The sequence below is a fragment of the Salinigranum salinum genome (genome assembly GCF_009176545.1).
Classification (GTDB): domain Archaea; phylum Halobacteriota; class Halobacteria; order Halobacteriales; family Haloferacaceae; genus Salinigranum; species Salinigranum salinum.
The window spans coordinates 1,243,066-1,296,833 of sequence record NZ_VTOJ01000001.1; the positions used below are offsets into that span (position 1 = coordinate 1,243,066).

59 protein-coding genes and 1 other RNA gene (2 of these 60 only partly in view) are annotated in these 53,768 nt (G+C 68.8%); 24 read left to right on the forward strand and 36 right to left on the reverse strand.

Going from position 1 to position 53,768, the window contains the following annotated elements; all coding sequences use genetic code 11:
* The 3 genes in view from FZP69_RS05870 to FZP69_RS05880 are tightly spaced (at most 48 nt apart) and all read right to left on the reverse strand, a layout consistent with a single transcriptional unit that may run on beyond the window.
* Positions 1-337, reverse strand: the beginning of a protein-coding gene (locus FZP69_RS05870; RefSeq protein ID WP_152040410.1) for an ABC transporter permease. 419 nt of this gene lie to the left of the window's left edge; 337 of the gene's 756 nt are visible here — the first part of the coding sequence; its start codon is at positions 335-337; its stop codon lies beyond the left edge, outside the window.
* Positions 334-1,329, reverse strand: a complete 996-nt coding sequence (locus tag FZP69_RS05875) for an ABC transporter ATP-binding protein (RefSeq protein ID WP_152040411.1) — start codon at positions 1,327-1,329, stop codon at positions 334-336. The genes FZP69_RS05870 and FZP69_RS05875 overlap by 4 nt, the downstream gene beginning before the upstream one ends.
* Positions 1,330-1,377: 48 nt before the next feature.
* Complete coding sequence (locus FZP69_RS05880; protein WP_152040412.1) at positions 1,378-2,415, reverse strand: Gfo/Idh/MocA family protein; 1,038 nt, start codon at positions 2,413-2,415, stop codon at positions 1,378-1,380.
* A 191-nt stretch (positions 2,416-2,606) separates the two neighbouring features.
* On the opposite strand from FZP69_RS05880, the gene FZP69_RS05885 reads away from it, so the two are divergent.
* Positions 2,607-3,635 carry an aldo/keto reductase gene (locus tag FZP69_RS05885; protein ID WP_204959918.1) on the forward strand — a complete coding sequence of 343 codons (1,029 nt, stop codon included), beginning with the start codon at positions 2,607-2,609 and terminating at the stop codon, positions 3,633-3,635.
* Positions 3,636-3,836: 201 nt separating this feature from the next.
* Here FZP69_RS05885 and FZP69_RS05890 read toward each other — a convergent pair whose 3' ends face one another.
* From FZP69_RS05890 to FZP69_RS05910, 5 genes are all read right to left on the reverse strand, one after another.
* Entirely contained in the window at positions 3,837-4,250 is a 414-nt protein-coding gene (locus tag FZP69_RS05890) for a hypothetical protein (protein WP_152040413.1), read from the reverse strand.
* A gap of 17 nt (positions 4,251-4,267) precedes the next feature.
* Positions 4,268-4,498, reverse strand: a complete 231-nt coding sequence (locus FZP69_RS05895) for a SelT/SelW/SelH family protein (RefSeq protein ID WP_152040414.1) — start codon at positions 4,496-4,498, stop codon at positions 4,268-4,270.
* 286 nt (positions 4,499-4,784) lie between these two features.
* Positions 4,785-5,267, reverse strand: coding sequence for a histidine kinase (locus tag FZP69_RS05900; RefSeq protein ID WP_152040415.1), 483 nt, complete (start codon positions 5,265-5,267; stop codon positions 4,785-4,787).
* A 105-nt stretch (positions 5,268-5,372) separates the two neighbouring features.
* Positions 5,373-6,080, reverse strand: coding sequence for a DUF7546 family protein (locus tag FZP69_RS05905; protein WP_152040416.1), 708 nt, complete (start codon positions 6,078-6,080; stop codon positions 5,373-5,375).
* Positions 6,081-6,122: 42 nt separating this feature from the next.
* Positions 6,123-7,562, reverse strand: coding sequence for a heme o synthase (locus FZP69_RS05910; RefSeq protein ID WP_152040417.1), 1,440 nt, complete (start codon positions 7,560-7,562; stop codon positions 6,123-6,125).
* A 142-nt stretch (positions 7,563-7,704) separates the two neighbouring features.
* Between FZP69_RS05910 and coxB the strand changes: the two genes are divergently transcribed.
* The gene (gene coxB, locus FZP69_RS05915) at positions 7,705-8,487 is read left to right on the forward strand and encodes a cytochrome c oxidase subunit II (RefSeq protein WP_152040418.1); all 783 of its coding nucleotides are present in this window, start codon (positions 7,705-7,707) and stop codon (positions 8,485-8,487) included.
* Between the two features lie 168 nt (positions 8,488-8,655).
* Here coxB and FZP69_RS05920 read toward each other — a convergent pair whose 3' ends face one another.
* Together FZP69_RS05920 and FZP69_RS05925 are read right to left on the reverse strand one after the other, a co-directional pair.
* Positions 8,656-9,105: an adenylyltransferase/cytidyltransferase family protein gene (locus FZP69_RS05920; RefSeq protein WP_152040419.1), complete on the reverse strand. Its 450-nt coding sequence runs from the start codon at positions 9,103-9,105 to the stop codon at positions 8,656-8,658.
* Positions 9,102-9,572, reverse strand: a complete 471-nt coding sequence (locus FZP69_RS05925) for a Mov34/MPN/PAD-1 family protein (protein ID WP_152040420.1) — start codon at positions 9,570-9,572, stop codon at positions 9,102-9,104. Before FZP69_RS05925 ends, FZP69_RS05920 begins: the two co-directional genes overlap by 4 nt.
* 165 nt (positions 9,573-9,737) lie before the next feature.
* On the opposite strand from FZP69_RS05925, the gene FZP69_RS05930 reads away from it, so the two are divergent.
* Positions 9,738-11,651, forward strand: coding sequence for a DHH family phosphoesterase (locus FZP69_RS05930; RefSeq protein WP_152040421.1), 1,914 nt, complete (start codon positions 9,738-9,740; stop codon positions 11,649-11,651).
* Positions 11,652-11,896: 245 nt separating this feature from the next.
* Here FZP69_RS05930 and FZP69_RS05935 read toward each other — a convergent pair whose 3' ends face one another.
* From FZP69_RS05935 to FZP69_RS05945, 3 genes are all read right to left on the reverse strand, one after another.
* The gene (locus FZP69_RS05935) at positions 11,897-12,319 is read right to left on the reverse strand and encodes an HIT family protein (RefSeq protein WP_152040422.1); all 423 of its coding nucleotides are present in this window, start codon (positions 12,317-12,319) and stop codon (positions 11,897-11,899) included.
* A 109-nt stretch (positions 12,320-12,428) separates the two neighbouring features.
* A complete protein-coding gene (locus FZP69_RS05940) occupies positions 12,429-14,072 on the reverse strand; it encodes a phospholipase D-like domain-containing protein (RefSeq protein WP_240137469.1) in 1,644 nt (547 codons plus the stop codon).
* Between the two features lie 263 nt (positions 14,073-14,335).
* Complete coding sequence (locus tag FZP69_RS05945) at positions 14,336-15,589, reverse strand: HEAT repeat domain-containing protein (protein ID WP_204959974.1); 1,254 nt, start codon at positions 15,587-15,589, stop codon at positions 14,336-14,338.
* Between the two features lie 839 nt (positions 15,590-16,428).
* Here FZP69_RS05945 and dpsA point away from each other — a divergent pair.
* Positions 16,429-16,977, forward strand: a complete 549-nt coding sequence (gene dpsA, locus FZP69_RS05950) for a DNA starvation/stationary phase protection protein DpsA (protein WP_152040424.1) — start codon at positions 16,429-16,431, stop codon at positions 16,975-16,977.
* A 15-nt stretch (positions 16,978-16,992) separates the two neighbouring features.
* Here the strand turns inward: dpsA and FZP69_RS22410 are convergent, their stop codons facing one another.
* Positions 16,993-17,130 carry a hypothetical protein gene (locus FZP69_RS22410; protein ID WP_192918565.1) on the reverse strand — a complete coding sequence of 46 codons (138 nt, stop codon included), beginning with the start codon at positions 17,128-17,130 and terminating at the stop codon, positions 16,993-16,995.
* Positions 17,131-17,382: 252 nt separating this feature from the next.
* Between FZP69_RS22410 and FZP69_RS05955 the strand changes: the two genes are divergently transcribed.
* The gene (locus FZP69_RS05955; RefSeq protein ID WP_152040425.1) at positions 17,383-18,216 is read left to right on the forward strand and encodes a DUF7547 family protein; all 834 of its coding nucleotides are present in this window, start codon (positions 17,383-17,385) and stop codon (positions 18,214-18,216) included.
* A 15-nt stretch (positions 18,217-18,231) separates the two neighbouring features.
* Here the strand turns inward: FZP69_RS05955 and FZP69_RS05960 are convergent, their stop codons facing one another.
* The 6 genes from FZP69_RS05960 to FZP69_RS05985 all read right to left on the reverse strand — a co-directional run bounded on the left by FZP69_RS05960 (position 18,232) and on the right by FZP69_RS05985 (position 22,295).
* Positions 18,232-18,468: a TrmB family transcriptional regulator gene (locus FZP69_RS05960; protein WP_152040426.1), complete on the reverse strand. Its 237-nt coding sequence runs from the start codon at positions 18,466-18,468 to the stop codon at positions 18,232-18,234.
* A 126-nt stretch (positions 18,469-18,594) separates the two neighbouring features.
* The gene (locus tag FZP69_RS05965; protein ID WP_152040427.1) at positions 18,595-19,338 is read right to left on the reverse strand and encodes a beta-ketoacyl-ACP reductase; all 744 of its coding nucleotides are present in this window, start codon (positions 19,336-19,338) and stop codon (positions 18,595-18,597) included.
* A 175-nt stretch (positions 19,339-19,513) separates the two neighbouring features.
* Complete coding sequence (gene phaC / locus FZP69_RS05970; RefSeq protein WP_152040428.1) at positions 19,514-20,938, reverse strand: class III poly(R)-hydroxyalkanoic acid synthase subunit PhaC; 1,425 nt, start codon at positions 20,936-20,938, stop codon at positions 19,514-19,516.
* The gene (locus FZP69_RS05975; protein WP_152040429.1) at positions 20,935-21,489 is read right to left on the reverse strand and encodes a poly(R)-hydroxyalkanoic acid synthase subunit PhaE; all 555 of its coding nucleotides are present in this window, start codon (positions 21,487-21,489) and stop codon (positions 20,935-20,937) included. The genes phaC and FZP69_RS05975 overlap by 4 nt, the downstream gene beginning before the upstream one ends.
* 38 nt (positions 21,490-21,527) lie before the next feature.
* Positions 21,528-21,980, reverse strand: coding sequence for a hypothetical protein (locus FZP69_RS05980; protein WP_152040430.1), 453 nt, complete (start codon positions 21,978-21,980; stop codon positions 21,528-21,530).
* Positions 21,981-21,986: 6 nt separating this feature from the next.
* Entirely contained in the window at positions 21,987-22,295 is a 309-nt protein-coding gene (locus tag FZP69_RS05985; RefSeq protein ID WP_152040431.1) for an AbrB/MazE/SpoVT family DNA-binding domain-containing protein, read from the reverse strand.
* A gap of 156 nt (positions 22,296-22,451) precedes the next feature.
* Between FZP69_RS05985 and FZP69_RS05990 the strand changes: the two genes are divergently transcribed.
* Positions 22,452-23,087, forward strand: a complete 636-nt coding sequence (locus tag FZP69_RS05990) for a MaoC family dehydratase (RefSeq protein WP_152040432.1) — start codon at positions 22,452-22,454, stop codon at positions 23,085-23,087.
* Between the two features lie 224 nt (positions 23,088-23,311).
* Complete coding sequence (locus tag FZP69_RS05995; protein ID WP_152040433.1) at positions 23,312-23,785, forward strand: HTH domain-containing protein; 474 nt, start codon at positions 23,312-23,314, stop codon at positions 23,783-23,785.
* Positions 23,786-24,108: 323 nt separating this feature from the next.
* On the opposite strand, the gene FZP69_RS06000 is transcribed toward FZP69_RS05995, so the two are convergent.
* Together FZP69_RS06000 and FZP69_RS06005 are read right to left on the reverse strand one after the other, a co-directional pair.
* Entirely contained in the window at positions 24,109-24,468 is a 360-nt protein-coding gene (locus FZP69_RS06000; RefSeq protein WP_152041530.1) for an OB-fold domain-containing protein, read from the reverse strand.
* A 46-nt stretch (positions 24,469-24,514) separates the two neighbouring features.
* Positions 24,515-25,666, reverse strand: a complete 1,152-nt coding sequence (locus FZP69_RS06005) for a thiolase family protein (protein WP_152040434.1) — start codon at positions 25,664-25,666, stop codon at positions 24,515-24,517.
* Positions 25,667-25,802: 136 nt separating this feature from the next.
* Between FZP69_RS06005 and FZP69_RS06010 the strand changes: the two genes are divergently transcribed.
* The 3 genes from FZP69_RS06010 to FZP69_RS06020 all read left to right on the forward strand — a co-directional run bounded on the left by FZP69_RS06010 (position 25,803) and on the right by FZP69_RS06020 (position 28,314).
* Positions 25,803-26,210 (forward strand): DUF7548 family protein, encoded by a 408-nt coding sequence (locus FZP69_RS06010; protein WP_152040435.1) that lies wholly within the window; start codon positions 25,803-25,805, stop codon positions 26,208-26,210.
* Between the two features lie 60 nt (positions 26,211-26,270).
* An RNA gene (gene ffs, locus FZP69_RS06015) (signal recognition particle sRNA) lies at positions 26,271-26,581 on the forward strand.
* A gap of 176 nt (positions 26,582-26,757) precedes the next feature.
* Complete coding sequence (locus FZP69_RS06020) at positions 26,758-28,314, forward strand: hypothetical protein (protein WP_152040436.1); 1,557 nt, start codon at positions 26,758-26,760, stop codon at positions 28,312-28,314.
* Between the two features lie 14 nt (positions 28,315-28,328).
* On the opposite strand, the gene FZP69_RS06025 is transcribed toward FZP69_RS06020, so the two are convergent.
* The 8 genes from FZP69_RS06025 to FZP69_RS06055 all read right to left on the reverse strand — a co-directional run bounded on the left by FZP69_RS06025 (position 28,329) and on the right by FZP69_RS06055 (position 34,469).
* Positions 28,329-28,772 carry a hypothetical protein gene (locus FZP69_RS06025; protein WP_152040437.1) on the reverse strand — a complete coding sequence of 148 codons (444 nt, stop codon included), beginning with the start codon at positions 28,770-28,772 and terminating at the stop codon, positions 28,329-28,331.
* A 55-nt stretch (positions 28,773-28,827) separates the two neighbouring features.
* On the reverse strand, positions 28,828-30,660 hold the full coding sequence (locus FZP69_RS06030) for a PH domain-containing protein (protein WP_152040438.1): 1,833 nt from the start codon (positions 30,658-30,660) through the stop codon (positions 28,828-28,830).
* A 6-nt stretch (positions 30,661-30,666) separates the two neighbouring features.
* Entirely contained in the window at positions 30,667-31,128 is a 462-nt protein-coding gene (locus tag FZP69_RS06035) for a PH domain-containing protein (RefSeq protein WP_152040439.1), read from the reverse strand.
* 112 nt (positions 31,129-31,240) lie between these two features.
* Complete coding sequence (locus FZP69_RS06040) at positions 31,241-32,008, reverse strand: DUF7260 family protein (RefSeq protein ID WP_152040440.1); 768 nt, start codon at positions 32,006-32,008, stop codon at positions 31,241-31,243.
* Positions 32,005-32,988, reverse strand: coding sequence for a metallophosphoesterase family protein (locus tag FZP69_RS06045; RefSeq protein WP_152040441.1), 984 nt, complete (start codon positions 32,986-32,988; stop codon positions 32,005-32,007). Before FZP69_RS06045 ends, FZP69_RS06040 begins: the two co-directional genes overlap by 4 nt.
* Entirely contained in the window at positions 32,985-33,107 is a 123-nt protein-coding gene (locus tag FZP69_RS23205; RefSeq protein WP_275689342.1) for a hypothetical protein, read from the reverse strand. The genes FZP69_RS06045 and FZP69_RS23205 overlap by 4 nt, the downstream gene beginning before the upstream one ends.
* 128 nt (positions 33,108-33,235) lie before the next feature.
* Positions 33,236-33,682, reverse strand: coding sequence for a transporter (locus FZP69_RS06050; RefSeq protein WP_152040442.1), 447 nt, complete (start codon positions 33,680-33,682; stop codon positions 33,236-33,238).
* Between the two features lie 103 nt (positions 33,683-33,785).
* The gene (locus FZP69_RS06055) at positions 33,786-34,469 is read right to left on the reverse strand and encodes a YqjF family protein (protein ID WP_152040443.1); all 684 of its coding nucleotides are present in this window, start codon (positions 34,467-34,469) and stop codon (positions 33,786-33,788) included.
* A gap of 351 nt (positions 34,470-34,820) precedes the next feature.
* Between FZP69_RS06055 and FZP69_RS06060 the strand changes: the two genes are divergently transcribed.
* A complete protein-coding gene (locus FZP69_RS06060) occupies positions 34,821-35,333 on the forward strand; it encodes a macro domain-containing protein (protein ID WP_152040444.1) in 513 nt (170 codons plus the stop codon).
* Positions 35,334-35,408: 75 nt separating this feature from the next.
* The gene (locus FZP69_RS06065; RefSeq protein ID WP_152040445.1) at positions 35,409-35,666 is read left to right on the forward strand and encodes a hypothetical protein; all 258 of its coding nucleotides are present in this window, start codon (positions 35,409-35,411) and stop codon (positions 35,664-35,666) included.
* Between the two features lie 217 nt (positions 35,667-35,883).
* On the opposite strand, the gene FZP69_RS06070 is transcribed toward FZP69_RS06065, so the two are convergent.
* Complete coding sequence (locus FZP69_RS06070; RefSeq protein ID WP_152040446.1) at positions 35,884-36,792, reverse strand: SDR family NAD(P)-dependent oxidoreductase; 909 nt, start codon at positions 36,790-36,792, stop codon at positions 35,884-35,886.
* Positions 36,793-36,883: 91 nt separating this feature from the next.
* Here FZP69_RS06070 and FZP69_RS06075 point away from each other — a divergent pair, with 91 nt between their 5' ends.
* The 4 genes from FZP69_RS06075 to trxA all read left to right on the forward strand — a co-directional run bounded on the left by FZP69_RS06075 (position 36,884) and on the right by trxA (position 39,501).
* Complete coding sequence (locus FZP69_RS06075) at positions 36,884-38,215, forward strand: oxidoreductase (protein ID WP_152040447.1); 1,332 nt, start codon at positions 36,884-36,886, stop codon at positions 38,213-38,215.
* 77 nt (positions 38,216-38,292) lie between these two features.
* Entirely contained in the window at positions 38,293-38,667 is a 375-nt protein-coding gene (locus FZP69_RS06080; RefSeq protein WP_152040448.1) for a winged helix-turn-helix domain-containing protein, read from the forward strand.
* Positions 38,667-38,960, forward strand: a complete 294-nt coding sequence (locus FZP69_RS06085) for a DUF7521 family protein (protein ID WP_152040449.1) — start codon at positions 38,667-38,669, stop codon at positions 38,958-38,960. The genes FZP69_RS06080 and FZP69_RS06085 overlap by 1 nt, the downstream gene beginning before the upstream one ends.
* Positions 38,961-39,069: 109 nt before the next feature.
* On the forward strand, positions 39,070-39,501 hold the full coding sequence (gene trxA, locus FZP69_RS06090) for a thioredoxin (protein WP_152040450.1): 432 nt from the start codon (positions 39,070-39,072) through the stop codon (positions 39,499-39,501).
* A 17-nt stretch (positions 39,502-39,518) separates the two neighbouring features.
* On the opposite strand, the gene FZP69_RS06095 is transcribed toward trxA, so the two are convergent.
* The gene (locus FZP69_RS06095) at positions 39,519-40,439 is read right to left on the reverse strand and encodes a sodium:calcium antiporter (RefSeq protein WP_152040451.1); all 921 of its coding nucleotides are present in this window, start codon (positions 40,437-40,439) and stop codon (positions 39,519-39,521) included.
* Between the two features lie 146 nt (positions 40,440-40,585).
* Positions 40,586-42,490, reverse strand: a complete 1,905-nt coding sequence (locus FZP69_RS06100) for a DEAD/DEAH box helicase (protein WP_152040452.1) — start codon at positions 42,488-42,490, stop codon at positions 40,586-40,588.
* A gap of 162 nt (positions 42,491-42,652) precedes the next feature.
* Here FZP69_RS06100 and FZP69_RS06105 point away from each other — a divergent pair, with 162 nt between their 5' ends.
* On the forward strand, positions 42,653-43,933 hold the full coding sequence (locus FZP69_RS06105) for a hypothetical protein (protein ID WP_152040453.1): 1,281 nt from the start codon (positions 42,653-42,655) through the stop codon (positions 43,931-43,933).
* Positions 43,934-44,000: 67 nt separating this feature from the next.
* Here FZP69_RS06105 and FZP69_RS06110 read toward each other — a convergent pair whose 3' ends face one another.
* Both FZP69_RS06110 and ribH read right to left on the reverse strand, forming a co-directional pair.
* A complete protein-coding gene (locus tag FZP69_RS06110; RefSeq protein WP_152040454.1) occupies positions 44,001-45,167 on the reverse strand; it encodes a pyridoxal phosphate-dependent aminotransferase in 1,167 nt (388 codons plus the stop codon).
* Positions 45,164-45,568 (reverse strand): 6,7-dimethyl-8-ribityllumazine synthase, encoded by a 405-nt coding sequence (ribH, locus tag FZP69_RS06115; RefSeq protein ID WP_152040455.1) that lies wholly within the window; start codon positions 45,566-45,568, stop codon positions 45,164-45,166. The genes FZP69_RS06110 and ribH overlap by 4 nt, the downstream gene beginning before the upstream one ends.
* A 214-nt stretch (positions 45,569-45,782) precedes the next feature.
* Here ribH and FZP69_RS06120 point away from each other — a divergent pair, with 214 nt between their 5' ends.
* Entirely contained in the window at positions 45,783-47,540 is a 1,758-nt protein-coding gene (locus tag FZP69_RS06120) for a flippase activity-associated protein Agl23 (protein ID WP_152040456.1), read from the forward strand.
* 6 nt (positions 47,541-47,546) lie between these two features.
* Here FZP69_RS06120 and FZP69_RS06125 read toward each other — a convergent pair whose 3' ends face one another.
* Entirely contained in the window at positions 47,547-48,209 is a 663-nt protein-coding gene (locus FZP69_RS06125) for a hypothetical protein (RefSeq protein ID WP_152040457.1), read from the reverse strand.
* Between the two features lie 117 nt (positions 48,210-48,326).
* Between FZP69_RS06125 and FZP69_RS06130 the strand changes: the two genes are divergently transcribed.
* The 6 genes from FZP69_RS06130 to FZP69_RS06155 form a co-directional block, all read left to right on the forward strand.
* Positions 48,327-49,517 carry a 5-(carboxyamino)imidazole ribonucleotide synthase gene (locus tag FZP69_RS06130; protein WP_152040458.1) on the forward strand — a complete coding sequence of 397 codons (1,191 nt, stop codon included), beginning with the start codon at positions 48,327-48,329 and terminating at the stop codon, positions 49,515-49,517.
* Positions 49,518-49,563: 46 nt separating this feature from the next.
* Positions 49,564-50,202, forward strand: a complete 639-nt coding sequence (gene purE / locus FZP69_RS06135; protein WP_152040459.1) for a 5-(carboxyamino)imidazole ribonucleotide mutase — start codon at positions 49,564-49,566, stop codon at positions 50,200-50,202.
* Between the two features lie 174 nt (positions 50,203-50,376).
* Complete coding sequence (locus FZP69_RS06140) at positions 50,377-50,790, forward strand: NADH-quinone oxidoreductase subunit A (RefSeq protein ID WP_152040460.1); 414 nt, start codon at positions 50,377-50,379, stop codon at positions 50,788-50,790.
* 1 nt (position 50,791) lies between these two features.
* Positions 50,792-51,493 carry an NADH-quinone oxidoreductase subunit B gene (locus tag FZP69_RS06145; RefSeq protein WP_152040461.1) on the forward strand — a complete coding sequence of 234 codons (702 nt, stop codon included), beginning with the start codon at positions 50,792-50,794 and terminating at the stop codon, positions 51,491-51,493.
* On the forward strand, positions 51,493-53,166 hold the full coding sequence (locus FZP69_RS06150; protein ID WP_152040462.1) for an NADH-quinone oxidoreductase subunit D: 1,674 nt from the start codon (positions 51,493-51,495) through the stop codon (positions 53,164-53,166). The genes FZP69_RS06145 and FZP69_RS06150 overlap by 1 nt, the downstream gene beginning before the upstream one ends.
* A protein-coding gene (locus FZP69_RS06155; protein WP_152040463.1) for a complex I subunit 1/NuoH family protein crosses the window boundary here: on the forward strand, positions 53,166-53,768 show its 5' portion. Its footprint extends 474 nt past the window's final position; 603 of the gene's 1,077 nt are visible here — the first part of the coding sequence; it begins with the start codon at positions 53,166-53,168; its stop codon lies off the right edge, out of view. Before FZP69_RS06150 ends, FZP69_RS06155 begins: the two co-directional genes overlap by 1 nt.

Consider the following 53,768-nt stretch of genomic DNA (forward strand, 5'->3'; position numbering starts at 1 on the left):
CGACGTTGACGAGCGTGTGCGCGAGCAGCCACTCGGCGGGCGACAGCGGCGTCGTCGCGAGCTTCTGGAACCGGTTCCCCTCGCGGTGGCGGGCGACCGTCGATCCGACGCGCGAAAGCGGCGTGAACAGCACGACGACGGCGAGGTAACCGGGGACGTAGTAGCCCGGCGGCTCGGCGAACAGTCCGCCGCCAGTCGGCTGGGTCTGTACCAGTACGCCGAAGATGAGGACGATGATGACGGGGAAGAAAAAGGTGAAGAACACCGCTGTCCGACGACGGAGAAACGAGTCCCACGCAGCGCCGAACTCGGCGGCGACGCGACCGTTCCGGCTCATCGCTCACCCCCCGCGTCGGCGGTCACCGCTCCGCCCCGCCGGTCGTCACGGGCGTTCTCCTCGCCTGCGGCTTCGACCGTCGGCTCGATCCTCCCGCGGCCCTCGAACGTCTCGCCAGTCAGCGACAGATAGACGTCTTCGAGCGACGGCTCCGACCACGCGAGCGAGCCGAAGGCGACGGACGCGTCGTCGAGCGCCGACGCGACCGCACCGATCTCGCGCGGCGTGACGCCCCTGACGACGATCCCATCGGGCGTGGCGGCGACGTCGTACCGCCCGTCGAGCGCCGACTTCGCGTCCCGGATCTCGTCCGTCTCGACGACCAGCGTCGCGTCCCCGCCGTGGTCGGCCACGAGTTCGGCGGGCGAGCCGGTCGCGACGAGTTCCCCGCTACGCAGGAGTCCGACGCGGTCGGCGAGGCGGGCGACCTCGCCCATCGAGTGGCTCGTGAGGAACACCGTCGTACCGCCGTCGGCGAGCGACTCGACGAGCCGCCACACAGCGCGCCGGCCCGCAGGGTCGATCCCCGTCGTCGGTTCGTCCAGGAACAGCACGTCCGGGTCGTTGACGAGCGCGACGCCGACGCAGGTCCGCCGCTTCTGTCCGCCAGAGAGCTTCTCGTACCACGTGTCCGCGGCCTCGTCGAGACCGACCTCACCCAGGACGGTCTCGGGATCCCTCGCGTCGTCGTAGAGGCCCGCGTAGTACGAGAGCAGTTCCCGCGGCGTGAGCCGGGCGGCCGGCGAGAACGACTGCGGAAGTAGTCCCAGGCGGTTGGCGTCGACACTGCGTGGCTCCGTTCCGAGGACGCGCACGCGCCCGCCGACCGCGGTGGTCCCGGTGAGCCCGCGCACGAGCGTCGTCTTGCCCGCCCCGTTCGGGCCGATGAGGCCGAACACCTCCCCCCGTCCGACGGCCAGTGAGACGCCACGGAGCGCCCGGACGTCGCCGTACGACTTCTCGACCGCGTCGGCGACGAGCACCTCGTCCATACCGTACGCTGACGCCGGTTCCGAGGTAAGGGTTCGGTTTCGATTCTCTCAGTCGCCCCTCGACTCGACCGCGACCCGCTCGCCACGCTCCGCGGCCTCGTACGCCGCCTCGGTCAGCGCGACGACCCGTCGGCCGTCCGAAGCGGGGATCACCAGTTCCGCCTCGTCGTCGATAGCCTCGACGACGTTACCCAGTTTGCGGCGGGTGAGCTCCTCGAAGTCGAGCGGTGTGGGCGTCGATTCGTACGTCATCCCCGCCTCACGCACGGTGATCGTCTCGCCGTCGAAGGCGACGGTTCCGTCGGTTCCCCAGATCTGGAACGACTCGCCCGGGTCGGGGATCGACGTTCCCGCGCCGGAGACGCCGACGCTCGCCGTGATCGTGCCGGCGGACGCCGATCCCTCTCTCCCGCTCTCCGCACCCTCGCGCGGTTCGAGCGTCACCGTGAGCGCGCTGTTGACGTCGACGCCGTGGCCCCGCCGGTCGACAGTGGCGGTGACCGAGACGGGGTCGGCACGGAGCGTCCAGAGCAGGACGTCGAGGAGGTGCGAGCCGGAGTCGTACAGTTGGCCGCCGCCGGAGAGCTCGGGGTTCGAGCGCCACTGGTGTTGCGTCCAGCGGATCCACTCCTGTTCGAGGTGGGCGACTGCCATGTGCGGGGTGCCGATGCGGCCCGCGCCGACCAGCCGTCTGATCTCGCGGAAGCGCGGGTCGAAATGCCGCTGGTATCCCACGGCGAGCACGCAGTCGTGTGCGTTCGCCCGCTCGACGAGGTCGTCGGCGTGGGCCAGGTCGGTCACCATCGGCTTCTCGAGGTGGACGTGGACGTCGCGGGAGAGACACTCGCGCGCCTGTTCGTAGTGGAGCGTGTGCGGCGTGACGATGGTGACGAGGTCGACGGTCTCGTTCCCGAGCAGGTCGTCGACGGTCTCGTAGGCGGGACAGCCGAGTTCTGCCTCGAACTGGTTCCGTGCGGCAGGGGCGGGGTCGGCACCGCCGACGAGCCGGACCCCGTCGAGCGAGTCCAGCACCGAGGCCTCGAGGCGACCGAGGTCGCCGAGCCCGATGCAGGCGGCGTTGTGCATACCGTGAGGGGGTCCGGCGGCCCGATAAGTCCGTGGGTCGGGACAGCCGGTCACGTTCGTCCCACCACGGCGTCGTCCGGTCTCACGAGCGATGATGTTCGACTTCGAACTCGATCAGTTACCGACGCTGTCGGCCACGCTGGCCGCGACCCGGACGGTTTACTGGCACCTGTCCCAACCATCGACCGACGATGAGCATGGACTATCGACGGCTCGGTTCGACGGGGACACGCGTGTCGGAACTCTGCTTCGGTACCTGGCGGTTCGGGCGCGAGACGGGTGGCGTGGTCGAGACGACAAAGAGCGAGGCGCACGACCTGCTCGACACGTTCGCCGAGCACGGCGGGACGTTCATCGACACGGCGAACGTCTACGGCACCCCGAACGGGAAGAGCGAGGACTGGATCGGCGACTGGCTCGCAGAGCGCGACCGCGAGCAGTACGTCCTCGCGTCGAAGGTGTACTTCGGCTTCGACGAGTCGAACCCGAACGGCTCGGGGCTCTCGCGCACCCACATCCGCCGACAGATCGAGGGGACGCTCGACCGCCTCGGGACGGAGTATCTCGACGTCTACTACATCCACCGCTGGGACGACGAGACGCCCATCGAGGAGACGCTGTCGACGCTGACGCGACTGGTCGACGAGGGGAAGGTCAACTACCTCGGCGCGTCCACGATGGCGAGCTGGAAGCTTATGAAGGCGCTCGGGAAGAGCGAGGCAAACGGGTGGGAGCGGTTCGAGGTGACCCAGCCGCTCTTCCACGCCGCCTACCGCGACGACGTCGCCGACTACCTCGACGTCTGCGCCGATCAGGACCTCGCCGTCTGTCCGTACTCGCCGCTCGCCGGTGGCTTCCTCACGGGCAAGTACGAACGCGCCGACCCCGACGATCCGACGAAGGTCGAAGCGCCGGACGGGTCGCGAGCGAGCATCTACGACTCCTTCTCCGACTTCTATCTCTCCGAACGCGGCTGGCACGTCCTCGACGCCATCAGGGGCGTCGCCGACGAGCTCGACGCGACGCCCGCGCAGGTGGCGCTCCGCTGGGTCATGGAACAGGACGCGTTCACGTGCATCCCGATCGTCGGCGCTCGAACCCCCGAACAGCTGGAAGAGAACGTCGGCGCGTGCGACGTCTCGCTCTCCGACGACCAGTTCGAGCGCATCGAGAACGCCCGGTACGCCGACCCAGACCGGAAGCGTCGCTGGGGTCACTGACGACACAAGCGTCGTCCGGCCTCCCGAGGGTTCTTGTCCGATGACGGGGCCACGTCGCGTCGTGACCTGACCGCCAACCGTGCGACGGACAGCGGTTGCTCGATACGACGTCGCACACGGGAACCGTATCGACTGTCAGCACTCGAAGTCGACACGACAGCGTTCGGGGTCGGTGCAACAGCGTTCGACGAGAGACGACGCTCACGCCAGTTCCGCGTCGCGGAGCAGGTCGGCGACGACGTGGGCGTAGAGGAGGACGGCCACGAGCACGGCCAGCCGGGTGTCGACCAGCGAGCACCCCGCGACGAGGACGCCGCCGATCAGGTGGTGTGACAGGAGTCGGTACTGTCGGAGCGCCGGCTCCTCGACGCCGACGAACACCTCTTCTTGATCGATCAGTCCCACCCGCGGGTCGGACACTGCCCGCCGGAGGTTCGACCAGTCGCCCCGCATCCCGCGAGCGATGAGGAAGTGGTCGAGGTCGACGAAGACGGAGAGACACACGCCGCCCGCCCAGAGCACGGCCTTCGTCGCGAGCGGTGCTGCCGGGAACACGGCGGCGATCGCGACCGCGCCGACGACGGCACCGATTGCCGCGTGTTCGGCCGACTTCATGACGACCTCATCGCGGCTCAGACGTGCTCACGGACGCGTCTGACGATCTCGTCGAGGTCGTACTCGTCGTCGGCCTTGTCCCACGCCACGTCGCCATCGACCCGGACCTGGAGGACGCCGTGGTCGCCGGTGACGAGCGCGACCGACTCTACCCGCTGGCCGAACTGCTGGAGGAGGTGGTGCTGGATCGACTCGGCACGGTCGAGGAAGCCACAGGGGACGCAGTACTCGATCTCGATCGTGGTCATTGTCCGTCGTCCCCGACGTCCCCGACCCGGATGAGTGTTTGGACGCGTTCGCATCGATCCCGTTCGGGGCGACCGTGTGACTGAGAGGCTTCACCCGCCGGTCGTCGGGCCGGGTGGTTCGGATCCGGACTGACGTCGATCCAGCGTTTCGGCCGCTGACGGGAGCGTCGTCTGAGATCGTCACCCCTCGAAACGAGCGTCGGCTCCTCGGCACGTGGCACTCAGTGTACGGCGAAGGGACGGCGGGACGGAACGAAGACGATGGTCGTCGACCACGCGCACGCGGTTACAGGAGCTGGCGGATCACCGGATACGTCGCGCCGAGTACCAGGCCGTAGACGCCGTGGCCGACGAACCCCATCACCGTGAGGTTGGGGAGTGGCGGGGCGTTCGGGAAGCCGACGGCCGAGAGCCACAGCGGCATCGCGATTCCCGCGGTCGGGATCGTGAGAACCAGCCCGTACGCGAGGCCGAGAGCCGCCCCCGGACCGACGCGCGTCGCGTACGATCTCACCGATGGCCGCGTGGCGAGGACGGCGAACCCGAGCCCCAGCAGCGCGCCGTGAACGAGGTGGATCGCCCATCCCGCGACGAGGTTCGGACCGGACACACCGTACAGCGCCGGGATCGCGACCGCGATGACGCCGACCGCTCCCATCACCATCTGTACGGCACCGAACACGATCGTCCCCGCTATCCCCGCAATTCCGGCACTCAACCACTCGTTCGGTACCGATTCGGTCGTCTCTACCGCGGTTACAGAACTCATCGGTACCGATGTCTCCTGATTGAGAGATAAGTCTACCCCGGTGCTGTGTCGGCGCTGCACTTCCGACGGCGGCAGACTGTTCGCTCCCGGGGACCGTCAACCGGTTCACCGGGCCAGCGGTCGCCACGTCAACAGCGCCACCGTCGCCAGAAACGCCGCCGTGGAGATGTCGTACGGCCACGTCGTCGCGGCGACGACGACCGCAGATCCCGACCCGAAGAGGCTCGTGACGAGCGAGCCGACGACGGGCCACGTGCACGAGACGCAGGAGAGGAGACCGAGTGATCCCGAGACGACGGTGCCGGCGGCGTCGAGGACGGTCGCGTAGACGAGGTACGCGAGCGCGAGGTAGCCGACGAGTTTGTACGGCATCAGGATGACGAGCACCCACGATCCCTGGTAGACGAGCGCCGGCCCCCACCCCGGCGGCAGGAGTCTGACGTCGAAGCTCCCTGCGGCGGTCGTGCCGTGGCTGTGGAGATGTCCGTCGGTCAGGAGCGACGCGATCGGACTGGTGTGGCTCGGCCCGATGATCCCGCCCGCGACCGCGAGCACGAGGAAGTAGCCGCCGGCGACGAGGAGCGCGAGCCGCTTCGTCCGCGTGCTCGCCGGGGCCGGCGTCGTCTTCGCGACGGCGTACAGCCCCGCGTTGATCCACAGGAAGCCGTAGACGATGAACCGCCACGACTCGATCACCACGGGTTCGACCGCGAGGTAGACGAGGACGAGGAGCAGTTCGGCGTTGAGGACGAGCGCGCCGAGCAGCAGGTCGCGCCGGTCGGGGAGCCAGTCGGTTCGGGTGACGGTGGACATCGGTTTCGGTCTGGTTCGGTCGAGGTCGCGATGCGGTCGCGGTCAGACGACGAGCGTGTCGACGACGACGGCGAGCAGGAGTGCGCCGAGGTAGGCGTTCGAGGCGTGGAACGCGCGGAACGCCGCTTTCTCGCTCCGTTCGTAGTGGAGGCGGACGACGGCCCAGAGGAAGACGCCCCCGAACAGGACGCTCGTGAGCACGTAGACGGGGCCGAGTGCGCTCATCGCCGCCAGCGCACCGGCGGCGACGAGCGTCGCCCCGAGATACCAGAGGATGTGTTTTCTCGTCACGGTCTCACCCCGGACTACGGGCATCATCGGGAAGCCACCGCGCTCGTAGTCCTCCTTGTACGCGAGCGCGAGGTTGTAGAAGTGCGCGGGGGTCCACAGGAAGATGACCGTCGCCAGTGCGATACCGCCCCACCCTACAGAGCCGGTGACGGCGACCCAGCCGATGAGCGCCGGCAGTGCGCCAGCCGCCCCACCGATGACGGTGTTCTGGACGGTGTTCGGCTTCAGCAAGAGCGTGTAGACGACGGCGTAGAAGGCGATCGCGCCGAGGCCGAGCACCGCGGCGAGGAGGTTGACCGAGGCGAACAGCGCGACCGACGAAATCCCGAGGAGGGCGGCGAACGCGAGCGCGTTCGGGACCGAGACGACGTCGGTCGCCAGCGGCCTATCGGAGGTCCGTTGCATCTTCCGGTCGATGTCCCGCTCGAACACGTGGTTCAGCGTCCCCGCAGAACCGATCGCGAGCACTCCCCCGCCGAGCGTCGCCAGCATCACCTGTGGCGTGAGGCCAGGGTGGACCGACCCGGCGAGCGCCATCGCCGCGGAGGCGACGAGACAGAGCAGCCACATCAGCCGCGGCTTCGTCAGCCGGAAGTAGGCGTATGCGACGACCTTCGCTCGTGCGAGCGGGTGCGACGGGAGCGCCGGTCGGTCGGCGGGGTCGGTCGACTCCGCGTCCGCGGCCGCGACTGCGGGCGGGGTCGGGCGGTCAGTCGACTGGTCGTCGTCCGTGCCGGTCCGCGACTCGAGCGTCCACGCCAGCGCGGCCACGAGCCCACCGAAGATGGCCATGCCGACGACGAGGTGGGCACCGCGGAGGGCACCACCCTCGGTGGTCGCGACGAGCGCCCCCAGCCCCGCCTGAAGCGGATAGAGGACGGCCGAGACAGTCGTGGCCGCGCGGACGCGACGCGACTCCGGCTCGCGCCAGGCGGCGACGAGCGTCGCGACGACGAGCAGTCCCACGAGCACCGCGGCGACCCTGTGACCGAGCGCGACGTAGCCCGCGTCGGTCGACGGGAGCGCGAGGCCGTCACCGCAGGCGGGCCAGGCCGCACAGGCCGATGCCGCGTCGGTCAGGGCGGTCGTCGAGCCGACGAGCAACAGCAGGTAGACTGCCATGGCCGCAGCCGCGAGGAGGCCCGGATACGCACCCTCCCGGTCTCGTGACTCGCGTGCGTCGCGCGACATGTTGTGGCTGGCTTGGAAGCCCGTCTACTTAGACGCCCCGCTTCGTTGTCCGGCTTCGCCGGTGGAGAAAACCGCCAGACTCGGCCTCCACGCACCCCGAGTCAGCAGGTATTTACGTACTAGTTTCTAACCCCCGCTTAGCATGAGACGGACGCGCCTCGGGCTCGTTGCACTCCTCTCCACGCTCGCCCTCGCCCTGGCCGCCGACCCCGTCGCCGCCCAGGCGTCGGCGAGCGCGGGACTCATCAACGAACTCAACGGGAAGCTGCTCTACGTCGCCATCCCGATCACCATCATCACGGAAGCCATCCTGATCTACACGGTGATCCGGTTCCGGAACAGCGACGAACCACAGGCCACGAAGGAGAACCGCCGGCTGGAGATCACTTGGACGGTCGCGACTGCCGCAGTGCTCCTGTTCGTCGGCGTCGCCTCCTACGGCGTGCTGGCGAACCCGAACATCACCTACACGCCCCAGATGGACGACGGCCCCGGCGAGGGCGACGTCGTCGTCGAGGCCGAGGCGTTCCAGTGGGGCTGGAACATGGGCTACCCCGAGGAGGGGAACGCTACGGCACCCACCGTCGACGGAAGTCCGCAGATCGTCATTCCGAAAGACACCGACGTCTACTTCCGGATCACCTCGACCGACGTGATACACGGGTTCGCCGTCCCCGAACTCGGGCTGAAACAGGACGCCATGCCCGGTTCCGAGAACACGATCAAGACCGTCGCCTACGAGGAAGGCACCTACCAGGGCTACTGTACGGAGTACTGTGGGGTCGCTCACTCGCAGATGTACTTCACCGTGAAGGTCGTCTCCCAGGAAGAGTACCAGCAGTTCCTCGACGAGCAGCAGTCGAGTTCGTCGGGTGACGTCGAGGTCGATGGCGAGTTCCGGGCGACCGCGGGCGGCGTCGCCTGATCCGGAAGACGTCACTCGCCTCGCGGACTCCCGTTTTTCGTCGACGTTCGTCGGCTCTCTAAGGTCGATATCCTTCGCTGCCACTTCGCTCGCTGTCACGTCCTGGTGGTCGCCGTCACCCGCCGTCCAGCCTGTCCCACCCGCCAGTACGACACTGCAGCACTTCGTTCAGTCCCCGTTGCCACGTCGTTCGAGGACACGGTCGACGATGTCGCCCGTCGAGAGGAGTTCTCCCTCGTATTCGGACGCCCGCGCGGAGGCACGGGCGACCTCACAGTCGATCCCGCGCGCGTCGAGCGCGTCGCGGATCGCATCCTCGTCGTGGTGCTGGTCGTGCCCGAGCACGATCACGTCGGGGTCGATCTCGCGGATGGGAACGAAGATGTCCTCGGGGTGGCCGAGGCGAGCGACGTCGACGACGTCCAGCGCGGCGACCATGTCGCGGCGCTGTCGCCCCGCCAGCACTGGTGGCGCCTTGTGCGTGACGTTCTCCCGGCGGGCGACGATGACGTGGAGTTCGTCCCCCATCGACCGTGCCTCCCGAAGGTAGTGGAGGTGGCCGGGGTGGAGGATGTCGAACGTCCCCTGTGCGACCACTCGTCTGTGGCTCGTCGTCACAGGAGGTCCTCCTCGGTGAAGTCGAAGAAGTCGCCCGGGTCGGGCAGGTCGACGTCGAGAACGGACAGCTGCGTCGGCTGGCCGTCGCTGTCGAACGCTCGCCAGTCGTCGGGCTGGTAGGGCGCGCCGATGATGATGTGGACGTCGCCGCGAGTGAACGTCGCGAGGTCGGCATCGCTCGGGCGGAGGACACCGTTCGGGTGCGAGTGAACCGACCCCACGGCGGAGAAGTCGTTCGGCACCATGTTCGTCTGGACCGTCGCACTCACCGGGTTCGACTCGGTGCCCGGGATGATGAGGACGTCGGTGATGACGGTCCCGTCGCGGTCGAGGCCGAGGGTGCGCGCGTCCTCGCCGCGGAGGAATCCCATGTACTCGTTGGGGTGGGTCTCGCGGGAGGCTTCGAGCGCGAATCGGAGCGTGTCGGCAGCGATGCCGAGCACCTCGCTCGACCGAAACAGGCGCATACGCCACCCTCGGGTGCGTCTCCTTCTAAGCGTTCCGGTAGCCCGGACGCGACCCGGCGACCGGACGCGTTCAGGGCCGACTCGCCCGATCCCGTGGCGCGCACATCGCGACCGCGACGAACGCATCATGAAACGCTTATCACCGGGCGGCCGCCACCTGAACGTATGACTGTCGAGAACGCCGGGGATTCCGGCGCGGACGCGAGTTCGAGTTCGGACTCGCGGCCGATCGTCTACGATCTCGCTCCGAACTGCACGCTCGACGAGGTGGCCGAGGGCAACGACTACCACGCCGTCGTCAACGGCGTCGTCGACTACGGCGTCTTCGTCGACATCTCCGACGTCGTCTCCGGCCTCGTCCACGAGTCGAACCTCGACCGTTCGTACGACGTTGGCGACCGTCTCGTCGTGCGTCTCGACGAGATTCGCGACAACGGTGACGTCTCCTTCTCGGTCGCCGACATCGAGTCGTACCGGACGGAGACCGTCGACCACGAGCCGACGATCACGGCCATCACGGACCTCGAAACCGGCGAGAGCGTCACCATCGAGGGCGAGGTAGCACAGATCAAGCAGACCGGCGGGCCGACCGTCTTCCGGATCGTCGACCAGTCGGGGATCGTCGCCTGCGCCGCGTTCGAGGACGCCGGCGTCCGGGCGTACCCCGAGGTCGCCCTCGACGACGTGGTGCGCGTGACCGGCACCGTCGAGGAGCACGACGACGCCGCACAGATCGAGGTCGACGGCGTCGACCGGCTCTCGGGTGACGCCGAAGCCGAGGCCCGCGAGCGGATCGACACCGCGCTGACCGAACGCGCCGCCCCGCACGCGGTCGACCCGTTCGTCGAGTGGCCCGCCTTCGAACCGATCCACGAAGAGCTCGAGGAGGTCGCCCGCCTGCTCCGGCGGACCGTCCTCGAGGGGCGACCCATCCGCGTCAGACACCACGCCGACGGTGACGGGATGTGTGCGGCACTGCCGGTACAGCTCGCACTCGAACGGTTCATCGAGCGGACCCACGGCGACGACGGCGCCTCCCGACACCTGTTCAAGCGGCTGCCGTCGAAGGCCCCGTTCTACGAGATGGAAGACGTCACCCGCGACCTCAACTTCGCGCTCGAGGGGCGCTCGCGCCACGGACAGAAGCTTCCCTTGCTGCTGATGCTCGACAACGGCTCCACCGAGGAGGACGTCCCCGCCTACCGGAACCTCGCCCACTACGACGTCCCCATCGCCGTCGTCGACCACCACCACCCCGACCCCGAGGCGGTCGACCCGCTGCTCGACGCGCACGTCAACCCCTACCTCCACGGCGAGGACTACCGCATCACCACCGGGATGATGTGCGTCGAACTCGCGCGGATGATCGACCCCTCGGTCACGGAGGAGCTCAGACACGTCCCCGCCGTCGCGGGGCTCTCTGACCGCTCGAAGGCCGAGGTGATGGACGAGTTCGTCGCGCTCGCCGAACGGGAGGGGTACTCGCGCGCAGACCTCGGCGCGATCGGCGAGGCGCTGGACTACGCCGCCCACTGGCTCCGCTACTCCGACGGCCAGTCGCTCGTCAACGACGTCCTCGACGTCGACTGTGACGACCCCGCGCGCCACGAGGAACTGGTCGCGTTCCTCTCCGAACGGGCCGAACGCGACGTCGACCGCCAGCTCGACGCCGTCGAACCGCACGTCGAACACGAGCGACTCGCCAACGACGCCCACCTCTACCGCATCGACCTCGACCGGTTCGCCCACCGCTTCACCTACCCCGCGCCGGGCAAGACGACCGGACAGCTCCACGACCGGAAGGTGCAGGAGACCGGTGACTCCGTCATCACCATCGGCTACGGCCCCGACTTCGCCGTGCTCCGCTCTGACGGCGTCCGACTGGACATCCCGCAGATGGTCGCCGAACTCAACGAGGAGGTCGTGGGCGGCGGCGTCTCCGGCGGCGGGCACCTCGTCGTCGGCTCCATCAAGTTCGTCAAGGGGATGCGCGAGGAGGTCATCGACTCCCTCGTCGAGAAGATGGCCGACGCCGCGATCGACGACGACCTCTCGTCGACCGCGAGCATCGACGACTGATCCTCGGCCGCGCGCGAGCGGTCTTTCGGCCCCCTCGTGATTCGCGTTCGTACCGTCGGTTCTCTCCGGCGCGCGCTGTCGCGCCTTCCGGGCCGCGACCCGCTGCGTGCGAGGGTGCTGCGAGCGGCTCCGTCCGCGACCCACCGACGGAAGCTCCGTCGAGCCGTCCGCTCGGTCCCCTCGCGGAGACACGGGTTGGGGATGTGTGAGGCGTCCCGTCGCGTCGTGACAAGGTGTTCGTCGTCTCACTCGCCGGCCGGCACCGTGCACTCGCTGCGGAGGCGTGCGGCGAGACGCTCGGCGTCGTCGTCGAGTCGACCCCGCTCCAGCGCGACGTGGACCCGGTCGTCCGCGTACCGGGGCAACAGGTGCACGTGAGCGTGTGTTACCCTGCCGACGATCTCCCCGGACGTGTAGAAGAGACTGACCCCGTCGGGGTCCAGCGTCCGGTTCATCCCCCTGACGACCTGCTGCACCGTCTGGAACACCGCCCCCACAGTCGGTTCGTCACCCGTGAACAGACACTCGTGGTGTGCTCTCGGCACGACGAGTGTGTGACCCCGGGCGGCCGGGTTCCTGTCCAGGAACGCGACGGCCGACTCGTTCTCACAGAGGACGTGCACCGGCCTCTCACCCTCGATTGTCTGACAGAATTTACAATCATTCATTCGTGACTATCTGCTCCGATGACTTATATGCGTATCCCCGACTCGCGTCGCGTCCGCGACGCCACGAGTCGGCCTCCGAGTGCGCGACCGCCCGGTCGACCGCGACCACTCACGCACCCCGCTCGAACCGCACCCGTCGCCACGCGAGGATCCCGCCCGCGACCGCGGCGACGACCGCGACTCCTGCGAGCCCACCCACTCCCGATCCCCAGGCACGGCCACCCCGCCAGTCGGCCGCGAACACCTCGCGGTAGTACGCCGAGACGTCGTCACCTTCGAGCGCGACCACGACTTCCCGGTTCTCCCGGCTCGAGTGCCGGTTCCAGTTGAGACTGCCGACGAGCACGGTGTCGTCGGCGACCACGCCCTTGGCGTGAACCTTCTCGAACCGGTCGCCGGGCTCGGCAATGCGCGCCTCCAGTGGCAGCTCCTCGCGCTCGGCCCGCCGGTTCAGCCATTCGACTGTGGCCTCGTTCTCTTCGCGGACGTACCACGCCCCAGAGAGCAGGACTCTCACGTCGACCCCGCGCCGGGCGGCGTCGAACAGCGCGGTCGTGAACGGGTGATCCCGCTCGATCGACACCTGCACGACGTCGACCCGTTCCCGAGAGCGATCGATCACACCCACCACGGCCGGCTCGGCGTTCCCCGGCGCGGTCAGGAGCCGAACGGATTTGGTCCGTACGCGCTCGGACCCGTGCCGAGCCGGATACTCGCCCTCGGGAAGCGGGTCGCTCTCCGTGAACCCTCGTCCCCGTCGAAAGCGCGTCCACGAGGTGACGTCTCTCCCCGCGATGTCGCCCGCGAACAGGTCCGCGAGATCGTCGGCGACTTCGGGCGAGTCGACCCTGACGCCCCATCCGCGACTCGACCTGCCACCCACGCCCGACGGCTTCCAGTTTTCGGTCAGGACGAGCGCCGAGTGATCGACGACGGCGTACTTCGGGTGGTGGAACGAGAAGCGCGCCCCCTCGCCGCCGATCACGCGCACTTCGACGCCCGCTCGCGCCAGTCGGTCGAGCGTCCGAGCCTCCCTCTTCGTGAGCCCACCGACGGGTGCGTCGTCGACGAGGACGCGGACCCGGACGCCCCGTCTCTCCGCCGCAATCAGCGCCCGCGCCACGCGCTGGGAGGTGAACGTGTACCCCGCGAGGAGGATCCGGTCGTCGGCCGCCCGGAGCGTCTCGAACGCGACCCCGGGCGCGTCGGGGAGGACGAACGTCGTCACCTGAGCGGGACCGCGTTCGACCACCGGGCGAGGTTCGTATCCGAGCGGGAGCCACCGCCTGCCGCCGTCGTCGCGGACGAGGCGCTCCCCCTCGGGCGCGCGGTCGTAGACGAGCGTATCGACCCTGCGTCCATCAGCCCGGAGGATCAGTCGCTCGCCCCCGTTGGCGAGACCCAGTTCCGGGGCGGCGACGACGGCGTGTTCGGTGAGCGCACGGGTGGCGAGCGGGTCGGCCGACAGCGCGGTGCGCCCCGCCGGTACGCGCACGTCGACCGTCGACTCGCCGTCGGTGAGCGTGACGTTCGTCGCGTGCGACGCGGTGACGACGACGAACTCCCCGGCGTCGCCGTCGGCGAGCGGGTTCGGGTAGACGACGGCGAGCCGTGGCCGCTCTGTCGTCGCCGGTGTGGTCGTCACCGTCGCCGTCACCGTCGGCGTCGCGGCGAGCACGACGAGGAGAACCAGGGTGACGACGGCGACGCGACCGACGATACGACCGACGACCGCGCGATGGGTGGTTGGCACGCCGCGGGTTGGCCGCGTTCCCCGGTATGAACCCTCGGGTCACTGGAGACGTCGCGGAGCATCGCGACGCGGCTACGGGGGCGAGCACACTACCGGGGGAAGTGTCGATGCGACGAGAACTGGCTCGAAGACGGTGGAGGGCTTCGGAGCCGGTGAACCGATTCGGAGACGGCGGACGGGCTCGGAGGAGATCGACGGATTCGGAGACGGCGGACGGAACAGAACGGAGTCGAAGACGACGGGGACGAGGCGTCCGATCGTGGTCAGGCGGTCGTCGCTTCGGGGTCCGGGTCGGCGTCCGACGCGTCGAGCGCCGCCGCGGCGAGGTCGGCCTCGTTCTGGACGATGAACGCCCGGTCGTCGGTGTGTTCGGCCGCGGCTTCGAGCGCCGATTCGGTGCCGATCTGGCGGAGCGCCCACGCCGCGGCGGCGCGGACGTCGTCGCTCTCGTCGTCGTCGAGCGTCTCGGTCAGCGGTTTCACCGCGCGGGTGTCGCCGATGAGGCCGAGCGCCCGGGCGGCGTACGGCCGGACGTTGTCGTTCTCCATGACGAGTTTGTCGGCGAGGGGCTGGGTCGCCTCCTCGGAGCCGATCTCGCCGAGCGCCTTGAACGTCACCTTCTGGAGCTGTGGGTCGGAGTCGGCGTCGACGTACTCGACGAGGCTCTCGACCGCTCCCTCGGCGTCCGAACCCATCTTCCCGAGCGCCTTGATCGCCGGCTTGCCGCGCTTCTGTGCCCGGCCGTGCATCTCGTCGAACGCCGCCGGGTCGCCCATCCGGGTCAGCGCCTCCATGCAGTGTTCCTCCATGAAGCCGGAGTCGAACGTCTCCAGCGCCAGGAGGATCATCTCGACGTTGCCGCGCTTCTCCCACTCCTTGAGCGCGGACCACTCCGGCGGGAAGTCCTTGTAGTGGCCGAGCGGGTCGTAGAACCCCTGCGCGTGGAGCTGTTCGTGGACCATGAGGTCGTCCCACTCCTGGGCCTCCTCCAGCCCCGTGGCGAGCGCGTCGGTCGCCTCCAGCAACGCGGCGATCTCCTCGGCGTCGTCGTCGGCGTCGAACGCCGCGTCGGTGACGGCATCGGCGACCGAGTCGAGTGCCGCGAGGAGCGACTCCTGGTCGTCACCGTCGGGTGCGAAGTCGCCGTCGAGCGTCTCCGCCACCTGCTCGGCGAACGCCTCCACCGCGTCGGCGACCTCGCTCTCGCCCTGTTCGGTCCACCGGGTGTCCTCGATGGTCGACTTCGCCTCGTCGATCGCCGCGACGACGTCCTCACCGTAGGGGCCACGCTGCTCCTCGAGCGTCGAACGGAGTTCCTCTAGCCGGGATTCGAGGTCGGCACGGGGGTCCTCCGCGTCCTCGTCGTCCTCGTCCGGTTCCGGGAGATCCGCGGCCTCGAGGTCGGCCGCGATCCCGTCGAGCGTCTCCTCGACCGCGTCGAGGTCCGACTCGGTCTCGGCGGCCTCCAGTTCCTCCGCGGCGGCGTCGAGGGACTCTTCGAGGCTCTCGACCGTGATCTCCTCGACGACGGCGTCCTCTTCTGTCTCGGCGTCCTCTTCGGTCTCGGCGTCTTCCGTTGTGTCGCCCTCGACCTCTGTGTCTGCCTCCGCGTTCTCGTCTCCCGTTTCCTCCTCGGCGTCGTCGGCTTTCGGCTCCTCTGCCTCCGTGTCCTCCTCGTTGTCGGCGTCGCCTTCGTCCCCGGTGTCGGCGTCGCCTTCGTCCCCGGTGTCGGCGTCGCCTTCGTCCCCGGTGTCGACGTCCGCGTCGCCCTCGCTCTCGCCGTTCGCGTCGACGTCGGAGTCGGCTTCAGCCTCGGCCTCGACGTCAGCTTCGACCTCGTCGTCAGCCTCGCCCTCGTCGTCTCCGTTACTCATACGTCGAATCTGCGACCGTCGGTGAAAAGAGCGTTTCCATATCGGTTTCGACGTGGCGGCGTTCACTCGGCACGACGAACGCGGTACCTGATCGGATCGTGACCCGGGGACACGTCGGTGTTCGACGGTTCTTCTCGTCCCCTCGCCACGGTCTCGTGGACCACAGCACGGCCGTCCCGACCCCGCCGTCGACGCCGACGGGTGTCGGACGTGTGACTCGACCACTGAAGATGGCGACCGCATCCCTACCCTGCGGGCAACCATGACGAGACCCGCGTGGATCGCGGTCGCCGCGCTGGCCCTGCGGGACCAGCACTCTCGATACGTGCTCTGGACATATCTCTCTGTCTCCGCCGTGGCGTCGACCACCCGGACGCCACCGTCGAACGCTTCGGCCTCGGACCGCCATGTCTTTCTAGAACGGAAAGTAATTTTTCCAAAAGCAAAGAATAAAGTGCGTTCTGCCCGAAGTAGGAGCTGTAATGAGTACCCAGAAATCCGCCCGACAGCAGGCCGACACCGTCGAAGGAAGCGAGGCACTGCGCATCGACGCCGATCGTGCCGAACAGATCGTCGACGCGCTCAACACCGACCTCGCCGCGACGTACGTCCTCTACCACCAGCTGAAGAAGCACCACTGGATCGTCGAGGGCGCGGAGTTCCGCGACCTTCACCTCTTCCTGGGCGAGGCCGCAGCGGAGGCCGAGGAGTTTGCGGACGAACTCGCCGAACGGGCGCAGGCGCTCGGCGGCGTCCCGCTCTCGCGCGGCTCGACGTTCGAGGAGCGTGCACCCGTCGAACCCGAAGACGAGGACGCGTACGACATCCGGACCTCGCTCGAGAACGACATGGAGATGTACGGCGACATCATCGAGACGCTCCGCGACCACGTCGAACTCGCCGAGAACCTCGGCGACCACGCCACCGCGCACCTCCTGCGCGAGAATCTGATCGAGGTCGAAGACGCGGCCCACCACATCGAACATTACCTCGAAGACGACACGCTCGTCCTCGAGGAATCGACGCACTAGTCGGATCCGACCGGTTCACCGCGTCCTGTCGAGCGACACGACGGCGTCGCTCGCGATCCACCCGTCTCTGTTCCCGTCTTCGGTGAGGACGACGCGATCGGGCGACGAGCGGAGCGCCGACACCACGGGTCGGAATCCGTCAGATTCGTTCACACCGGCGCTTGAGCGTCTGTCACACATAAACTTTTGGCTGGCCTAAACCGCCGTCGTCGTCGGTGGGATCGCCCCCGACCAGCAGCTCCCAGCGACGGGACCGGAGGCCGGGTCCCGCGCGCGTGGCCTCGGAGACGAGCGGACTGGCCGCCACGGCACCGTCGTGCGGGCCCGTGACGCTCGTCTCGACGGTTTGCGGGGCGGCCGACCGCGAGCGTCGAGGTTTTTCACCTCTGCACCCCAATCGACCGTATGAGCCGCGACCCTGCCGACGACGACCTCCGTGCGACGCTCGACGACCTCCGTGCGACGCTCGACGACCTCGAACGGGCGCTCGACGCCGACGCCGGTGCCGACCGGGAGCGAACCCGTCGGCCGGCACCACCGCGTGCGAGTGACGTGATCCGGTTCACCGACGAGTACACCATCCCGACCGTCATCTCGATCCTCGAGACGACGATCCGGTCGCTCGAACTCCTCCAAGGCGTGCTCCGGCTGACGGACCCCGACCGTCGGCCCCCCGCCGGTCGGGGCGACGGCCGTCGGCTCGACGACGACATCGATCGGCGCGTCGTCGAGGGAACCGAGCGGGCGCTCGACGAGCTCCGTCGGGTGCTGACGGGAACCGAGGAGCCGGCCGATCCGGCCGCCCGCGACGTCCTCGGCGACGCCCGGGCGCTCACTACCGAGATCGAGTCGCTGCTCGCGGAGGCGCGCGAGCGGTCGGAGGCGTCGCGATCGAGCGGCCGACGACGGGACGCCGACGACCGACGGAGCGACAGCCGCGGGGTGGTCATTCCGGTCGACGACGGCGGTGACGGGGACGCGGACCGGAACACGGACGACGACCGGACAGCCGACGACGCGACCGACCCGGAGACGGAATCGGGCGTCAGGATCGACGTCGACGCCGAACTGGAGTCGATCCGGGCCGACGTCCGTGCGGAGTCGGACGCGACGCACGAGATCGACAGTGAGCGTGGCCGGTCGGACGACGACGAACACGAAGACGGCACGGGCCGGGGAGCACTCGGCGAGGACGAGGGCGGCGAGGATGAGGGCGACGAGGACGAGGATCGGGAGTGAGTCGGCGGCTCCGACTCAGGCCAGGAAGTACGTCTCGCCCTCGCGGTCGACGAGGCCCTGCTTCGAGAGGGTCTTCAGCAGCGGGTACAGCGAGATCTTCTTCATGTCGAGCGACGACTGGAGGTCGTCGACGGTGCACTCGCCGGCCGTCCGGAGGTAGAGGTAGACCAGTTTCGACGAGGCCGAGTCGAGTTCGTTCGGCAGGGCGATCTGTTTCGTGTCCGCGCTGCGGGTGAGGAGTTTCTGACTCATGTCTATTCAACGGGTTGACCTGATTGCACTTAAGCTTACCTTGCACATGAACATATACTGTATCTATTGGTAATATGTGTCAATATGTCTTGGTCACCCGCCACACGGTCGTACGGGCGACCGGCGTCAGAGGTCCATCGCGCCGTTGACGTCGATGACCTCGCCGGTGATGTAGGAGGCCTCCTCGCTGGCGAGGAACTTGACAACGTGCGAGACGTCCTCGACCTCGGCGAACCGCCCCATCGGGATCTCCGCGAGGATCCGCTCCTGGATGTCGTCGCGGACCTCCGCGAGCATGTCCGTCCGCGTGAAGCCGGGGGCGACGGAGTTCGCCGTCGATCCCGACGGGGCGAGTTCGAGCGCGAGCGTGCGCGTGAAGCCGAAGATCCCCGACTTGGCCGTGGCGTAGTTCGCCTGCCCGAAGTTGCCCTGTTTGCCGACGATCGAGGAGATGTTGATGAGCCGTCCCTGATCGGACGACTTGATGTCGTCGAAGAACACCTTCGTCGCGTTGAACGTCCCGTTGAGGTTGACGTCGATGACGGTCTTCCACTCGTCGGGGCTCATCCGCGAGAACGTGGTGTCCTTGGTGATGCCGGCGTTGTTGATGAGGATGTCCGCGGGCCCGAACGCGTCGAGTACCTCCTCGCGCATCTCGCCGACGGCCTCGTAGTTCGTGACGTCTGCCTGTCCCATGATCGCGTCCCCGCCGGCGTCGTGGATGGTCTCGACGGTCTCCCGTGCCTCTTCCTCCGAGGAGCGGTAGTTGATGACGACGTTCGCCCCCTCGCCCGCCATCTCTTCGGCGATCCCGCGGCCGATCCCCCTCGATGCGCCCGTGATGACACAGGTTCTGTCTTCGAGTTTCATGGTCGACGTGAGCGCCACGGTCCCGACCGACGGCCGGAGCCACCGCAACAGTCGCTCACAGGTTGTGACTCTCGGAACCGAAGTATAATAGTGCGGGTCATCGGTCGTCGACGACGTGACGCCGGGCGACGGGTCGTGGGTGTGGGTGCTGGTCAGTCCGGGCCGCCGAGACGTCTCAGGACGTGAGTTCGGTCGCGTGGCCGATCCAGTCGGCGACGCGCGACGGCGACACGTCGACCCGCTCGCCGAGTTCCGCGGCGTCGGCCGCGGCGAGTTCGGAGACCGTCCCGACGCCGGCCTCGCGCAGCCGCTCGGCGTAGGCGGGGCCGATACCCCGGACCTGGTCGAGATCCGTGTCGTCGAACGCCGCCTCGTCGGTGTCGTCGCTCGCCCCGGGCGCGTCGGCGGTCCCGTTCTCGGCGTCGACCGCCTCGTCAACGTCGGAGTCGAGATCGGAGTCGTCGATCTCGATCTCGACCGCGCCGGTGCTGTCATTTCCGTCGAGGACCGACCGCTCGGCGAACCACGCGGCCACGTCCGGCCAGAGGTTCGCGTGGGACTTGCTCGACACCGAGAGGCCGATGTGGCCCGTCGACGCCTCCATGATCGTCGCGTCGTCGCTCGGGATCGCGTCGTTGAACGGGCGGGAGGCCTCCGGCGGGATGAGGTGATCGTACTCGCCGATCACCTGGAGGACGGGCATCGTGATCTCGTCGAGGTCGACGTGTTTCCCGTCGAGCTCGAGCTCGTTCTCGTACAGATCGTTCCGCTGGTAGACGTCCTCGAGGAACTGGACGTACGTCGATCCCGCGAGATCGATCCCGTCGGAGAGCCACCGCTCCATCCGGGCGAAGTTCTCGACGAAATCCTCGTTGTCGAGGTTGTCGTACAGCGTCGTATACTTGGTGACGTAGTTGTTGACGGGATCCATGAGCGCGAAGCCGACGTCGAGGAACTCCGCGGGGACGTTGCCGAACGCGTCGGTGACGTCGCGCGGGGAGTAGTACTCCTCGTCGCCCCACTCCTCTAAGATGCCGCCGGTGCCGGCGAAGCAGAGGCCGGCGGCCATCAGTCCGAGGTTGCGGACCTTGTCGGGGTGCAGCGCCGCGTACATGACGCTCATCGTCCCGCCCATGCAGTAGCCGAGGACGTTGATCGCGTCCACGCCCGCGCGGGCGGCGACCTCGTCGACGCAGTTGTCGATGTACCGGTTCACGTAGTCGTCGAGCGTCAGCGACTCGTCGAGCATCGAGGGCTCGCCCCAGTCGATGAGGTAGACGTCGAACCCGGCTTCGAGGAGCCGCCGGACGACGGAGCGGTCGGGCTGGAGATCGAGGATGTACGGCCGGTTGATCAGCGCGTAGACGATGAGGATGGGAACGTCGTGGGTCTCCTCGGGCTCGACGCCCGCGGCCTCGGCGTCGTAGCGGAGGAGTTTGAGCTTGTTCTCCTCGTAGACGACCTCGCTCGGCGTCTGACCCACCTCGACCGAGGCCATCGTCTCGAGGCTCTCGGGCGTGGCGTCCGCCGTCTCGACGGCCTCGGTCCACGATTCGAGCATCTTCCGCTGGGCCTCGAACGGTGCGGTGAAGGGGTTCATTCTCGCTCCAGGAGCTGGTCGAGTTTCTCCTCGATCGCGTGCTGGCGTCGCTCGATCTCGACGAGACGCTCACCCACCTCGCGGACGTCGCCGGTAGTCGCAAAGCCCATCCCGTGGAGGGTCTGCTCGGCGGCCTCGTCCAGCTGCTGCTGGAGGTCGAGCACGTCCTCGACGTTCTGGCCCGTCGCGGCGGCGAACGCGGTGGTCGACATCGACTCCTTGAACGCCTTGTTCGCCGCATTGAACCAGATGTCGCGGAACTCCTCGGGGTCGACGTCCTCGCCCTCGAGCGCGTCGCCCACGCGTTCGTACGACGACTCGGCCGCGTCCATCCACGCCTCGTAGGCGCGGACTGCGCCCTCGGAGGCGTCGTCGAGTCGTTCCTCGGACATGGCCTCCTCCATCGACGCCATCCACTGGTCGGCGAAGGCGGCCTGTGCGTCGACGTTGCGCTTGAGCGCGTCCGTGTACGTCTCGGACATCTGTTCGAAGAACGACTCCATCGCGTCCGCGTCGGTCATGTCTGTCATGTTGATCGTGTCGTTGGTCATGGTCTCGAGAGATAAGAGCGGTGGGAACGACGGTCGGCTTACTGCTCGACGACCTCGGCGGCCTCGTCGGCGACCTCGGCGGCGTCGGCGTTGACCTGCAGGAGCGTCTCGTACAGCTCGTCGACCATCTCGGCCTGTGCCTCGGTGAGTTCGTCGTACGAGTCGACGGCGTCCTCGGCGGAGCGCTCGAACGACTCCCACGCGTCGTCGTGGACCTCGTCGAGCGCCTCGTACTGCTCGTCGACGGCCGCGCGCAGGTCGGCGACGACGTCGGCGGGTAGCGCCTCCTCGACGGCTTCGAGGTTGGCGTGAGCCGCGCGCTTCGTCAGGTCGACGCCGCGCTTCTGGAGCGACTTCGTCGACTCGAAGCTCCCGAGGAAGGCGTCGGAGGCGGCCTTCTGGAGCTTCAGGGAGCTCTCGAACGCGGAGTGGCTGGCTTCGATGTACGTGCGCTGCATCTCGAACATGGTGCTGAAGGGGTTTGCGGACATGATGAATCACCGGTTCCGTTTGACGGGGATGACGATGGCCTGGACGATGTCCCCTTCCTCGATGTCGAGCGCCTCGCGCTCGGCGTCGGGGATGGAGATGCGGCCGCCGCTCTGGACGCGCGTCTTGAACATCGCGCTACCCATACTCATCGCGTTCAGCTGCGAGAAGCCGTCCATGCCACCCGACGAGGCCTTCATGAACTGCTTGAACAGCTCCTGCTGGCTCTGGGTGGCCTGTTGGGACGCCTCCTGCATCTGTTTCGCGAACGCGGCGGGCGACCACATGGGTGTCCCATCGTCCGGGTCGTCTGTCATCTCGTCTTCGAGTAGGCCCCGTGAGTGGATAAACTTTACTACTCTTGCCATCCAACACCATTCTATGCCATCGAATGGTACGGCGGGGCGGATTCGACTACGAATCGCTACCGACTTTCACAACTGTTATGAATGTTCCAGACGTTCGCACGCAGCATGGAACATGGTTCGATGGATATGACGGCTCCCGTCCGCGGGATGACCTCCGCGTGGCTCCGGTCGTCGAAGCACTTCTCGAAGAGCCTCGTCCACATGTACTCGAGCGTGGCCGAGGCCAACCGTGCGATGATGACACAACGAAACGGCGACTCGGAGCTCCGCGAACCGGAGGTCGACTCGGTCGCGTACTCGCAGGAGTCGTGGTCCATGGAACGGTCGACCGACGGCGAGGAGGACCTCGGCGTCGGCGACGTGGTCCGCTTCTCGAAGCGGATCACCGAGGAAGAAGTGCTCACCTTCGCGACCATCAGCGGCGACACCAACCGGCTCCACCTCGACGACGAGTTCGCCGCCGACACCCGATTCGGTCGCCGGATCGTCCACGGGACGCTCGTCTCCGGGCTCATCAGCTCCGCGCTCGCCCGGCTCCCCGGCATGACGGTGTACCTCTCACAGGACCTCCGGTTCCTGAAGCCGGTCGACATCGGCTCCGAACTCACGGCAATCGTCGAGATCGTCGAGGACCTCGGCGACGACCGCTACCGGCTCGACACGGTCGTCGAGACCGGCGATGGGACGACCGTCGTCGACGGCGAGGCCGTCGTCCTCATCGACCCTTCCCCGGAGTCGTAACCGTCCGACGCGACGGAGTCGGTCGGTTTTTCACGGCTCCGTCGCACGCTTCCGCCCGCCACACCGTGTCGTCACCCCCCGCGATTCCTGCCTCCCTGAGCGGGCGTCTCCCCGCGGATCACCCCCACCTTAATTATCATTATACACATAACTCGCATCAGTACGGAATCAGGACAACCTTTTCATACCTTGGTCGAATCTGTGAGAGCGAGGGGGATGCCAGAATGACCGCCACCGTCACCAGTGCCGACACACCCCGTGTCACGTTCTACGTCCGGGGCGACATGTTCGGCGCGAACGATCAGCAGAACACCGTCGTCGACAGACTCCGGGAACTCGAGGCCGAAAACCGGATCGAAGAGTACGAGGTCCGCGTCTGGAACAGTCGGGTCCAGTTGGGCGACGACGAGACCCACCACACCGTCGAGCAGTACCGGGAGTTCGCGTCGTGGGCCGAGACCGAGGACGTCGACATCGACCCGTTCTTCACGGTCCGCGAGCGCGACTCGTTCGTCGACGGCACCGCTCGCGAGCTCATCCTGCCCGTGATGTGCCTCGCGATTCGCGGCGACGACGGCCTCGAGGCCGTCGCCCCGAACAGCCACGACGACGAGACGACCACCGTCCGGGACTGCCTCGACGCGCTCGAGACGCTCGACGCGCCCGCCCGCCCCGTCACGGTCGCCGCCGAGGACTGAACGACCCGCTTCGTCGCTCCGCCCGTCCGGTCTTCGCGTCTCGTCTTCTCTTCGTCCGGCTCACGTCGGTTCGCGCCGATTCACTGCGCCCGATCCGTGCTTCTCCCGTGCAGTCGTGCGGTTTCGTCCGTCAATCCCGGCCCGATCTGTCCGCGTACACCGACGTTCGACGATCGTCGACAGTCTCGCCCGCCGGACGCTCTCCGATCGCCGATACTCCTCGGCCGGCTTCCGAGCCGGGGACGGGCCTCGTGCAGGGCCGACGCCTCACTCGATCGGCTGGAAGCTCCACTCCCTGCCGAGTCGGTCGGCGACGAGACGCCTCACTCGATCGGCTGGAAGCGGAACCCGTCCCACTCCTGGCTGTCGGGGTGTCGGATCCCGGCTCCCGGCTCTCGGAGTTGCCCAACGTACACCGCCCGGACCTCGTCGCCGATGTCGACCTCGGCGTCCTCGACCACCTGTCCGATCGCTCTCACGGGTTCGCCGTCGACGTCGAACTCGACGACTGCGATGGTGTTCGGCTGGCGAACGCCCGGTGGGGTCGCGGTCGACGTCGTCCACGTGACGACCGTCGCCGTGTACTCGCTCAGGTCGACCGTCCCCTCGGGTTCGGAGCCGTCCGGCCCCACGGGGTGGCCGGGGTAGGTGATGCTTCCGTCGGAGTAGCGGTACGCCTCCATCTCGTTCCCGTTCGCGTTCTCGTGTTCGCCGTCGTGTTCGGACATTCTACTGTCCCTCCAGGATGGTGGTGATGACGCAGTTGCCGAAGCCGCCGACGTTGCACGCGAGGCCGACGTCCGCGTCGACCTGCTGGGTGTCGGCGTCGCCGATCACCTGCTTGTAGATCTCGTACACCTGTGCGACCCCCGACGCGCCGAGCGGGTGGCCCTTCGACTTCAGGCCCCCCGAGGGGTTGATGGGGATCTCGCCGTCGATCTCGGTCGTGCCGTCCTCGATGGCCTTCCACCCCTCGCCCTGGTCGAAGAAGCCCACGCCCTCCGACTGGAGGAACTCGAGGATGGTGAACATGTCGTGGAGCTCCGCGACGTCGACGTCGTCGGGCCCCATGTCGGCCATCTCGTAGGCGATCTCGGAGGATTCGACGACGCCGCGCATCGTCGTCGGGTCCGCGCGCTCGTGGACGACGTGGGTGTCGGTCGCACCGCCGACGCCCGCGACGACCGCGTAGTCGTCGGTGTACTCCTCCGCGACCGACTCGGGACAGAACAGTAGCGCCGCTGATCCGTCCGTGATGGGACAGAAGTCGTAGAGCCTGAGCGGGTCGGCGATGATCGGCGATTCCAGCACCTTCTCCAGCGACACTTCCTTCTGGAACTGCGCGTGGGGGTTGTGCACGCCGTTCTTGTGGTTCTTCACGGCGACCTTCGCCAGCGACTCCCGGGGCGCGTCGTACGTGTCGAGGTACAGCCGCGCGGTGAGTCCCGCGAACGACGGCAGGGTGAGGCCGTGTTTGTACTCGACCGGGTGGGTGATCGAGGCGATGATGTCGGTCGCCTCGGCCGTGGAGCAGTGGGTCATCTTCTCGCCGCCGACGAGGAGCGTCATGTCGCTGGCGCCCGAGGCGACCGACTGGTAGGCGGCGTAGACGCCCGCCCCACCCGAGGAGGAGGTCTGATCGATCCGCTGGGTGTACGACGGCATCGCCGCCAGGTCGTGCGCGACGTAGTTCATCGCCCCCGTCTGTCCCTCGAACTCGCCGCTCGCCATGTTCGCGGTGTAGAGGTGGTCGATCTCGTCCGACGAGACGCCCGCGTCGTCGAGACACGCCTGCCCCGCCTCCGCGAGGAGCTCCTGGAGCCAGGCGTCCCGTTGCCCGAACTGGGTCATCGATGCGCCGATGATTGCAACGCGTTCCATACCGGACGACGCGTACCAACCCGCTTACCTTTTTCCACTCCCGGTGCGACGCGCTGCGTCTCCCCCCGTCGGTGTGCTCGCGACCGCGCCACCGTGTTTCAGACCAGTTAAGGCCACCGCGACCCCCGACTCGACCATGGAGGTCGAAGACGTCGCGCCGCTCGTCGGGAGCGTCGCCAGCGTCGCCGTCGTCGCCGCGCTCGTGGCACCGTTCGTCCTCGTCCCCGACCCGGGCACCGAACTGGGGCTGTACTACGCGTTCGGGCCGTTCGGCGGGGCCGGACCGGGCTTTCTCGCCCCCCTCGCCGTGGTCGTCTTCCTCGCCGGGCGACGCGGCCGGACGGACCCCGTGACCGCCGCCGGACTCACGCTCGTCCTCGGGCTCGGGATGGTCGGACTCGCCGCCTCCTGGGCGCTGGCCGTCGACGTCGAACTCGTCTACAGTTTCCCCGTCGCGTGGATGGGATACCACCGCTGGGTCGTCCTCGGCGTCGCGGCGGTCGTTCCGGCCAGCGCGGGCGTCTACGCCCGCGCCGTGCTCTGATTTTCTCGGCCCGACAGACGCCGAAGCCGAAAGGCCCTTATGTAGCACCGGGATAGAAGGGAGTGGACTAGGTCGGGCAGTTAGGCCCTGCTCGTCACCCGTGAAATAGGTCTTCAGCGGGGACCGAACCCGGGGGCGTCCGGTCAGACCGACACGGGCCCCGGGAGCCGACTGCGAAGCCTCGTCCGTCGGGGGCAGCGGCCCACGATCCCCACCCGCAGGGGTGGTCGACCGTGGTTCGTCGGTGACATCGGGTCAGGCACGGAAGTGAGCAGCCCACCACCGGACGTGCGCCGCTCGACGGGTTGCGGGGTGGAGGAGGCAACCGGGACTACCCCTGTCGGAACGCCGGGCAATCCCGTCGTCCGCTATTCATACCGGCTTCTCGACTGGAGAGCGACGGCGAGCGGTTTCGTCGGCTCCGCTTCGGCAGCTCCCTTCGACAACCGTATTTGTGCCCACTGATTCAATCGTGTTGGTTTTCACTGCACAAATATTGCGCTAGTGATGTATTTGTTTTGTATTACTCCCGAAGACTGGCGTCGTGATGGACAGAAGTGGAGCCGTCTTGTTCGGGGTCGCAGGACTCGACCTCGCCGCGCGGATCGCCGGTGAACTTCTCGGGTTCGGAACGACCGTCGGCCTCGCCGTCCCGGTCGTCCTCGCCGGGCGACTCTCGTTCGGGTTGAGTACACTCGGCGCGGCACTCGGCTGGCTCTTGCTCTGGCTCGTGCTCTTCCTGTACGCACCGGTGTTCTTTCCGGGACCGGACCGACCGACTGGCGAGTGGGTCGTCGGTATCCCGAACCGACTCGTGGTCGCGACTGGTGCACTCGGCGTCGGACTGACCTTAGAGGGCTGGATTGCGGCCTGGGAAAGCCAGGTCAGTCTCGCCGATGGCATCGTCACTGGAGTCGTCTACATCTCACCGCTCTACGCGGCCGGACTCCTCGTCGCGATTCTCGTCGGCTACTTCATCGTCGTCGATACGCGACCGAGCGTGTTTGCCGCGACACGCCTGCCGGTTCCGAACCGACCGACTGAAGGCTCGATCACCGCCGACCGCTACGTGTTTCTCGTGCTGACGCTCGGGCTGGTCCTCTCGGTGATGTCGGTGCTCTTCCCGCTCCCGGAACTGCTGCTCGTCGGCCTCCAACTCGGTGACGTGGTCTACGGCCTCGGAATGCTGGTTTCGGCCGGCGAGTTCTACGTAGCCGCGAGACAGGATTTCGTTGAGGGAATGACCGGCGCCGTGCTCGTCATCTGGCAGGAGATCGAAGACATCTCCCACCTCGTCTACATCCTCGCTCCGCTGTTGTGGGTCTGGTATATCGCGGTGGCGACCATCACGGCTGCCGACCTCCCGGCGCTGGTTCGGACAGCACCGCTCGACCTCATCGGCGTGTTAGTGCTCGTGACGACCGTCGGCGGCTACGTCACGTTCCACTCGTTCCGGCTGAGCGAGCGCGTGCGGGCCCGCATGACCGGCGACGACGAGCGGCCCCGGATGCCGCTGTTTCTCCTCCCGGCCGGTGCTGGCGCGTTCGTTGTGATGGCTGTGCTGGTCAACCCGGCGTCGGGCCCGGACTCGGTTTCGACGCTCGCGTTCTCCCCCGGCCTCTGGGCGCTGGCCGCCGCGGGTACGATGGTCGCCGTCATCGCGACCGCCCGCCCGCGACGCGTCCCCTCTTTCGAGCGGGTCATCGACGACCAGGCTGTCGCGGCCCTCTCGACCACGGTGTTCCTGCTGTGTTCCTTCTTGCCGTTCTTCACGACGGGTGCCGTCGAAGCGTCGTTCAGTGACGACGTGTTGGCACTGAGTATGCTTACGGTACTGTCGCTCGCGTTCTGGATCGGACCGCCGGTGTTCCTCGGTGACCGCTCGCTCCCGGACAAGAAACGGCTCAAGACCGGACTCAAGCGGAGCGGTGCCGCGGCGGTCGTCACGTTCGCTCTCGCGGCCATCCCCGTCGTCTACGGAGATCGCCCGTACTCGCCGCTGTGGGAGCTCTATCTGTCCGTCTTCGGCGTAGTGATGCTCGTCAGCGGGATGTGTTTCGCCCTCTTCGCGGTTATCATGCCGTTCCGACTCAACCGCGGCTGACGACTCCTCCGTTCTCAGGCCCGGTCCAGAAGCTCCTGCACGTACCCCGCCGCGTCGGGATTATCGCCGTACTCCTCGACCAGCGACACCCGTTTCCCAGCCGAGAGGTGTCGTCGCAACAGCTCCCGAAACGAGGGGTCGTCGCGCAGTCGCCTGAGCACGAGCGCCTCGTCGTCGCGCAGGGCGTCCGCGACCACGGCGTCGAGGTCGGCGACCGTCACGCCCGACGCGTGCGGGAACGACGACGGTCGACGGTCGCTGTAGACGAGCACGAGCTCCTGGTCGCCGCCGCGGTCGACGTCGACCTCGTGCGGGGCGTACGCGCGGATCGGGTCGATCTCCTCGGGCGAGACGCCGTCGAGGACGGCGAACGCAGGCGTGCCGGTCCACGCGAGCGACGCCCTCGTCTCCGCGTCGAGCGCATCCCAGTCCACGGTCGTCGTCTCGTAGACGCGCACGGGCGTCAGTCGCGTGGAGACCGTTTAGCTCTGCTCCCGATTCCCCCGTCCGCCTTCACCCGCTCCGGTCGTCGGGGTCGTCCGCGTCCGTGTCGTCACCTGCGCCGTCCGCGTCCCCGTGGCTCGTCTCGCGCGGTTCGCCGTCCGACGGTGCGTCGTGCTCGCCGTCGAGCGCCTCTCCCCAGACGAACCCGTCGTCGTCGGTGTGCCCGTCGACGTCACCCCGTCTTCGCGGCCCCACGGCTCCGTCCTCGCCCCGCGCGGTCGCGTCACCTCCCGTCGGGCCCCCGTCGTCGGTGCGGTCCGTCCCCGCGTCGGTCGTGGTCGTGTCCTCGCCGTCGACACCGGTGTCGTCGGGGAGCGTCGAGCCCGTGTCGGCGTTGACGGTCGCCATCGAACGGGCACCACGCGTTCGTCGTGCCCGCCGCTCGGCGAGTTCGATCCGGAGGCGTTCATCGAGTTCGGCCCGGAGGTCGTCGGCGACCGCCTCGTCGACGTCGACGGCCGCGGCGTCGCCGCCCGTGATCGAGAGCGACCCCGCGGTGTCGATCGTCACCGTCGCGAGCCGCCACCGGCGCTGGAATATCGTCCGCGTGTCGATCACCGTCTGGATCCGGTCGTACGGCACGACCTTCGTCTGCCGCTTCAACACGCCGTTCCGCGTGACGACGTGGTGGTCGCCGAGCCAGTACCCCCTGTGCACCCACTTGAGGTGCGCCGCGAACGGGACGACGGGCACGATCACGAGCGGGACGTACCACGGGAACGGCAGCGGTCCGGCACCGACCCCCCCGAGGAGCGCGTCGGCCGCGAACAGGACGCCGGCGAGGAGGCCGACGACGAGGAGGTATCTGACGGCGTACCGCCGACGCACGCGTTTCGGCGGTCGCTGGAGGTCCGGGTCGCCGAAGGCGTCGATGGCGTTGGCGAGCGCGAAGACGCGGTCGCGTTCGGCCAGCGGGACCGCCGCCTCGGAGCCACGGCCGCCGCCGGACGACTGGCCGGGCGCGTAGCCGGCCGTCTCGATGAGCAGGGTCGCGTAGCCGAAGTAGCGTTTCAGCGGCGTATCCTCGACGGTGAGCGTCTGGAGCTTGTCGAAGGGGATCGACCCGTCGTACCGCTGGAGCAGGCCGCGCTCGTACTGGAGTTCGTCGCCAGCGCGTACGAGGTGGAAGTCGTAGTAGTTGACGATGGCGGCCGCCGCGCCCGCGACCCACGAGAAGAGCACCACGCCGACGACCACGAGGACGAGGAAGCCGCCGAGCACGACGGCGCCGCCGCGGGGGAGGAACGACGACAGCACCGGCACCGACCCCGAGAACAGGAGGGCGAGCACACCGGGAACGCGGAAGTCGAACGACAGCAGGCCGACGAGCGCGAGCTCTCGATCGGAGAGCGCGAACAGCTCCGTGGTCGGCTCGGACTCCGCCTCGGCGTCGGGGGTGACGCCGCGTTTCATCCGCGGGACCTCCCGCTGGAGTCGTTTCGCCTCCTCGAACGAGACGAACCGGAGAGCGGCTTCCGTCTCGCTCCCACCGGCGGTTTCGAGCTGGACGACGGCGATCCCGAGCACGCGCTGGACCACGTTGCGCGAGATGTCGACGTTCTGGATCCGTCGGAGCGGGATCTCGCGCTCGCGACGGGCGAAGACGCCCGAGTGGATGTCGAACGTGTCGGTGGTGAGTTCGTACTCGTACCGCTGGTAGTACGCAATCTGGTAGCCCACGAGCGCCAGCACGCCCACGCCCAAGAGCGCGACGACGGTCAGCGGTCCAGCGATCCCCTCGAGCATGCCGCTCCCCGAGAAGACGACGAACGCCGCGGCGACGAGCAGGCTCCCACCCCGTTCGAGCACGCGGTACGGGACCGACAGTGGGGAGAGCTTCATCGGTCGCTACACCGCGTCGTCGCCTTCCGCACGGATGGCGAGTCGTTTCAGCCGCTCGCGCAGGTCGTCCGCGCTCGACGGCGTGAGTCCGGGGACCGTCACGTCCGCACCGCGCGACCCCGCCGTGTAGACGACGACGCGACCGAGGCCGACGGCCCGTTCGACCGGGCCACGCGAGGAGTCGACGTGCTGGATGCGGACGAACGGGACGACCGTGCGCACCCGCGTGAGCACTCCCCGTTCGAGGTAGATGGCGTCGTCGCGCACCTCGTACCGCCAGAACCGGTACCGCAGCACGGCGTGGACGACGCCGACGAGGAGGACGACCCCCGCGAGCACCGGGGGACCCCACGGGGGGACGAACGGGACGAACCGGGCACCGATCGCGAGCACGCCGCCGAGGATGGCGGCGCTGACGACCGACCGGGCGGCCCAGACGAGGCGGACGCGCGGGTGCAGGCGGGTCATCTGTGGGGAACAGTCGCGGACGTTCGGGGCGGAGCCGGTCTCATACCCACCCATCCGAGACCGTGCGGTAAGAAGGTGCGGTCTCGGGGCGAGCCGATCGCCGACGCCGTGGTTATCGGGGTCGTCCCACCGCGTCGACGACCGCCTCGCGGCCGGCGGCGACGTCCCGACCGACCGACGCGACCGCGGCGAGTCCGGGTCGACCGCCGTACAGGTACTCCGTGACCTCGGCGTCGCCCGCCGCGAACGAGCGACGGTGTCGGGCGAGCGTCGCCTGGCGGTCGGTCGCGGCCTCGTCGAGTCCGGTCGCGATCCGGTCCAGTTCGGCCCAGGCCTCGAACGCCGCCTCCAGTGCGACGCCGCCTGCCGGTGTCGACTCCCACGCCCGCACCCGATCGATCCTGGACTGGAGCCGGCTACACGCCGCGTCGACCGCCTCGATGGAGTCGGTCTCGCGGTCGAGCATCGCGACGAACGACTGGCGAGCTTCGAGAGCGATGTCGATCCGGTCGAGCAGCGCACCCCGTTCGTCCGGGGCCACGGGTCCGTCGACGGCGAGCCGTGCGAGATCCGGACCGAGTTCCGCCGCCATGTGCTCCATCACGGAGTCGGCGTCGACGTGGTCGACGGCCAGCACCGATCGGCGGTACGCGTCGGCGACCGGTCGACGGCTCGTCGGCCCGCCCGACCCACCCAGCCGACCGGTGGGCGTGAGCCGGCTCCCGACGTCCGCACCGAGGGAGGCCGGACTCTCGGTCGCGACGGCGGCCGACTCGTCGAGTCGGGCGACGGCTCGCCGGAACGACCGGAACGCCTCGCGCTCGGCGACGCACTCGCGTCGTTCCCGGTCGACGGCTCGCCGCGCCGCCCGTAGCGTCACCGCCACCGTAAGCCCCCCGGGACGTCGGCACCCACGGCGTCGACGCGCTCGTCGACCTGCGGGAGATCCGACAGCAGTCCCTGGTCGGCGTACGCCGCGACCCCCTGTCCGTGGGCGTTCCCGGCGTCGGCGCGGACGTACGCTTCGGCCATCCCGCGTGCACCGGTCAGCGGGACGAGTCTGATCGTCGTTCCGTCGGGTCCGCAGTCGACGAGGAGGCCGGCTGGCGGGAACGAGCAGGTCGACGGTGCGACGACCTCCCGGACCCCGTCACGCGCCGTCGTCGTCGGGAGGTGGAGATGCCCCGAGAGGGCGAGCACCCCGCCATGGGCGGCGAGGATCTCGCGGAGCGCCCCGGCGTTGCGGAGCTGGTAGAAGTCGCCGTCCGGGAACGGGCCGACGTGGTCGCGCGGGTGAAAGAGCGTGTGGTGGGCCACCACGACCGGGGTGTCGACGCGCTCGACGGTCCGGCGGAGCCAGTCGAGCGTCGCCGCGCTCAGTTCGCCCTCGTGGGTGTGCGTGAGTCGTCCGTCGGCGCTCGCGGTGTCGACACAGAGGAGGTCGACCCCGCCGACCCTCACGTGGAACGGGTACGGACCAATCCCGTAGCGGCTCCCGAACTCGGCGGCGGCGGGAGCGACGTAGTCGTCCCACTTCTTGGGGACGTCGTGGTTGCCCGGCACGGCGACGAGCGGCACCGAGAGCCCCGAGAGCACCTCGTCCGCGACCGCGTACTCGGACTCCCGGCCGTCCCGCGTCAGGTCGCCGAGGAGCACGAACGCGTCGACCGTGAGGTCGTCGGCGATGCTGACTGCCGTGCGCAGGCGACGTTCCGTCCGGTGGAACACCTTCCACGTCCCCGACCCCGTCGGCGACAGGTGTGCGTCGGCCGCGACGAACAGCCGTGTCGGCGTCTCGGGATGTGGGTCGGAGAGCCGGGCGAGGACGGGGCCGACGTCGCCCTCGGCGGCCGTCCTCATCGATCCACCGTCGTCGTGACCGTCCCGAGTGGCGTCTCCCGGTGGAGCCGGATCCGTCCCGTCTCGCTGCAGAGTTCGATGCGGAGTGCGGGGTTCCGTCGCTCGTGGTCGCCCGTCATCGTCCGAAACTGGTGGCGGTCCACCGGTTAAACGTATCGGACATATTATATATTGTCGTCCGGTTCTATCTATTCTGTCGGTATCTCTATCGAGACGTATGCAGCCGGTCGGCGGGCTCGCCGCCCCCTCAGGTCACGATCGCGCCGGCGGTGACGAAGAGGAGGAGCCCGACCACGGCTCCGGCCCGGTAGAAGCCGAGCGCGGTCGCGGCCGGTTCGCGGACCTTCTTGCGTTCGACGCCGTCGCGGAGCCGACTCCCCCCGACCTCGACGAGTCCGGTGAGCGCGAGCCAGAGCACGACCATGGCGACGACGAGGTTGCCGCTGGTCGTCGACGCGAGCGTTCCGACCGTGTAGCCCGTCGCGGCGAGGTGACCGCCCGTCACCAGCATCACCAGCGCCGCGGCCCGCGACCACCGCGTCAGCGAGGCCACCATCGATTCGAGCGGCGCGGCGTCCATCCCGCCGGCGCGCGCGGTCGGCAGGACGACGCCGGCGAAGAAGACCACGCTTCCGACCCACAGCGCGCCGATCAGCAGGTGTATCGTTGCGAGCACGGTGTCGACGAGAGCCATGCGGCGAGCGACGGACGGCCCCGTCTTGAACGTACTCGTCTCGGTCGAACCACGCCCGCGTCTCGGTCGTTGCTCGACCGACTCCGCTCGCGACGAGGGCGGCTCATCCGTCGACCGGTACGAGCCGGTCGGCAGTCACGGCCAGCGGCTCGGCGACGTGGACGAGTGGGTCGTCGTCGGGAGCCGCGAACCCCGCCGCCCGGAACAGCGTCTCGGCGTCGACCGTCGCCTCGCCGGGTGCGAGCCGCCACGGTTCGTGGTCGATCTCGCCGCGGTAGAGGCGTCGGCCCTTCGTGAAGAAGCGGTAGTTCTCCGTGAGGAACGCCGGGAGCGATCCCGGTTCGGGGACGAACGACTCGTCAGTGCCGCGTCGGTACGAGACGTCGAGCCGCGCTCGCGGTTCGCCGGGGTGGTCGCGCTCGCTCGTGAGCCTGATCAGGTCGCCGTCGCGGTCGACGGTCGCCCGCGCGGAGAAGTACGGGAGGGCGTACAGCGACCGTGCAGCCGCGACCGAGAGTCGATCGTCGGCGTCGAGGCTGAAGAAGTAGACGCCCGAGTCGTCGCCGTGTCGGACGTAGGTCCGGAGGTTCACCTCGGGGAAGGTGCGCCCGATTGGCGCGCCCCGGGGCCTGATCTCCTCCATGACGAACGCGACGACGCCGAGCCACGCCTCCCCGTCGTGGGTCGCCACGGAGAGTTCGTCGGGGAGGTGGGCGTCGACGACCGCCGGATCGGTGGGCCAGTGGGCGAACACCCCGTCGCGCCAGGTCATCGAGAGGACGTGCATACCCGAGCCAGGGACGGGACCCACTTCCGGCTTCTGGGGGGTGGAGAACAGAAGAAATTTAACGGACTTGTGACGACAGCACAGCGGGGACGACGCGGCTTCGTGCCGATCCCGTGCACGCCATACCCACCCTTGCACGGTTCGCCGTCCCCTTCTCTCGACGGTGACTGCGACGGAGAGCGGCGCGATCGGTTGCCACTCAGGACACCAATCACGTCTCGAACACCTGCCGTTCCTGGACTCCTGTCGCTTCCCGGCCACGCACTCCGGCCACCTCCCGGCCACGCACTCTCGACACTCCCGTCGCCTTCCGTCCCGGGACTTTTGACGACGCCCGGCGAGGAGACGACCATGGAGTTCACCGTCGTTCAGGGCGACATCGCCGCACAGTCCGCCGACGCCCTCGTGAACGCCGCAGGGACGAGCCTCCGCATGGGTTCGGGCGTCGCCGGTGCCCTCCGCCGCGCTGCCGGGCCCGCACTCGACGAGGAAGCCGTCTCGAAGGGACCGGTCGACCTCGGGGCGGTCGCGGTGACCGACGCGTACGATCTCGACGCCGACGCCGTGATCCACGCCGCCGCGATGCCCCACGACGGCGACGGACTCGCGACCGAGGAGAGCATCCGCGACGCCACCCGCAACGCCCTCGTCGCCGCCGACGAGCGCGGCTACTCGTCGCTCGTCCTCCCCGCGCTCGGCTGTGGCGTCGCGGGGTTCGATCTCGAGACGGGTGCCCGGATCATCTGTGAGACCATCCGCGCGTACGAGCCCGCCTCGCTCGAGGACGTCCGGTTCATCGCCTACAGCGACGACGAGTACGAGACGGTCGCACGGGTCGCCGAGGCGGTTCGAGAGAACGGGTGAGTTCGTCGCGGCGGACGGCTGTCGGCGTCGAGCCAGGAGTCAGCCTTTTGACCGACCGGTCCTCAGGGATCGCCGATGGACGTCCCCGCCGACGCGCCCGACGTCTGCCCGGTCTGTGAGACCTCGTACGACTCCGTGTCGCGGCACGACGCTGGCCTCATGGTCAACCTCCTCGACAACCGGCGCTACCGCCGGGTCTGTTTCGAGCCCGTCTCGCTCGACGGGGTCGCCCACGTCCGCTTCTACCACCACACCCACGCACAGGTCGACGGCGACGAGGGAACCGGCGACGCCGTCACCGATGTCGCGGGTCGAGATCCGGTCTCGCGGTGAGCCCTCGCCGGTGCCGACCCGATCCCTCTTATCGGAGGAGGCGGCCACCTCGCGTCGTGAGCTGACAGCGACCACGGGGCGGGCCGCGAGGTGACGGCACGCCGTCCCGTGAGACCGGTCGTGCCGTCCGTTCGCTCAGTCGTCCCACGGGCGATGCAGTCGGGCCATCTATCTCCCCGTGGTTCCGTCGCCGTGACCACCCGGGCCGTCCGCCGACTCAGTCGCCGTGGATGAGCGGTTCCTCGATCCCCAGTAGCGCCGCGCTCTGCTCCCAGAGCTGTCGCCCGGTCTCCTCGTCGCGGGCCGCCTGCGAGGGCGTCGCCTCTCGCTGTCTCGAGAAGTATCGGCCCGAGACGCCGTCGAGCCGGTCCGAGACGGCGAGATACACCAGTGCCGCGGCGCCGTCCCTGACAGAGGTCACGCCCGGAACGGCGTTCAGTAGCCGCGCCCCCGCCGACAACGGCGTCGGGAGGAACCGAGTGAACCCCGAGCCGGGGATCGCGCCGGGGTGGAGGGCGTTCGAGGTGACGTCCCTGTCGGTCGCCGCCAGCCGGCGGGCGAGTTCGCGCGCGAACTGGACGTTCGCGAGCTTCGAGCGCTGGTACGCACGCCACCCCGAGTACGAGTCGACCGAGGTGACCGTCTCGAGGTCGAGGTCGACTCCGCGGTGGGCCTCGGACGCCGTCGTCACGACCCGTGCGTCGGGTGCAAGATGGTCGACGAGCTCCGTGGTGAGGAGGTACGGTGCGAGGTGGTTGACGTGAAACGTGTACTCGACGCCGATCTCCGTCAGCCGTCCCTCCCGAAAGAGTCCCCCGGCGTTGTTCACTAGCAGGTCGACCCGGCCGGTCTCGGCGCGGACGTCCGCGGCTAGCCCGCGGACCGCGTCGACGTCGGCGAAGTCGGCCTGGACGAACGCCGCGTCCGCGCCGTCCGCCGCGACCTCGTCGACGACCGCCTCGCCCGCCGTGGCGTCCCGGCCGTGGACGAAAACCTCCGCGCCGAGCCGTCCGAGCGAGCGCGCGGCCGCGCGGCCGATGCCGCTCGTCGAACCGGTCACCAGTGCCGTCGTCCCGGAGAGGTCGGCTCCCGCCACGCCGGCGCGCGCCTCGGGTGTCTGTGTCATCGTCCGGTGGTTGGTGTCGACCGACAAAAGCGGCCCCGTCCGCCGGCACCGACGCCCCCGACGTTTTGCCGTTCGGGTTCCTTACTCGACCATGGTCCGACTCGAGGACCCGATCGACATCGGCGGGCTCACCGTCCCGAACCGCCTCTATCGTGCGCCGCTACTCGAGTGTGCGGGCAACGGCGACGGGGCGGTCGACGCGCTCGTCGCGCATCTCGAACCCGCCGCGGCGGCGGGCGCGGGACTCGTCTGTCAGGGGGCGACCATCGTCCGCCGTCCCGGGGGGTGTGCCGCTCCGAACATGACGTACGTCGACGATCCGGACTTCGTCACCCGGCTCTCGCGGCTCACCGACGTCATCCACGACCATGGCTCGACGATCGCCATCCAGCTCGAACACGGCGGTCTTCGCTCGATGGAGACGTGGCACGCCGGCTACCGGCGAGCGCATCCGGATCTCCAGCAGCTCGCGGTCTCGAAGCCTCCGCGACTGCTCCGCCTCCTCGACCGTGTGGGGTTCCTCTCGTACGACCCCGTCGTCATGTCGACCGAGGACGTGTACGATCTCGCCGCCGACTTCGGTCGTGCGGCCGGCTACGCGGTCGACGCCGGCTACGACGCGGTCCACATTGCCGGTGCGAACATGGGCATCGTCCACCAGTTCCTCTCGCCGTTCTACAACCGACGCGACGACGAGTTCGCCGACGGCGTCCGCTTTCTGGAGGCGGTCCACGACGAGATCCGCGACCACGCGGGCGACGTGCCACTGCTGACGAAGGTACCCGCGGAGACCGAGGCACCGCCCGGACTCCCGCACCTCTCCGAGAGGGAGGCCGTCCACGTCTGCCGTCGGCTCGCCGACTACGGCTACGACGCGCTCGTTCCCGTCTCGGGCTCCGTGTTCTGGGACGCCAGCATCGTCCGCGGGTCGTTTCCGGACGACGCGTGGCGAGACGACCGGTTCCGCGACGGCTACGTCGACGCCTTCGGCGGCCGCATCCGGGCGGGACTCGTCGCGCTCGGTAACTGGCTCCAGTCGCTCGTCTACGACCTCGAGCCCGCCTGGAACGCGGGGCTCTGCCGCGCGGTCCGGCGGAGCGTCGACATCCCCGTCCTCGCCGAGGGCGGCATCCGAACCCGGGGCGAGATCGACCGACTCCTGGGCGAGTCGTGCGACATGGTGGGGATGGGCCGGCCCTTCTACGCGGAGCCGCGACTCCCCGCGCGGCTCCTCGATTCGGGGCCGGAGACGAGCGTCGTCTGTGCGAGCTGTAACAACTGCACCGTCCCGCAGGTCACGGGTGCCGGCGGCGTCTGTCGCACGCCCGCAGTGCTCGCGGCTGCCGGGCGGTTGCGGCGCGACGGCGCGTACGAACGTCCGGACAGCGCTCCACCCCGACCGGACTCCCCGGAAGGCGACTGACCGTCCGCGGAATCGCCCGCCCCGTCACGAACCGGAACCCCCGAAGGTTATAAGCGGCCGACTCCGACGGCTTCCTAATGGCTCGCGACCGCTCCGGCGAGGAACCAGACGAGTTGCAGTCCGTCCTCGACGCGCTCGACGACGCGGACGCGAGGACCATCATCCGGGGGCTGGAAGAACCAATGACCGCGAGCGAAATATCCGACGCATGTGACATCCCGCTGTCGACGACGTACCGAAAACTCGACCTGCTGACCGAGGCGTCGCTCCTCACCGAGGGGACCGCCATCCGCGCGGACGGCCACCACGCGACCACCTACGACGTCGCCTTCGAGGCCGTGCGCGTCCTCCTCACCGACGACCGCGACTTCGAGGTCGAGATCGAAGGCGGCGCGCAGGCGCCCGACGAACGGCTGGCGGACATCTGGTCGAAAGTCCGGAGGGAGACGTAATGGTCCACACGACGGCCTCGGGGACGATCGTGTCGCTCATCGTCGCCGTGAAGACGGGCATCCTCGTGCTCGGTGGGCTCATCACCTACTTCAGCTACAAGGCGTACCGCAACACAGGCGAGAGGTCGCTCCGCGCGCTCGCGGTCGGCTTCGGCGTCATCACGTTCGGTGCGCTGCTCGCGGGCATCCTCGACACCGTGCTCGACGTCTCACTCGCGGTCGGCGTCCTCATCGACGCAGTGCTCACCCTCCTCGGCTTCGCCGTCATCACCTACTCGCTGTACTCCGACTGAGCGGACGCCGTTTCGCCCGTTCCACCGCTCACACGAGCGATCTGGACTGCCGACAGTGTTGTTAGATGATCACAAAACCATTAAGCGGCCCGACCCGATAGATGCTCTCATGTCCGACGCCGACGAACTCGAAGCGATCCGCCAGCGGAAGCGCGAACGACTCGAACGCCGCCTCCGGGAGGGTGAGGACTCGACGGATCGTACCGACGACCCGGGATCCCCGTCCAGCCCGGTCCACGTCGAGAGCGAGGCGGAGTTCTCGGAGCTCGTCGCCTCCCACGACGTCGTCCTCGTCGACTTCTACGCCGACTGGTGTGGGCCGTGCAAGATGCTCGAACCGACGGTCGAAGCGCTCGCCCGCGACTCCCCGGCGACGGTCGCGAAGGTCGACATCGACCACCACCAGGGACTCGCCTCACAGTACCAGGTCCAGGGCGTGCCGACGCTCCTCCTGTTCTCGGATGGTGACCTCGTCGAGCGCGTCGTCGGTGTCCGCGACCAGGGGACGCTCGCGTCGCTCGTCGACCAGTACGCCGGCTGACCGCGGCTCCGCCAGCGTCAGACGAACAGGAACGTCGGCAGGTACAGCACCAGACAGACCACCGCGGCCCGCCGGTCGATCCCCCGTCGCCAGTAGAACAGTCCCAGCACGACGAGCGACACGACCAGCATGTACGCCGCCGACTGCTGGACGGCTCCGAGGTCGGTGACGACGACGTCGGCGACGAGCGCCCCCACGCCGAGCGAGAAGACCGGATCCGTGATGTTGCTCCCGAGGATGGAGCCCACCGAGATGCCGGACGCCCCTCTGTGTGCGGCGAGCCCCGCGACGAAGATCTCGGGGGCGGTCGTCCCCAGCCCCGTGAGGATCCCGATGAGGTACTCCGAGATGCCGGCGATCCGCGCGAGTGCGACCCCGTTGGTCACCAGCAACTGCCCCCCGACCACCACGAGCGCGAGCCCGCCGACGATCCACGGCAGCGCGCGCTCCGGCGGCTCGGCCTCCTCGACCACTTCCTGAGCGACCTCGCTCCCGCCTTCCGTGGTGTACAGCGTGTAGACGAAGTTCACGTACGCGAGCATCATCAGGACGCCCTCGGAGCGCTGGACGACGCCGTCGTCGAGCGTGAGCAGCATGACGATCATCGCGAGCGTCATCGCCCCGCCGTAGATCATCACGTTCCGGCGTTCGGCGACGATGGGGGCGATCAGGGCGACGATCCCGATGGCGAGCGTGATCTGCGAGGTCTCGGAGCCGACGATGTTGCCGACGACGATGTCGCCCGCGCCGTACCACGCCCCGTACACCGACGTCACCATCTCGGGAACCGACGTCCCGACCGAGATGAGCGTGACGCCGACGAAGAACGGGGAGACGCCGTAGAAGCGGGCGACCTCCGCGGCGGCCGTGACGGCGCGGTCCGACCCGACGACGAGCGCCACGAGACCAGCGAGGAACAGGGTCACCTCGACGAGCATCGTACGCCGAGACGACCGTCACCGGGTAAAGTATTATCCGTATGATCTGACCGCCCGCGCACCGGTGTCGCACACGTTCGCGTCCCAGCCGAGACGAGCGCAGACAGTGGCGGACGACCGCACCCCGACGCTCCGCCGAAGTCGATTCAGAGACGCTCGCGCACCGCGCGGAACGCCGACCCGTCCGCGCCGAGCACGTCGGCGACGGTGTCGGCTGCGCCGAGGAGCCACTCCGCGCGTTCGATCCGCGATTCGAGGTCGCCCGGTCCGATGCGGTACCGCTCGACGAGCTCTTCGGTGGAGTCGCCGTCGGCCCACTCGAGGAGGATGCGTGCGGTCTTCACCGATTCGAGCCAGCGCTCGAACGTCTCCGTCTCACCCATGGCGGTCGTGAGTTCGTCTGCGTGGGTCCGGGCGTACTGGTACATCGCCGCCCGCTCGCGGTTGCCGAGGTACGTCCCGTGCATGTCGGGCGTGTCGCAGACCACCTCGAGCGCGGTCAGTCCCGTCACGTCGTCGGGCTCCATCGTCGCCATCGTCCGCAGTCCCTCGACGATACGCGCGCCCGTCCGCGGCGCGACGTACTGCCGGGAGACGACCCCCCCGAGGTCGGTCGCCGAGAGGCCCGTCTCCGCGGTGAGCATCTCCCAGTCGACCAGGTCGGCGACCACGTCGTCGACGAGCCCCGCGAGGCTCTCGTCGGTCCCGTGCGCGTAGAACGTGGCGTCGAGCACGTCGAGCACCCCCTCGCGGCTCTCCGCGAAGCCCGAGGCGACGACGGCGAGGACGTGCGTCCGCAGCGCCTCCCGCTCGGCGAGCTGTGACTCGACGGCCTCTGGTGCCGCACCGACGTACCGCGACTGGAGCTCCGCGCGGCCGGCGTCGTCGCCCGTGACGAGCACCGCCTCGCCGTAGGGGTCGAGGTGTGGTCGGCCGGCCCGGCCGCACATCTGGTGGACCTCGAGGACGGGGAGCCACTCCATCCCCGAGCCCGTGTACCGTTGCTGGTCGCGGACGACGACCCGGCGGGCGGGGACGTTCACGCCCGCCGCGAGCGTCGGGGTCGCACAGATACATTTCAACTCCCGCGCACGGAACGCGTTCTCGACGATCGCACGGTGTTCGGATCGGAGCCCCGCGTGGTGGAACGCGACGCTCGCCTCGACGCAGTCGGCGAGCCGCCGCCCCGTGTCCGTCCCGCCCGCCGACCGGACATCGGCCGCGATGGTCGCGGCCTCACCGATCGCCTCGTCGGCGAGCCGGTCGGCCAGCGCCTCCGCCTCCCGTCGCGAGCGGACGAACGCGAGACACTGCCCGCCGTCGTCGACCGCCCCGCGAACGAGTTCGACCGTCGCCGCCGTCGCGCCGTTCTCGCCCTCGCTGGCGTCGACGGGGACGGCGAGCGTCGAGCCGTCGTCGAACGCGACGCTCCCGTCGGCGTACACCCCCGTCCGGAGGTCGATCGGTCGCCACCGGCTCTGTACGAGCGTGGCGTCGAGCCAGTCTGCGATCTCGTCGGGGTTCGCGACCGTCGCCGACAGCGCCACGATCTGCACGTCGGGTGCCCGTCGTCCGAGGGTCGCCATCGTCACCTCTAGGGTCGGTCCGCGCCCCTTCGAGCCGAGCAGGTGGACCTCGTCGACGACGACGCAGGCGAGGTCGTCGACCCACGACGCCCCGTTGCGGATGGCCGAGTCGACCTTCTCGGAGGTGGCGACGACGACGTCGTACGCCCCCAGTTCCTCGGTCGAGTCGAGGTCGCCCGTCGAGATCCCCACCGAGACGCCCGGCAGTTCGGAGAACGTCTCGTACTTCTCGCGTGCGAGCGCGCGGAGCGGGACGATGTACAGGGCGGGGCCGCCGGCGGTGAGCATCGCCAGTTCGGCGATGAACGTCTTGCCGCTCGCGGTGGGGATCGCCACGACGGCGTTCTCACCCCGCGTGACACCGGCGTCGACGGCCGCCTCCTGCGGCGGGTACAGCTCCGTGATGTCGCTGGCCTCGTAGTGGGCGACGACCTCGTCGGGGAGCGGCAGGTCGCGGACGCGCATTCGTTCGTCCCTGGTGCCGTCCTCGTATAAAAGTCTCTACGCCGGAACCCGAGTGCGGATCGCCCTGGTGTCCGTCTCGTCAGTGTTCCGTACCGGTTACGCGTGGACACCGCCCGCCCCACGCCGCGGTGACTTTACGCCCGCTCCCCCCGACACCCCGGCGTGAACCGACGGACGTTCCTCGGTGCCGGTCTCTCGCTCGGGTTCGCCAGTTCCCTCGCCGGCTGTGCCACACGCCTCGCCCCCGACGGCGGGCCCGAGTCGCCGTCGACGACGACCCGCGACGCCGACTCGCCGTTTCCCCCACCGCCGGCCGACGCCCCGCTCGGCTACACCCACGTCCGCCCGGACGGGAACCGAGTCGTCGACGGCACCGGCTCGCTTCCGGACACCGACTCCGTCGACCTCGCCCTCGACGCGACGCCCGAGTGGGTCGTGGGCGTCCCCCACGACGACGGGGTGCTGCTCGGAGTCGTCACCGCCGCGGGCGCGCAGGCGATCACGGTCACGGACGGCACGGCTACGGTCGTCGACCTCGCACTCGATGCGCCACCGGGACCGCCGCTCCTCGTCGGGGGGTCGGAGCCCGCGTTCGCCCCCGCGCTCGGCTCGGTGACGACCCACCCCGTTCCGACGATCGGCGGGTGGGCCTCGGTGACGTCGGAGGGAGTGATTCGTCTCCCCGGCGGCGAGAACGCCGCTATCGACGCCATCCCCGACGCCCGGATCGTGAGCGCGGCCGGCCGCCTCTACGTCCTCGCCGCCCGGACCCGCGACTACGGCCACGGCGTCCTCGGTGACGACGTCGAGGCCGGATCGGTCGCCGTGCTCGACCCGACCGGCGGCGTCGAAGCCGAACTCGCCCCGCCGTCGGGCGTGATCGAGGGAATCGCACCCATCGTCGCCGACGTCGACGGCGACGGTCGGCGCGAGGTCGTCGTGACCGCGAGCGATGCCGATCGCGGCGCACGACTGGTCGCGCTCTCCGAGTCGGGTCCGTCGCTGGAGGGCCCCGCCGTCGGGACGAGGTTCCGGTGGCGACACCAGTTAGCGGTGGCACCGTTCGGTCCCGACGGCGAGACCGAACTGGCGGTGGTGAAGACCCCCCACATCGGCGGGACGGCGGAGTTCTATCGGGCGATCGGGGGCGAACTCGACCTCGTCGCCGCTCGCGACGGCTACTCGACGCACTCGATCGGTTCTCGCAACCTCGACAACGCGGTCGCGGGCGACCTCGACGGGGACGGCCGGGTCGAACTCCTGGTGCCCGACGACCCCCACCGCGAACTGGCCGGCCTGCGACGCGTCGAGGGCGGCGTCGACGAGATGTGGCGCCTGTCGCTCGGCGGCCGGTTGACCTCGAACCTCTGTGTCGTCCCCGACTCGGACGGGGTCGTCGTCGCGGCCGGTCGAGCGGGCGCGCTCAGGGTCTGGGTGGCGTGAGCGAACGTGAGAAGAACGGTCGGAGCTCGGAGACGCCCGGCGTGGTCGGTCGAACGTCGGCCGATCCTCAGACGAGGTCGGCGTCGGCCAGACGCTCGACCGCCTCGCGCAGTCGCGTCTCGCTCGCGGCGTACGAGATTCGAGCGTAGCCGGGAGCACCGAACGCGCTGCCGGGGACCGTGGCGACCTGTGCCTCTTCGAGGGCGGCCTCGCACCACGCCTGGTCGTCGCCGTCGTCGGCGAACTTCGGCATCATGTAGAACGCGCCGTCGGGGTACGGGACCTCGACGTCGTGATCCTCGAAGAGGCCCAGGAGCATGTCACGGCGCTCGCGGAACGCCTCGCGCATCTCGACGACCGTCTCGTCCGTCCGTTCGGAGAGCGCCTCGACGCCCGCGTGCTGGACGAAGTTCACGGCGCACGACACCGAGTGCGAGTGGACCTTCCCCGCCTGCGAGACGAGCTCCTCCGGTGCGGCGTAGTAGCCGAGTCGCCACCCCGTCATGGAGAACGCCTTCGAGAAGCCGTTGAGCGTGATGGTTCGGTCTCCCATCCCGTCCAGGGAACCGAGAGAGGTGGGCTCGACGTCGTAGGCGATGCGCTCGTAGATCTCGTCGGAGATGACGGCGAAATCGTGGTCGACTGCGAGGTCTCGCACCCCCTCGAGCGCCGCGTCGGAGAAGACCGCGCCGGTGGGGTTCGACGGGGAGTTCACGATCAGGAGTTCGGTGTCGTCGCTCACGGCTCGGGAGAGGTCGTCGAGAGCGGGCTCCAGCTGGAAGCCGTACGGCGAGAGGTCGACGCGTGAGAGGGAGCCACCGGCGAGTTTCACCATCGCCTCGTAGGAGACCCACGCGGGGTCGAGGAGGACGACCTCGTCCCCGTCGTCGACGACCGTCTGGATCACCTCGAAGAGCCCCTGCTTGCCGCCGGGCGTGACGACGACGTTCTCGGACGCACAGGGGACGCCGTTGCTCTGGAGTTTGTCGGCGATGGCCGCGCGGAGTTCGGGGATTCCCGACGAAGGTGTGTAGCCCGTGTGGCCCGCGTCCATCGCGTCTTTCCCCGCCTGGACGACGTTGTCGGGGGTGGGGAAGTCGGGTTCGCCCACGGAGAGGTCGACGACGTCCTTGCCCTGTGCTTCGAGTTCCGAGGCGAGGTTCGAGATGGCGAGCGTCGCGCTCGGCTCCACCCGGCCGACGCGCGCCGCGAAGTCGAATTCGTGTCCGGTCATGCTAGTGCATCTACCATTTCGACGGCGGCGTATACCGCTTCCGCTCCTTTGTCGATCCGCTCGCGCGCCTCGGCCCCGCTCATCCCGGGCCCCGAGACGCCGAACGTCACCGGCTTGTCCCGGTCGAGGCTCACCTGCGTCAGCCCCTGTGCGGCCGCGTCGGCGATGACGCGGTCGTGATCGGTGTCGCCGGTGACGACCGCCCCCAGCACGACGACGGCGGCGACGTCCTTCCGGCGGGCGAGCCGGTCCGCGGCGAGCGGGGTGTCGTAGCTCCCCGGCACGTGGATCGTCTCGACGACCTCGGCGTCGTGTTCTGTGGCCGCTTCCCGTGCGCGCTCCTCCATCGGTCCCGTCACCGACTCGTTGAACTGCGCGACGACCAGTCCCAGTTGGATCATACCCGTGGGTCCGGGCCGCTCGTAAAAGAGGTGTCGTCCGTCCGGCCCGGAGCGGGCGCCGGCGCCGCCCTCACGGTGTGGTTCGTCCCCCGGTGGACGAAGACTGCTGTCGTCCAAGGTGAACGGGTCCTCGACTGACACCGGTCGGGCGGACTGATTACCCCACAGACACGTAACACAAGAGTTGTAATCGACGGGGTCCCGACTACCACTCATGCGTACCGACGAGGGGCCCTTTGCGTCCCGGACGTTCCTCGCCGTCCTCGGATTCGTCCTCCTCTCACTCCTCGTCCGCGTCGTCTCGCTCGGCGGCCGCGTGATGCACTGGGACGAGGGTCGTGTCGGCTACTGGATCCTCCGCTACCACGAGACGGGCGTCCACTCGTACCGACCGATCGTCCACGGTCCGTTCCTCCCCATCGTCAACGACTACCTGTTCGTCCTCCTGCCTGCCTCGGACTTCGCCGCCCGGCTCCCCGTGGCACTCGTCGGCGGCTTCCTCCCGCTGGCGGCGTGGCTCTTCCGCGACTTCCTCGACGACGACGAGGTCGTCGCGTTCGCGGCGCTGCTCGCGCTGAACCCACTCCTGGTCTACTACTCGCGGTTCATGCGCAACGACGTCCTCGTCGCCGCCTTCTCGCTCGTCGCGCTCGGCTTCCTCCTCCGCCTGCTCGTGACTCGCCGGCTCGCGTACCTCCTCGGCGCCGGGGCGATGTTCGGCCTCGCGTTCACCACGAAGGGGAACGCCCTCCTCTACGTGCTCTGTTTCCTCGGCGCCGGCGTCCTCGTGCTCGACCACCGGCTCGTCCGCGAGACCCGCGAGGGGACGCGCCTCGGCGACGTCCTCGTCGAGCGGTGGCCCAAGGGCGTCGCCCGGTGGATCACGAGTCAGGGACCGACCCGCGAGCGCGCCCTCGCCCGGACGGGCGGCTACCTCGTCGGCTCCGTCGCCCTGTTCTTCCTCGTCGTGGTGTTCTTCTACGCACCGCGCCCCGATCTCTGGTCGGCGCTCTCGAACCCGGCGGCGCTCCCCGGCGTCGTCGAGGCGGGCACCGTCGATCCCGCCGAGCAGTTCTACGGCACCTGGGTCGACGGCGCCCACCAGGATCACGACTACCTCCCGTACCTCTACGACTACCTCGAGACGCTCGCCTACGGCGCGCCGGTCGTGGTCGCGTTCGGTGCCCTCGGTGCCGTCGTCGACCGGTACTCGGCCGCGAACCCGGGGTTCCGGCCGCTGGTCGCCTTCGCGACCTACTGGGGACTCGCCAGCGTCGTCGGCTACCCGCTGGCGACCGACATCCAGGCACCGTGGGCCGCCGTCCACGCGGTCGTCCCCTTCGCCGTCCCCGCCGCGGTCGGCGTCGTCTTCGTCGTCCGCACGGGTCACGACGCGTTCACCCAGGACGACCTCGTCTCGACCGGCCTCGCGGCGCTTCTGGTGCTCGCGGCCGTCGGCGGCGCGGTCGGGGCCAACGTCGCGTACTGGAACTCGACCGAGGAGGCCGACAAGGAGGTGCTCCAGTGGGCACAGCCCGGCAACGACCTCAGGGAGTCGCTCGCCGACGTCAGAACCGTCTCGGCCGCCAACGACGGAACCGACGTCCTCTTCTACGGCACGACGACGCCGGGCGGCGACTCGGTCGAACTGTACGTCTCCGACGAATCCTCGGCGGACACGCCGCCGCCCGGTGGTCCGGCCTGGCACTCCCGCCTGCCGCTCCCCTGGTATCTCGAACTGTACGACGCGGAGGTGACCTCGACCGACCCCGAGACCCCGGTGGAGGAGGCGCTCGCGAACCCGCCGCCGGTCGTCGTCGCCCACGACTGGGACCGCCAGAAGCTCGAACCCTACCTGGAGGGGTACACGGCCCGCGAGCACGCGTTCAAGCTCTGGGGCGAACATATCGTGGTGTTCGTCGACGAGGAGGCGCTGCGGGCGGCGCAGGACGACCCGGACGTTCGAGCGTAAGGGTCATCAGCCAGGCGGATAGGCACGTCGGAGCCAGTCGGCAAGGGCCACGAGTTGCTGGGATAGCACCCCGCCGAGCAGTCCGAAGACGACCGGATAGACCAGCGCCACGACGACCGTCGGAAACAGTGGTGGGCCCGCAGCGACACCGGCGACGTCGGCCGCCGTCGTGATGGTGTTGCCGACGACGACCCGTCCGGACGCGGCCGGCGCGACCGGCACCCTCGTCAGCCAAGCGACTGCGACCACCAGCGGCGTGTAGCCGAGCGCAATCGTCGCACCGACGAGTGGTGTCACCGACCGGGGACCGGCGCGACGACCGGCGAGCCACGCGGTGAGCGCGCCGGCAGCCACGAGCAGCGTCGGCGGAACGAGGCGCAGCACGACGAACCGGTCGGTGTCCCCGTCGAGCACGTCGAGCACGCTCCGAACGACGGTGACGTTGTCCCAGGTGACGGTCGGATGGACCCACATCGCATCGAGATACGTCCACGTCATCGCCGTGGCCGGTGAGACGCGGTGCGTCGTCAGTGCGGTGAACGGCCGCAGCGACCCGAGCGGCCCCTCGGCGACAAGCCCCAGGAAGAGGCCGCCGAGAGCGACACCGACGGCGACAGAGACACTGCCCACGGCGACGCCGAGCCGTCGCGTCCGACGTGTGGCGAGCACGTGCGGGGGAGTTCCGACCGACCGGCATATGTTTTTTGTGCGACCGACACCGGGCTACATCTCCCCGTTCCAGCGGATGTGACAACGTTTAATTTCCGACGTGGACGATGCTCGCGCGTGACGCCCGATTCCGACTCGCCAACGGTACCCGGCCCGACGCTCGGCGTCGTCGGCGGCGGACAGCTCGGCCGAATGCTGGCCGAGGCGGCGGCCCCGCTCGGCGTGGACGTCGTCGTCCTCGATCCGACGCCCGACTGTCCCGCGTCGGTCGCCGCCGACCAGATCCTCGGGGCGTTCGACGATCCCGACGGGGTCGCCGAACTCGCGGCGCGCTGTGACGTGTTGACGTACGAGATCGAACTCGCCGACCCCGACCTCCTCGACACGGTCTCCGAACGGGAAGACGTGCCGGTCCATCCCTCGCCCGACACGCTGCGTGTCATCGAGGACAAACTCGACCAGAAGCGCACCTTCGCGGAGGCGGGCGTCCCCGTCCCCGAACTCCGCCGGGTCGACACCGTCGCCGACCTCGAAGCCGCGGTCGAGGCGTTCGACGGCGTCATGCTGAAGGCCCGCCGCGGCGGCTACGACGGCCGGGGCAACGTCCCCGTCCCCGACGTCGACGACGCGACCGACGCGCTCGACTCGATCGGCGGGGCGGCGATGGCCGAGGCGTTCGTCGACTTCGACCGCGAACTCTCCGTGATCGGCGTCGTCGGCAGCGACGAGGTCCGGACGTTCCCCGTGGGCGAGAACGTCCACGAGGAGGAGATCCTCCGCGAGACGGTCGTCCCGGCGCGGACGGCACCCGCGGTTGCCGACCGTGCCGAGGCGGTGGCCCACGACGTGCTCGACCTCCTCGACGGTCGTGGCGTGTACGGCATCGAACTGTTCGAGGTCGACGGCGAGATCCTCGTGAACGAGGTCGCCCCGCGCCCGCACAACTCCGGGCACTGGACGATCGAGGGGGCGAGCACCTCGCAGTTCGAACAGCACGTCCGCGCCGTGCTGGGGTGGCCGCTGGGGTCGACGCGGCGGCGCTCGAACACGGTCTCGGCGAACGTCCTCGGGACGGTCGACTCGCCCCGCGACGCCCGTCTGGTGAACGTCGACGCCGTCCTCTCCGCGCCCGGCGCGGCGCTGCACTGGTACGGGAAACACGAGGTCCGCCCCCTGCGGAAGATGGGGCACGTGACCGTGGTTGGCGACGCCACGCCGGGCGACGGCGACGGACAGAACGAGGAGGAGGACATCGACAGCCTGTTGCGCCGCGCGCGCGACGTCCGCGACCGTCTCGACTTCCACTGATCACGACGATCACGACCGACGACTACGACCCACGATCACGACGACCATGACCGACGAACGCGAACTCATCGATCGACTGCACGACGAGGCCGCACAGGACCGCCCCGCCGAGGAGACGCCCGACGTCGGGATAATCATGGGCTCGGATTCGGACCTCCCCGTGATGGCAGGGGCGTACGAGGCGCTCTTCGAACTCGGCTTCGCCGAACAGACCGACTTCGAATCGCCACCCGCGGAACGGTTCACCTTCGAGAGCTACGTCGTCTCCGCGCACCGTACCCCCGATCTGATGTACGCGTACGCCGACACTGCCGAGGCGCGGGGACTCGACGTGATCGTCGCGGGCGCGGGCGGCAAGAGTGCCGATCTGCCGAACATGACCGCCTCCATCGCCTTCCCCGTGCCCGTCGTCGGGGTTCCGGTCCAGGAGAAGTCGGTCGACTCCGTGATCGGGATGCCGACGGGCGCGCCGATCACCGCCGTCGACGCGGGCAAGTCGTTCAACGCGGCGCTGTCGGCGGCGCAGACCCTCGCGCGCGAGCACGACGTGGTGCGCGACCGCCTCGTCGACTTCCACGAGGGGCAGAAGGCGGGTGTCGCCGACGTCTCGCGCGACCTCCACGATCTGGGGATCGACGGCTTCCGGGAACGCCACGCCGACGGCGACAGCGACGCGAACGGCTGAGGGCGCGCGAGCGGGCCGTAAGACCGCGCTCGTCTGCCGACCGCCGTCACGACCTCCCGCGAACCGGACGCTCGAGATCCCTCTGTGAGCAGTTCGGATTTTCCGCTCCGCCGGAACACAAATCAACGCTTATAGTGGTGGTGTTCTAACCGACGGACGATAGGAGAATCCCGTATGAACGATTGGATAGCGATCGGCGCGTTGGGTCTCGTCGGCGTCGGCATCCCGCTGGGAATGATGGCCGCGTCGGCGGTACTGCGCCCGACGGTACCCGAACAAGGAAAAAGCGCCACCTACGAGAGCGGTGAGGTCCCCACGGGGACGGCGCGCGTCCAGTTCAACATTCAGTACTACATGGTCGCGCTGCTGTTCGTCGTGTTCGACATCGAGACCGTTCTCATCCTCCCGTGGACCGTCATCTACCGGTCCGCGCTCGAGCAGGGCGCGAGCCTCACGGCGGTGTTGCTGCCGATGCTCCTCTTCATCGGCGTGCTCGTCGTCGCGCTCGTGTGGGCGTGGCGCAACGGGGCCGTCGAGTGGGTCAAGAGCCCGCGTGCCAGCCGTCAGAAGACAGAGAGGGAAGCATGACATGAGTAGCGACAACAAACCGTTCGTAACCGACGACACGCACGTACAGACAGAGACCCGCGACGCCCGGATGAGCGGCGCGGACAACCGCTTCAACTCGATGCTCCGGGAGGCGTTCGGCTCTTCGCCGTTCATCCTCACCAAGTTCGACCAGTTCATGAACTGGGTCCGCGGGTCGTCGATGTTCATGCTGCAGTTCGGCATCGCCTGCTGCAGCATCGAGATGATGCACACCTACGCGGTCAAGCACGACCTCGACCGCTTCGGCGCGGGCGTCCCGCGCGCGTCCCCACGACAGGCCGACGTCATCATCGTCCCCGGGACCATCGTCTCGAAGTTCGCCCCGCGCATGAAGCGCGTCTACGACCAGATGCCCGAGCCGAAGTTCGTCGTCGGCATGGGCTCGTGTACGATCTCCGGCGGCCCGTTCCAGGAGGGGTACAACGTCATCAAGGGTGCCGAGGAGGTCATCCCCGTCGACATCCACGTCCCCGGCTGTCCCCCGCGACCGGAGGCGCTGATCTACGGCGTCGCCAAACTCCAAGAACGCATCGCCAACGGCGAGTCTTCGCCCGTGACGGTGAAGCCGTACGAACTCGAGCAGTTCGGCGACCTCGAGCGGGACGAGATCGTCGACCAGCTCGCCGAACAGATCGACGAGGACGACCTCGTCATGCGGTACAACTGGGGTGACTCGCCGTAATGAGCCTCGAAGAACCGGACCCGACCCAGCCCGAGGTCGTCGACGAGGAGCTGCCCACGACGGGCGACGATCTCGAGGCGCTGCTGGGCGACCACGTGCTCGCCCGCGACGACCACCTCAACGCCCCCGGCTTCGAGATCCGCCCCGACGCGGTACAGGACGTGCTCTTCACGCTCCGCGACGAGGCCGGCTTCGACCACCTTTCGTGTGTCACGGCCCAGGAGTACGAGAACCGCTACGAGTCGATCTACCATCTGACGTCGTACGACGATCGCACGCGCGAGGTGAGCGTCGTCGTCCCCACCGCCAAAGACGCGCCGAAGAGTCAGTCGGCCGAACCCGTCTTCAGAACCGCCGACTGGCACGAACGCGAGGCCTACGACCTGGTGGGCATCGAGTACGAGGGCCACCCCGACCTGCGGCGTATCCTCCTTCCCGAGACGTGGCAGGGCCACCCCCTCTCGCTCGACTACGACCAGGACCGCCCCCAGATCGTCACGCTCAAAGAGCACGCCAACCCGCTGGAGGACGACCACGCGGGCGAGGGCAACACGATGTTCGTCAACATCGGCCCGCACCACCCCGCGACCCACGGCGTGCTCCACGTCAAGACGACGCTCGACGGCGAGCAGATCGCCGACCTCGAGTCGGACATCGGCTACCTCCACCGGTGCGAGGAGCAGATCTGCCAGCAGGGCACCTACCGCTACCAGATCATGCCCTACCCCGACCGCTGGGACTACATCTCGGCCGGGTTGTTGAACGAGTGGGCCTACGCGAGAGCCGCCGAGGACATGGCGGACATCGACGTGCCCGAGTACGCGCAGGTCATCCGGACGCTCGGGGCGGAGCTGTGTCGCATCGCCTCGCACATGCTCGCCGTGGGGACGTTCGCGCTGGACGTCTACGGCGACTTCACCGCGATCTTCATGTACGCGGTGCGCGACCGCGAGAAGGTCCAGAACATCCTCGAGGACCTGACGGGACAGCGGCTGATGTTCAACTACTTCCGGCTCGGTGGCGTGGTCTGGGACCTGCCCGAGCCCCGTGAGGAGTTCTTCGACAAGATCCGGACGTTCCTCGACGAACTCCCCGAGGCGCTGGAGGAGTACCACGACCTCATCTCGGCGAACGAGATCCTCCAGGTGCGGACGGTCAACACCGGCGTCCTCCCGCCGGAGGTCGCGAAGTCGTACGGCGCGACCGGTCCGGTCGCCCGTGGCTCCGGCATCGACTACGACCTCCGCCGCGACGACCCCTACGGCTACTACGACGAACTCGACTGGGACGTCGTCACCGAGGACGGCTGCGACAACTACTCGCGCCTGCTCGTTCGGCTCCGCGAGGTCGAGGAGTCGGCGAAGATCATCGAACAGTGTGTCGACCTGCTCGAGGACTGGCCCGAGGACGAACGGACGATCCAGGCGAACGTCCCCCGGACCCTTCGGCCAAAAGACGACACGGAGATCTACCGGGCCGTGGAGGGCGCGAAGGGCGAGCTCGGCATCTACATGCGCGCCGACGGCACTGACAAGCCGGCGCGGTTCAAGATCCGCTCGCCGTGCTTCTCGAACCTCCAGACGCTCCCCGAGATGTCCGAGGGTGAGTTCATCCCCGACATGATCGCCTCCCTGGGAAGCCTCGACATCGTGCTCGGCGAGGTGGATCGCTGATGGCCGCGTCCGCGCCCGTACTGCTGCAGCAGTCGAGCGCGCCGCTTCCCGACGCCATCGCCCGGCTCCTCGGCCTCGACGGCGTCGCCGGTGCGGTCGTCGGCGGTCTCATCGGTGCGTTCATCATCGCGAACCTGATGCTCACGATGACCGCCGTCGCGGGCCCGTGGGCCAAACGGAAGATCACGGCCGCCTTCACCGACCGCATCGCGGTCAACCGGATCGGCCCGTTCGGCCTGCTCATCATCGTCGCCGACGCGGTCCGGCTGCTGTCGAAGGAACTGATCGTTCCCGAGGGTGTGGACCGGCCGGCCTGGGACCTCGCTCCGATCGTCCTCCCGTTCTCGGCGCTGCTGGGCTTCGCCGTCATCCCGTTCGGTAGCGGCATTCAGCTGGCCGACCCCGAGACGGGGCTGGCGTTCGCCTTCGCCGCGGCATCGATCGCCTCGCTCGGCCTGGTGATGGCCGGCTACGCGTCGAACAACAAGTACTCGCTCCTCGGGGGGCTGCGCTCGATCGCGCAGAACCTCGCGTACGAGATCCCGCTCGTGATCACCGCGGCGTCGGTCGTGGTCTTCACCGGTACGCTCCAGATGAGCGGC

What these genes read in the sequence shown, in the direction of transcription:
- FZP69_RS05910 (WP_152040417.1), bottom strand. Translation starts at nt 7,562, where the DNA reads ATGTCGCGCGACGCACGCGAGTCACGAGACCGGGAGGGTGCGTATCCG.
- FZP69_RS05995 (WP_152040433.1), top strand. Translation starts at nt 23,312, where the DNA reads ATGACCGCCACCGTCACCAGTGCCGACACACCCCGTGTCACGTTCTAC.
- FZP69_RS06020 (WP_152040436.1), top strand. Translation starts at nt 26,758, where the DNA reads ATGGACAGAAGTGGAGCCGTCTTGTTCGGGGTCGCAGGACTCGACCTC.
- FZP69_RS06140 (WP_152040460.1), top strand. Translation starts at nt 50,377, where the DNA reads ATGAACGATTGGATAGCGATCGGCGCGTTGGGTCTCGTCGGCGTCGGC.
- FZP69_RS06120 (WP_152040456.1), top strand. Translation starts at nt 45,783, where the DNA reads ATGCGTACCGACGAGGGGCCCTTTGCGTCCCGGACGTTCCTCGCCGTC.
- FZP69_RS06110 (WP_152040454.1), bottom strand. Translation starts at nt 45,167, where the DNA reads ATGACCGGACACGAATTCGACTTCGCGGCGCGCGTCGGCCGGGTGGAG.
- FZP69_RS06150 (WP_152040462.1), top strand. Translation starts at nt 51,493, where the DNA reads ATGAGCCTCGAAGAACCGGACCCGACCCAGCCCGAGGTCGTCGACGAG.
- FZP69_RS06075 (WP_152040447.1), top strand. Translation starts at nt 36,884, where the DNA reads ATGGTCCGACTCGAGGACCCGATCGACATCGGCGGGCTCACCGTCCCG.
- FZP69_RS06030 (WP_152040438.1), bottom strand. Translation starts at nt 30,660, where the DNA reads ATGAAGCTCTCCCCACTGTCGGTCCCGTACCGCGTGCTCGAACGGGGT.
- purE (WP_152040459.1), top strand. Translation starts at nt 49,564, where the DNA reads ATGACCGACGAACGCGAACTCATCGATCGACTGCACGACGAGGCCGCA.
- FZP69_RS06055 (WP_152040443.1), bottom strand. Translation starts at nt 34,469, where the DNA reads ATGCACGTCCTCTCGATGACCTGGCGCGACGGGGTGTTCGCCCACTGG.
- FZP69_RS05890 (WP_152040413.1), bottom strand. Translation starts at nt 4,250, where the DNA reads ATGAAGTCGGCCGAACACGCGGCAATCGGTGCCGTCGTCGGCGCGGTC.
- FZP69_RS06035 (WP_152040439.1), bottom strand. Translation starts at nt 31,128, where the DNA reads ATGACCCGCCTGCACCCGCGCGTCCGCCTCGTCTGGGCCGCCCGGTCG.
- FZP69_RS05875 (WP_152040411.1), bottom strand. Translation starts at nt 1,329, where the DNA reads ATGGACGAGGTGCTCGTCGCCGACGCGGTCGAGAAGTCGTACGGCGAC.
- FZP69_RS05960 (WP_152040426.1), bottom strand. Translation starts at nt 18,468, where the DNA reads ATGAGTCAGAAACTCCTCACCCGCAGCGCGGACACGAAACAGATCGCC.
- FZP69_RS05955 (WP_152040425.1), top strand. Translation starts at nt 17,383, where the DNA reads ATGAGCCGCGACCCTGCCGACGACGACCTCCGTGCGACGCTCGACGAC.
- FZP69_RS05925 (WP_152040420.1), bottom strand. Translation starts at nt 9,572, where the DNA reads ATGCGCCTGTTTCGGTCGAGCGAGGTGCTCGGCATCGCTGCCGACACG.
- FZP69_RS06045 (WP_152040441.1), bottom strand. Translation starts at nt 32,988, where the DNA reads ATGAGGACGGCCGCCGAGGGCGACGTCGGCCCCGTCCTCGCCCGGCTC.
- FZP69_RS05980 (WP_152040430.1), bottom strand. Translation starts at nt 21,980, where the DNA reads ATGTCCGCAAACCCCTTCAGCACCATGTTCGAGATGCAGCGCACGTAC.
- trxA (WP_152040450.1), top strand. Translation starts at nt 39,070, where the DNA reads ATGTCCGACGCCGACGAACTCGAAGCGATCCGCCAGCGGAAGCGCGAA.
- ribH (WP_152040455.1), bottom strand. Translation starts at nt 45,568, where the DNA reads ATGATCCAACTGGGACTGGTCGTCGCGCAGTTCAACGAGTCGGTGACG.
- FZP69_RS06010 (WP_152040435.1), top strand. Translation starts at nt 25,803, where the DNA reads ATGGAGGTCGAAGACGTCGCGCCGCTCGTCGGGAGCGTCGCCAGCGTC.
- FZP69_RS06145 (WP_152040461.1), top strand. Translation starts at nt 50,792, where the DNA reads ATGAGTAGCGACAACAAACCGTTCGTAACCGACGACACGCACGTACAG.
- FZP69_RS05930 (WP_152040421.1), top strand. Translation starts at nt 9,738, where the DNA reads ATGACTGTCGAGAACGCCGGGGATTCCGGCGCGGACGCGAGTTCGAGT.
- FZP69_RS05880 (WP_152040412.1), bottom strand. Translation starts at nt 2,415, where the DNA reads ATGCACAACGCCGCCTGCATCGGGCTCGGCGACCTCGGTCGCCTCGAG.
- phaC (WP_152040428.1), bottom strand. Translation starts at nt 20,938, where the DNA reads ATGAACCCCTTCACCGCACCGTTCGAGGCCCAGCGGAAGATGCTCGAA.
- FZP69_RS05905 (WP_152040416.1), bottom strand. Translation starts at nt 6,080, where the DNA reads ATGTCCACCGTCACCCGAACCGACTGGCTCCCCGACCGGCGCGACCTG.
- FZP69_RS05985 (WP_152040431.1), bottom strand. Translation starts at nt 22,295, where the DNA reads ATGACAGACGACCCGGACGATGGGACACCCATGTGGTCGCCCGCCGCG.
- dpsA (WP_152040424.1), top strand. Translation starts at nt 16,429, where the DNA reads ATGAGTACCCAGAAATCCGCCCGACAGCAGGCCGACACCGTCGAAGGA.
- FZP69_RS23205 (WP_275689342.1), bottom strand. Translation starts at nt 33,107, where the DNA reads ATGACGGGCGACCACGAGCGACGGAACCCCGCACTCCGCATCGAACTC.
- FZP69_RS06050 (WP_152040442.1), bottom strand. Translation starts at nt 33,682, where the DNA reads ATGGCTCTCGTCGACACCGTGCTCGCAACGATACACCTGCTGATCGGC.
- FZP69_RS05935 (WP_152040422.1), bottom strand. Translation starts at nt 12,319, where the DNA reads ATGAATGATTGTAAATTCTGTCAGACAATCGAGGGTGAGAGGCCGGTG.
- FZP69_RS05885 (WP_204959918.1), top strand. Translation starts at nt 2,607, where the DNA reads ATGAGCATGGACTATCGACGGCTCGGTTCGACGGGGACACGCGTGTCG.
- FZP69_RS06000 (WP_152041530.1), bottom strand. Translation starts at nt 24,468, where the DNA reads ATGGAGGCGTACCGCTACTCCGACGGAAGCATCACCTACCCCGGCCAC.
- FZP69_RS06065 (WP_152040445.1), top strand. Translation starts at nt 35,409, where the DNA reads ATGGACGTCCCCGCCGACGCGCCCGACGTCTGCCCGGTCTGTGAGACC.
- FZP69_RS06060 (WP_152040444.1), top strand. Translation starts at nt 34,821, where the DNA reads ATGGAGTTCACCGTCGTTCAGGGCGACATCGCCGCACAGTCCGCCGAC.
- FZP69_RS06095 (WP_152040451.1), bottom strand. Translation starts at nt 40,439, where the DNA reads ATGCTCGTCGAGGTGACCCTGTTCCTCGCTGGTCTCGTGGCGCTCGTC.
- FZP69_RS06085 (WP_152040449.1), top strand. Translation starts at nt 38,667, where the DNA reads ATGGTCCACACGACGGCCTCGGGGACGATCGTGTCGCTCATCGTCGCC.
- FZP69_RS05900 (WP_152040415.1), bottom strand. Translation starts at nt 5,267, where the DNA reads ATGAGTTCTGTAACCGCGGTAGAGACGACCGAATCGGTACCGAACGAG.
- FZP69_RS06070 (WP_152040446.1), bottom strand. Translation starts at nt 36,792, where the DNA reads ATGACACAGACACCCGAGGCGCGCGCCGGCGTGGCGGGAGCCGACCTC.
- coxB (WP_152040418.1), top strand. Translation starts at nt 7,705, where the DNA reads ATGAGACGGACGCGCCTCGGGCTCGTTGCACTCCTCTCCACGCTCGCC.
- FZP69_RS06100 (WP_152040452.1), bottom strand. Translation starts at nt 42,490, where the DNA reads ATGCGCGTCCGCGACCTGCCGCTCCCCGACGAGGTCGTCGCCCACTAC.
- FZP69_RS05990 (WP_152040432.1), top strand. Translation starts at nt 22,452, where the DNA reads ATGGAACATGGTTCGATGGATATGACGGCTCCCGTCCGCGGGATGACC.
- FZP69_RS05965 (WP_152040427.1), bottom strand. Translation starts at nt 19,338, where the DNA reads ATGAAACTCGAAGACAGAACCTGTGTCATCACGGGCGCATCGAGGGGG.
- FZP69_RS05895 (WP_152040414.1), bottom strand. Translation starts at nt 4,498, where the DNA reads ATGACCACGATCGAGATCGAGTACTGCGTCCCCTGTGGCTTCCTCGAC.
- FZP69_RS06005 (WP_152040434.1), bottom strand. Translation starts at nt 25,666, where the DNA reads ATGGAACGCGTTGCAATCATCGGCGCATCGATGACCCAGTTCGGGCAA.
- FZP69_RS05975 (WP_152040429.1), bottom strand. Translation starts at nt 21,489, where the DNA reads ATGACCAACGACACGATCAACATGACAGACATGACCGACGCGGACGCG.
- FZP69_RS06080 (WP_152040448.1), top strand. Translation starts at nt 38,293, where the DNA reads ATGGCTCGCGACCGCTCCGGCGAGGAACCAGACGAGTTGCAGTCCGTC.